This is a genomic window from Paenibacillus xylanivorans, from assembly GCF_001280595.1.
In the GTDB taxonomy this organism is placed as follows: domain Bacteria; phylum Bacillota; class Bacilli; order Paenibacillales; family Paenibacillaceae; genus Paenibacillus; species Paenibacillus xylanivorans.
Genome location: NZ_LITU01000083.1, coordinates 261,473 through 319,143, shown reverse-complemented (window position 1 = coordinate 319,143; position 57,671 = coordinate 261,473). Strand labels below are relative to the sequence as shown.

The following is a 57,671-nucleotide window of genomic DNA, read 5'->3' as shown; positions in this document are numbered from 1 at the left end:
TCTCATTTCTGTAGCAATCCAGCCACTCAATAATCTGCTTATTTGACAGTGGAACCGTACCCTTGATACCGCTGTTTAAGGTGTAGGTCATGATGTATAAAGTATCGTCTTGTCTACCTGAGTACATTAGAATCCTCCTTCGAATACATTTGCTAATGTACTACAAAAACGCTCATAAATCAAAGCAATGTTATTTCCTGAGCGTATCTCTTCCTTATTAAATGGGTAACATTCCTCGATGTTCCGCCACTGATTTACAAGAACTGCATACACCTGCAACATTTCCCTGGGAAGTCGCATAATGCACGATGTACTTCACTTTTTTACTACAGATGGAACAGTAGTGCCTCCTTTCCTTCCTGGGAGTGTAATCGGATAGGTTTACTACGTTTGAGTTTGAGTTGAATCTGCGCACAAAGTTCAGCCATTTCATCTCTTTCTCTCTCTTCCTGGTTTGCCTTCTAAGGGGTCAATTGCTTATGCTTGGGCAAAAATTGATCCTGCATTGGTTATGTATACGATTCCAAGTTGTGCATGCCTATCTCATAATCTATTCGACGTTTTGAGCCTTTTTCCTGTTTTTGATCTCTACGCATACAAAAAAAACCGACAGAACCTGCCTCTACCTCTTGTAAAAGAAAGGAAGTTACGTCGGTTAACTTGCCTTATTTATAAAACGTTCCAAGAACCTCCAGCGCGGGTGAGCGCTCAATTCGAAACGGATAGATATATCCCAAATTCAGCTTGGCAAACTTGCGACTCCACAGGTCAAGTCCAGATGTAAACTGGTACGCCTGATAGACAAATTTGGAACAATAATTGCGTTCAATACTATGCAGATTCGTCTGCAGACGGTAGTATTTCACTTGTTTGTAATGTTCCTGTACCCACTCCGCAGCCTTTAACCCCGCCTGATTCAATCTGGAGCGAAATACAATAAAACGATCCCCTTCATAGAAGCGGGTAATGTACCAATCCATCGAATCGGCAAATACAGGTCCATAAGGGTGAACGTGATACACTTTACCATCGAGTCCAATTATCCCCATATGCCCGGCGTAATAGGTCGATTCCGAACTTGGCGTATACACAATATCCCCTGGCTGCAGCTTCAGCTGTCCCAAAGCGGTAATTGGTAAATCCTGATGCAGCCTTCTGGCCGCTGAACGTGTGCGCCGTCCTTCCACCAACAGTCGGTGCATTTTCCCAGCAACAGCGAGATAGATTTCAGACCATTTGATTCGTTTTTTCTCAGGGTCTTTGAACCACCGATGAATGAATGTGGATATACGTTGAAATTCTTTTTTCATATTCTGCACTCCACTCTAATCTGTTTGACATTTCTTGATGTTTTTCTCTCTTCTATGGCTCATTATAGACAGTTGATGATGCATGTTCAATTCTGGTGCTTGTTCTATGTTGTGCAATTAGGGGAGGTTCATACCGAAACCAATGCTAAAAAAAGTAGCTCTGGCATTAGCCCGAACTACTTCGTTTGATTTAAAATATTGGAGTTGAACTTAATATGAAGAGATTCTATTCTTCTACAACACCAAGTGCTTTATTTTTCTCCTTAAAACGGCTGTTATGAGAAGACACATAGGCAACTTTATCCGCCTCAGGGTCCATATACAGTTTGGCGCTGTTTACCGCAAGCGCTGCATCCGTAAATGTGCCAGCTATCAGATACAGTTTACTTCCGTAATCAACAAAATCTCCTGCGGCGAAGACGCCTGGAATATTCGTTTGCAGCTTCTCTGTTGTGCTGACATGCCATTCACCAAGATCAAGTCCCCAATCCCGGATCGGGCCAAAGTCACTCTTCATGCCATGGTTGACGATAATCGCATCCACTTCAAGAACTTCACTCTCACCCGTCTCAACATGGGATATTGTCACCTGTTCGATGATCTCCCCACTATGACTATGCAGGGTATCAACGGCGTATGGTGTACGAATATCCACTGAGGATTCTCTCATCCGCAGTACATTGCGCTCCAATCCGCCAAACCGGTCACGACGATGCACAACCGTCACTTGTTCTGCAAGTGCTTCTAGCTCATTGGCCCAATCCACAGCGGAGTCACCTCCACCAGAAATCAGTACCCGTTTGCCACGGAAAGGTTCCAGCTCCTGTACTGTATAGTGAAGATTGGTAACCTCATAACGGTCAGCGCCTTCAAGCTCCAGCTTAGCCATTTTATATATACCATACCCGATCGCCAATATGACGGTACGTGTCCAGTGTTGTTCTCCTGTAGCCGATGTCAGCAGAATCGTGCCATCAGGCTGACGCTCAAATCCTTCAATTTGCTGTTCAAACACAATCGTTGGCTCAAACGTTCTCGCCTGTTCTTCCAGCTGTTTTATCAAATTTTCACACAGAATGGGGGTGACACCGCCAACATCCCAGATCATTTTCTCTGGATAAAAGAGCATGCGACCACCCAATTTATCCCGCGCTTCAATCAACTTGGTCTTCATATCACGCATCCCGCTGTAAAATGTAGAATACATGCCGGCAGGTCCCCCGCCGATAATTGTTACATCATATAATTCCAAATGCTGATCCATTTCGTTACCTCCATCAGTTCGATCCAAAGCGCTCGACTATTTGATATCGATTCTCATTATCACTCTTTTCCTAGTCTAATGGGAAACTTATCAAATTACAATGGCTAAAATTCAAACATTTCTTATACAAAACTACCATCGGTTATTTATTTGTTGATTACTTCACTTTGGGAGCTGCCAGTAGATGCTCGACAACGAAATCGATTTGCTTGTTGATGGAATAGATATCCGAGTAATAGAAGAAATCAAAGTCAATCTCGATTAGACGGCCTTCTTTGATAGCTGGTATGCTATTCCATATTGGATTATCGTTGAGGTTATCTGCTCCTTCATATACCGAACGAAATACGTAGTCTCCCATATATTCAGGAAGAACTTCCATGGACAAGGTCGAACCTGCCGCGTCGGAAACGACGTCAATTTTTTTCTGGACCGCTTCAGGTGCTTTCATTTCCAAGTACTCGTATATGGCTTGAGATCCTCGGCCGTATTGCTTACTTTCTACAATGACCATCTCTTTCAGCCCACCCTCGACGATGGAAGCCGTTTTGTCCAGTATGCCCGCATCAGCAAGTGTTTTCTTGCTCTCTTCGACTTTGCTGTTAAGATTGTCGATTAAAACGTCTGCTTCCTGTTCTTTGCCGAAAATGCTAGCTATACTCTGAAGTCTTTCTTCCGTTGTCAATTTCTCATATGGGACATACACCGTTGGTGCAATATCTTTTAATAGCGTGTAAGTCTCTTCTGAAGGAACAATGATCAAATCCGGGTCCAGATCAATGACAGCTTCAGGGTTTGGTTCAAACCAGGTGCCCAGTGAATTTACACCTTCAAGCTCATTTTTATATGCAGCCCCATCAAATACGTCAGATGTCGCAATAGGCTTAATTCCAAGCGCTACAACATCTCCTTGAAGATAGAGCACAACCACCCGTTTAGGATTTGCCGGGACAACAACATCACCTTTAACCGTGGAGACCGTGCGTGTTCCATTTTCGTTGTTCGTTTGACTACCTGAATCTGATGACGAGGATACCGCTGTGCTGCTGGATGAGTTGGCATTGGTGCCTTCTCCCGTCGTCGGCGTTGTTGCGGAACCTACTGAACAGGCTGATAAAAGCATTGTGATGCTCAAAAGTGCAACCATAAGCATGTTGGAGCTTGTTTTTCTTCTTTTCATTAATGTAGACCCTCCGTCTATATATTGATAATGATTCTCATAATCAATATATCCTCGCTTCCATCTCCAGCCAATGGACGATTCGGAGAATTGTAATGGACGATCCTCTGTCAGGCTCTGGTCTCTTATTTTTCGCTGGTAGAGCGTGGGAGAAAGACCTACATGTTTTTTGAAAATACGGCTGAAATAATACACATCCGCGTATCCCACTTCTGCCGCGATTTCGCGCAGGGTTGCATCGGATCGCATAAGCAGATTCCGGGCCTCGATCAGTCTCGTTTGAATGAGATAATCAATCGGACTGTGTCCTGTCTTTCGTTTAAATTGCATGGATAAATGACGGGAGCTGTAATTGAATTGTTCAGCCAGAAAATCCAGAGTCACCTGTTCCCTATAATGTTCCTGTATGTAGCGAAGTGTTTGCTCAATAGGGTCTGGAAGCACTGCTCTGACCTCCTGCTCTGCCAATTGAAACAACAACTGATGAATAAATTGGTAGAACAAACTTTTCACTTGAAGCAAATCCAAATTCCCCGCCTGATCCCACGCTTTCTCCAGCTCACCAAAATAGCGCATTAAGGTTAGAGGATCACTCGGCGTAAACCCGTATTGCAAAGAAAATGGAGCAACCTGAGGTTGTGACAACCGCCATGTTTTACGATGACTTGGAAACACAAGGAATGCCCTGTAGAACAGCAAATAATATTCAAACTTTTCGCTCACCCGAATATCCAGTGATGATCCTTTACCACCATGCAGAATACAGAATCGCTGTGCTTCGTATGTTTTTCCATCCAATTTAAGTTGAGCTGCACCACGAATGCTGTATATAAAAGCATTTGCCGGAAGCAAATAAGACTCCTGTATCTCCCCTGCCGCCATGACGATCCGGCGTATATCCAGAATTTTAACAGCCGCGTGATTCCAGCATTGCATCTGTTCATTTAATTGCATTGGTTACTCTCCAATCCCAGTCTCACCCGGAACAAAGACCGTGTAAAGGCCATCGTTCTGTAATCCATTCTCTAACCGAAGTGTTAAAGAGGTTTCACTATTATTTCTTCATTATAGATGATAATAATTTTCATTATCAACTGTATTTTGACTAGGATTAGATTTCACCAAATTACATTCCACTTAAGCCGTTATTTTTTACCCGAAATTTTTGTGAACCAAGCTGCCAATTCCTCGGTTTGATCCAACGTTGCAATTGGGTCAAAATACCATGAACGACCCGGACTCCATATAAATACACGATCATTCTTGACAGCCTCAAGCGAACTCCAGACCGGTTTTGTTTTCAACTCATCCACTGTTAGATTATCTGCTGTTAGAATAATGTAATCTCCGGCAAATTCAGGGATCGCCTCGGAAGACACTTCAACAAGCTGATCCTTCATTAATAACTCTTTTTTATCTGCTGGAGGATTCAATCCAAGTGCACTGTATACGGCCTGACCTCCCCGACCAAAATTATCACCAAAGGCCAATGGTCCTTTATCATAAAACTGCATGACCGAAACTTCTGCATCCAGATCAATTGCTGCATTAACTTGCTTCTTTGCGTCTGCAATACGTGAGTCATAGTTGGCTAACCACGCCTCAGCCTCTTTTTCTTTATTCAGTGCTTTACCGAAATAAGCGATCTCTTCATGGGTATTTTTCAATTCCCCATAAGGAACAACAAGGGTAGGTGCAATTTTGCTAAAAGAATCAAACAAATCAGGATCACCTGTGACAATCAGGTCTGGTTGAAGTTCCAGTACCTTTTCAAGAGAAATGGTTTCGTATTCACCAATATTCTCTACGCCCTCAAGTGATTTGATAAAATAGGGGTTTTTCAAGTTCATTTCCGGTGTACCAACTGGCTTGATTCCCAAAGCAATCAGGCTTCCCAAATATAAATCCACCACAATTCGCTTGGGTTCAGCCGGGACCGTGATATCTCCCTTGACCGTCGAGATGATCCGAGGCTCGGAATTGTTCGATTGGCTATTGGCGGTTACTGTGCTGGTAGCACTCGAAGTCCCTTTGCTTCCGGATGTTTCTCCCCCAGAATTACTAGTTGCCCCTGGCGAGCAGGCACTCAGCAGTAAAGTGAGACTTAATAAAATACTAAGCAGCATTCCTGTTCTTGTCTGTCTATTCATGTACAATGACCCTCCGTATTTATATTGATAATGATTATCATCATCGTTATAAACATACCTTCCAGCTCTGCCACTGGAAATGTCATTTCGCGCCAAGGTCGATGTCAGATCAGGCCATTTTAGGGGTACAGATGTTTTCTCCTTGAACTGAAGCGGAGAAACGCCTGTATGTTTTTTGAACATACGTCCCAGATAATATCCGTCCGGATAACCGATGCCTGCTGCAATCTCATCCAATGTAGCGTCGGTATGCAGCAGCATCTCCTTGGCCTTGAACAAACGGAACTGGATCAAATAGTCGATTGGACTATAACCCGTGGCCTGCTTGAACTTGCGGGACAGACTTCTGGGACTGCTGCCAACCTTCTCTGCCAAAACATGCAACGTCAATGGCTCCGCATAAGAGGATTCCACAATTTCGATGACTTTGCTGACCTGATCCGTAATGGAATAGCGAGTTGCAGCATGAGGAATTTGTGCTGATACTTGCTCTACAAAAGGATAAAACAGGCTTTTTGCCTGAAAATGATCTATGGGGTTCTTTTGATTCCATAAAGCGTGTATCTGTTTTACTTGCTCATACAGCACAACAGGTGACTCGGGGGCAAAACCATAGGTTAGCTGAAATGGATTCATGTGATCCATCATGTTAGCCAAATCGGTTCTTCCTCCACTTGGCAAGCTTGATTTGTACATAAGGTAAAACAAGTTCAATCCAGATTGTCCAGCTTCAATATGCAACACGCTCCCCTTTCCACCATGGAGTATATAAAAACGACTCACTTCATGCTTCTGGTCGTTTATGGTCACATAGGCTTTACCCTGGATGGTGAATACAAACGTGCTCGCAGGAAATTTATATGTTAGCTCCTCACATGGACTTAACTCCATATAACGTATATCCGCAATACTCACAGAAGCATAGTTCCAGAGTATGTAATAATTATTCCACATTTCATTAACCCAACTCCGTCTAAAAAGATTGACTAAACAGTCCTTCACTCATTGATAACCATTATCAATCATTATTAGCAAGTAAGCAACACACAAGTGAAAGTGAACTTATTAGCCAGCGTATCTTCACTTACTTCTCGTAACATCCGATATATGTAAGTAGATCCACGATATAACGAAGAAGGGGAAAAGACCATGAATCCAATTTCACCCGCCTCCAAAAGCAGCTTCACCCCCGGGAGCCAAGTCTCCAGTAGAGATAAGGAAATTCAGGGACTTATGCAGCAGAAGGTTAGGCTTAATGAAGAAGTACAAGCTGTAAAATCCAATGATGAACTGGACACCAAAACCAAAGCTGCAAGAATCAAATCATTAACGAGCTCCATTACGCAAATCGACACGCAGATCGCCCAGATCAAAGCAGAGGAAATGGAGGAAAAGAACAAATTAAAACAGCCTGAGAAGGCCAAAGAACAACAGCCTCAGCGCAATGACGAAGCTCAAACCCCATCAATGGACCATCTAATTAAGCACAGTCAGACTTATGATCAGTTAGGTAAACTGGTCGGTTTGCGAGATCGCATGAACAGCTCCATTCAGACCATTGAAGGGGAAACCAAGTTTGACCGACTGGTTCTGGATATTAATGCTGGAGCTGGAAAATCGATGATGCTTGAGAATGCTGAACGTACGGTATTCCAGAAAAAAAGAGAAATCGTGCAGAACATCAGCTCCCAAATGAGTAAAGTAGGTCAGAAAATTGGAGATTTGATGAAAGAGATACATCAGCCTACACCAAAAGAATCCGTTTCGTCTCCTGCACCTTCATCCTCTGCGGAAAAGGAAAATCAGGAAGTCGTTGAGGGAAATAAAGCTGAAAATAAATCGAAGATTTCCAATGCTACACAGAATGATAAAGACCCAGGAAAAGTTCAAGATACGCAATCAAATGCATCCCCTGCCCCATCCTTTACATCGCTCGACATTCGGGTTTGAACAGGTGACAGAGGTGATATGTAGTTTCAGACCATATTAAAAAATGGATGTTGATTCACCATATATTTTTTTATAGTAGGCATATGTCTGAGCATAATCTAAAAAAGCTCCCGACAGCTTTCGAAGCACATAACGATCATTCTGTAACAAATAATGAGCACTGGCTGCGTTCTTGAACAAAAATACGAGCTCATTGTCGGAAACAAATTGGTTCACATTTATTCCACTGCTAAGAATGAAGCGCTGCAGATCTTCATAAAGTCCAATAGTATACTTATTAGCATCATTTGTAGAAAAGAAGAAATCTAAGCTGTCACTATGATAAGAACCGTTTTTAGTAAAAGTGACATTCGCTGACCAGCCATCAAAATCAAAAGTTAGTACTTCTTCACTCTTACTTAACCATTGCTCATCTGAATATTTTTTTAAATTATCAATATGAACTATTTCTTGACCAAAATAACTCATCAAATTACCTGCTTCAAGATACTTAGGAAAGATTAGTTGTGAAATTTCAGTTTTATTCAGTAGATCCATCTCCTTTGCACTTCTTTTAAAGCATTAAAATTTATTTCATTATAACAGGAGTAAGGTTGTAAACGCCTCCTACATGTATAAAAAACCGTTACAAAAAGGCTATTTAAGCCGGATTGTAACGGTTCTTTAGGTTGCATTATTTATGTTAAATCATAAAGTTCAATCTGCTCATAATCAAGAATTGTTCATTCCTGATCCTTTCAGGACACCTTATGCTCAATTCTAAGCTTGTCAGCGACCATCGCGATGAACTCAGAGTTCGTCGGTTTCGACTTGCTGATATTGATGGTATAACCAAACAGGTGGCTGATGCTGTCGATGTTACCACGTGTCCAAGCCACTTCGATAGCATGACGAATGGCTCTTTCGACGCGAGACGGCGTTGTTTTGAACTTTTCGGCAATGGCTGGATACAATGTTTTGGTGATGGCACCCAAAATTTCGATATTGTTATACACCATCGTGATGGCTTCACGCAAATACTGATATCCTTTAATATGCGCAGGAACGCCGATTTCATGTATGATGGACGTGATACTTGCATCCAAATTTTTGTGTTTGCCCATCGGCACCACATTAGACTTGTTAATAAACATCGATGAACCGCCGCCTGTGGAAATCGTGGTTTGCGTGCCAACCAGTTGACGTACACGATTCGCGAGTACTTCCATGTCAAACGGTTTCAGGATGTAATAAGAAGCTCCGAGTTGCACGGCACGCTGTGTGATATTCTCTTGTCCAAAAGCCGTAAGCATAATGACTTTGGGCTGTGGAGACAGGTTCAGGTTGCGCAGACGCTCCAGTACACCAAGTCCGTCCAGGTGAGGCATAATAATATCCAAAATCAGTACATCCGGTACATCGCGAGTCTGCTCCAGCAACTGCAGCACTTCTTCTCCATTGTAAGCAATTCCAGTTACTTCCATATCTTCCTGTTCGGATATATATTCGGCAAGCAAATTCGTAAATTCACGATTATCATCAGCCAGCAATACCTCAATTTTTTGCAAAACGGTATCCTCCTTTAATTTAAACATCGTTTCGTACATTTCCTTACAGGTTAAATTTTCGACACAGGGGAGGAAATTCCTTCTGTCGAAAATTATTTTTCTTTATTTTTTTTTCTCGTTGCTATATAATAAATAATTTATTTCATTATCTGATATTATATGTTTCCATTCGACAAAAAAACCTTAAGGAGGTTAACCCGCCTTAAGGTTTTTTGCATTATCCTTTTTCATCATGACTCCTGCATCCTGTAACATCCATTCAATGAAGCAGCCATAACCTGATTTCGGATCATTGACGAACACATGGGTCACGGCACCAATCAATTTTCCATTTTGCACAATTGGGCTGCCACTCATGCCTTGTACAATGCCTCCGGTCTTATCCAGAAGCTTCGGATCTGTGATACGAAGCACCAGACCTTTGGTTGCTGGTTCGGATTGGTCTGCAACGTGAACAATATCAATCGCGAAACGTTCCACTTGCTGTCCCTCAACGACAGTGAGAATTTCTGCAGGGCCTTCTTTTACTTCATGGGAGAAAGCAATGGGAATGCCTTTCGAATACAAACTATGTTCAGGATTACCGGACATTTTACCAAAGATACCAAAAGCCGTATTGCGTTCAATATTGCCTAAAATTTTGCTTTCTTTCAGGAAATGAGCTCGTTTTTCACCCGGATCACCGGATTCACTCTTGGAGATCGACGTTACATTGGACTGAACGATCTGACCACTACCAACAACGATGGAGGTCTGCGTATTCATATCCGTAATGACATGTCCCAGAGCGCCATATACACCCTGATCGGGAGCGTAGAAGGTTAATGTCCCTACACCAGCAGCGGAGTCACGAATGTACAATCCAAGCCTCCAGGCTTTGTCTTCGGCATCATAAGCTGGTGTCAAACGCGTCTTAACGGTTTCTTTGCCACGTTTTAACACGACATCAATTCCTTTTTTGCTCTTGCCTGCATGCTCAACAGCTTCAGCTACACCCGTTACACCATCAAGACGTTTACCGTCCATATGGGTAATCAGATCCCCAAGCTTGATGCCTGCTGATTCTCCAGGGGATACACGTTCATCTTGTCCAGAACGAACCAGATGGTGCCCTACAACCAGAATACCTGCAGATTTTACTTTGACGCCAATGGTTTGACCCCCGGGTACTACACGCAAATCCGGAATCACGTTTACGTTAACCGTTTTTACCGGAATTTTGCCCCACAACTTCAACGTTAATTTGGCATGTCCCGTTTGTTGGGGATGAAGATGCAAAGGTTGTTGCTTCGTTACGTGAACCGTAGTTTCCTTTCCATCAAAACCGACGATGTCAGGACGATCCACAACAGCGCTTGAAGCAGCCGGTACAGCGAGATGAACGTCAGCCTGCCTGCCTGCAAATACCTGGAGTTCATCAGGCAATGAAGCATAACTTTGCACAGGCTGAATGGCCTGGCTGATCACACATAGAAAGAAGGCAAATAAAAGACCTAGCAATTTCTTCCTGAGGGGGGAATTCAATGGCTGTCACACTCCCTTTGCTTCTTTCGCTTGACGAAAGGTGGTCGCCAATTGCGTACCTATAAGATAACCTCGCCCCCAGGCTTTTATTACTGTCAATCATTACGCCAGCCGCTCGTTTCACCCTTTTTTGGCTTCCGCCAAATTCAGCATTTCCTGTGCATGATGCAGCGTTTTTTCTGTAATTTCCACACCGCCCAGCATTCGTGCCAATTCCTTCACTCTGCCTTCGTCTGACAGCGATTCCACTTGTGTCATCGTGCGCCCGTCATAAACATGCTTTTCGATGAGATACTGATGATCCGCCATACAAGCAACCTGTGGTAAGTGAGTAATAGAGAAAACTTGGCAAGTGGAGGACAGACGATATAATTTCTCCGCAATGGATTGTGCTGCTCTTCCGCTTACCCCCGTATCCACCTCGTCAAAGATCAACACCGGAATCCGGTCATGACGTGCGAATATACTCTTCATCGCCAACATCATTCGGGACAACTCACCACCGGAAGCAATTTTGCCGAGCGGACGTAAAGGCTCACCTGGGTTCGGAGAAATCAGGAATTCCGCATTATCTGCACCCTGACGCGTAAGACGAATGCGACGCCCATTCCATTCAATCCCTTTTGAATCTTCAAAAGGAGTAATCTGAACTCTTAACGTCGTTCTCTCCATCTGGAGATCCTTCAGCTCACTTTCCACCTGTGCTGCAAGTTCCTCTGCACATTGTTTACGAACCCGACTGAGCTCCTCGGCAGACTCCATGACCAATTTGAGCAATTTGTCACGTTCATTTCGTAGCTTCTCCAGACGTTCATCCTTGTTCTCCAACTGGTCGGTTTCATGGCTAATTTGTTCATAATAATTCAAAATAAGTTCCACACTATCGCCGTATTTCCGTCTGAGGCCAGAAATCAGATTCAGTCGCTGTTCCACTTCTTCCAATCTACCCGGGTTAAATTCGATCTTTTCCCGATAATCACGCAGCTGAAACGTCGCGTCTTCCAGCTGATAAAATGCAGACTGGAGCTGTTCAACAATAGGCTGTAGCCCTTTGCTATCATAGCCCGATATATCTTCAATGCGTGACAGAGCAATACTCACAGCTTCTAACCCACGTTGACCGCTAAGCAGATCATATGCACCAGCAACACTGTCCATCATTTTCTCACTATGGGATAGTTTGACCCGTTCTTCTCCGAGTAATTCATCCTCACCCTGCGTTAAAGAAGCAGCTGCAATCTCTTCAAGCTGAAAGCGGTACATGTCCAGCAATTGATACGCACGTTGACTGGATTCCTGAAGCGCACGCAGTTCTTTTTCCGCAGTAATAAATTTACTGTAGCGTTCCTGATACTCCGCTTTGACTGGACCGATAATTGCTGCCCCGTATGTATCCAGAAGCCCCAGATGACTCTCTGCACGTAACAAACTTTGATGCTCATGCTGCCCATGAATATTAATTAATTTCTCTCCGACTTCACGGAGCATCGTCAAATTGACCAATTGACCGTTAATACGAGAGGTACTTTTACCTTGGGTATTCAATTCACGACGGATCACCAGATGCTCTTCAGGCTCACAATGGATGCCAAGCTTCTCCAGCGTCTCCCATACGGGGTGGCTTGGCTCCATTTCGAACAGAGCCTCCATCTCGGCCTTCTCACATCCATAGCGGATCAGATCGGCAGAGCTTCGTCCACCTGCAATTAAACCCAGAGCATCAATAATGATTGATTTACCCGCTCCTGTTTCACCAGACAATACATGAAATCCAGGGTGGAAAACTACATCAACTTCTTCTACAACAGCCAGATTACGAATCGATAATGTAACTAACATCTGTAAAAACACCTCCGGATGACTCACTCAGAAATTATGTTTTTGAACCATTATATTCTAGGAAATATAACCCATAATCCGCTCAATAACGGTCACGCTGTTACTTTCCGTCCGGCAAATGATGAGTATGGTATCATCTCCACAGATTGTGCCCATCACTTCATTCCACTCGATATTATCGAGCAAAGCAGCAATGGAGTTAGCTGTGCCAGGCAAACACTTCATTACGACCAGATTGTTTGTATGATCAATGTGTAAGAAGTTATCAACGAGAGCACGTTTCAATTTCTGAATCGGATTATATCGTTGGTCTGTAGGCAGCGAATACTTGTATCGTCCATCATCCATCGGGATCTTGATTAAAAGTAGTTCCTTGATATCCCGAGATACTGTGGCTTGGGTCACCTGAAATCCGGATTTACGCAATGCTTCAACCAGATCATCCTGGGTTTCAATTTCATTTTGACTAATGATTTCACGTATCTTAATATGTCGTTGTCCTTTCATACATGCCTCCAGTTAAAAGTTCAATGTTTTGCAATAAGACGGCAAATTCTATTTTTCGTAAACTTTGCCATGCTGTAATTAGTTATTCTTTATTCGTTATATAAACAACTTCCGGGTTCCATAAATACCCTTAGTCCAGATCATCTCCATCGTATACGTCTTCCTGATAATCCATGAGCTTGATGATCTTGATATCCGATTCCTCCATATCCACATACAGCAACCCTTCACAGCCGGGATATAACAATAAATAATACAGGAATCGATCTCGCAGGGCTGGTCCAGTAAGTTCAAGAGGTTGCCTGCGACGGGACGTCTTCACCAGATATCTCTCATCATTACGCTCTGCTACATAATCAATGAACAGCCTGCTGTAATAAACAGATTCATCTGCTTCAAAGGCAAGTGGAACCTTCATTTTACCTCCGATGACTTCATATCCTTCTGCTTCAAGCAGATCCACTGCTGGTGAATCCTGAATTTCTGAATTCAATTGCATCCCCGACAAGCTTACCGGAATGGGTCGGTTAACCCAATTCCGCAAGCCAAAAAACAGCCACAAGATCAAGCAGACAGCAAGTACACCAATAACAATTGTGTCATATTGCCCATCCATCATCGCTCACCTCGAAGACATATTCGAGATTCGACAACCGATTTCCTTTTAGAATGTCACCTTTCCAGCGAAAAGAAACCCATCTTATGATGAGTTTCCTGTAAAAGTATGAGCAGCTTCCATTGCAACTTGATCTGCAAGTGCATCAAGTGAAGCCTGAACGTTCTCTTGTTGTGTTGCCTCTGGTTCTTCCAGACGCCAGTGAGCGAGAAATTCGATGTTACCTTCTCCGCCTGTAATCGGCGAGAAAGTTAAACCTTTCAGCTTTAATCCAAGCTCGTTTGCGAAACGAAGCATTGTCTGCAAAACGTCCTTGTGAACCTTAGAATCACGAACGACGCCAGACTTCCCGACTTTCTCACGGCCTGCTTCAAACTGAGGTTTAATCAACGCTACAATGTCTGCCGGTTGCTTCAGAAGTGCCAGCAACGGGGGCAAAATAATTCTCAGCGAAATAAAGGATACATCGATACTGGCAAAATTCGGTACAGGTCCGTTTAAATCTTCAGGAGTCACATAACGGAAATTCGTTCTTTCCATTACATTAACCCGTTCATCGTTACGGAGTGACCAATCCAGCTGATTGTAGCCTACATCGATGGCATATACATGAGATGCGCCATGTTGTAGGGCACAATCGGTAAATCCACCAGTCGATGAACCGATATCGAGCATCACTAGTCCATTCATGTCGAGGTCGAAGTGACGGATCGCTTTTTCAAGCTTTAATCCGCCTCTACCGACATAGGGGTGTACTGAACCTTTTACTTTAAGTTCGGCTTCCCGTGGAATCTTCATGCCCGCTTTTTCAATCCGCTCATTGTTGGCATAGACCAGTCCAGCCATGATTGCAGCTTTTGCCTTCTCACGACTTTCGTAATACCCCTGCTCAACCAGCAGAACATCAATTCGTTCTTTCGGGAGTGACATGTCTTTCTCCTATCATGTAGTAATCCTAACTAATCAATTATGTGTTCAAGTTTCTCTGAATGCTCCAGTTATGAAGGGAACCGAGTTCTGGACATACCATATGAAGATTGGGCTGCCATACTGCGTAGCTCCGAGCTCACATTCTCGACCGTGAGTCCCACTTCAGCTCTTTGATCCTCAATACTGCCATGTTCAATGAATCGATCCGGAATCCCCATCAGTTGCACATGAACATCATGCAACCCTTGCTCTGCGTAAAACTCCAGAACTGCACTGCCCATACTGCCTGCTTGTGATGCTTCTTCAAGCACAATCAACTTCGTGCCTCGAACTGCCAGATCATGCAGCATCTGCTCATCAAGCGGTTTAAGGAAGCGTGCGTTGATTACGCCAACCGTAATACCTTCTCTTTTAACCGTCTCTGCAGCTTCTTCTGCAAGCTGTACCATCGATCCCGAAGCGATAATCGCATAACCATCAGATGGACGAAGTTGTTCCCATGTACCGATTGGAATCAGAATGAGTTCATCGTCAAGAGGCACACCTACAACATTGTTTCGTGGATAACGATAAGCAATTGGACCTTCATTATATTCAAGCGCCGTCTTCATCATATGACGCAGTTCATTCTCATCTTTCGGCATCATCAGAACGATATTCGGAATATGACGCATAAACGCCACATCATACACACCCTGATGCGTTTCGCCATCCGGCCCGACAAATCCGGCACGGTCAATAGCGAACATAACATTGGCGTTATGACGACAAATATCATGTACAATCTGATCATATGCACGTTGCATAAACGTCGAATATACGGCAAATACCGGCTTTAACCCTTCCATTGCCAGTGCTGCACACATGGTTGCGGCATGCTGTTCGGCAATACCCACATCAATCATGCGATCAGGGAATTCCTTACTGAAAGGAATAAGACCCGAACCTGTTGGCATGGCTGGTGTTACCGCTACAATTCGTTTATCCTGCTTGGCAAGATCAATCAACGTTTTACCAAACACTTCTGTATACATTGGTTTGCCTACAGCTTTAAGCACTTGACCCGATTCAATCTTGTACGGAGAAATTCCGTGCCATTTGTGTGAATCAGCCTCAGCTGGCTGATAGCCTTTACCTTTGGTTGTCAGTACATGAACCATTACAGGACCATCCACGTTATCGGCCTGTTTGAACGTTTCAATCAATTTAGGAATGTCGTGTCCATCAATGGGTCCCAAATAGGTGAAACCAAGCTCTTCGAACAGAACTCCTGGTACCATCATGTATTTGACACTATCTTTAATCCAGCTCGCCGATTTGGCCAAACGATCGCCTATAGCAGGAATTTTTTTGAGCATTCCTTCCACGTCGTCCTTGGCTTTCAAATAATGACGATCCGAACGAATTTTGCTTAGATATTTATGCATAGCCCCAACATTCGGTGCAATGGACATTTCATTATCGTTGAGGATAACCATCAGCCTTTTCTGCTCATGACCGATGTGATTAAGAGCCTCAAAAGCCATACCGCCTGTAAGCGCTCCATCCCCAATCATCGCGATAACCTGATTATCTTCACCCTTAAGATCACGGGCAAGCGCCATACCCATTGCAGCAGATAACGATGTACTGCTGTGACCAGCTTCCCATACATCATGTTCACTCTCGTTACGTTTAACAAATCCACACAAACCATTATGCTGACGAAGTGTATCAAAGCGATCCATCCGCCCCGTTAGAACCTTGTGCACATAAGCCTGATGCCCTACATCGAAAATCATTTTGTCCGCTGGACTGTTATAACAGTAATGCAGGGCTACCGTGAGCTCAACCACTCCTAAGTTGGGTGCAAGATGGCCCCCTGTAACGGACAGCTTCTCAATCAGAAACTGCCGGATCTCTGCCGACAAAAGAACGAGATCATCCTGTGACATCGACTTTAGATCACTGGGTTGTTTAATTTGTGGAAGCAGCACGAGAATCTCCCCGCTTTCCTAGATTGTTTGATTGTTTTGTAAACGATATATACACAGTTTATTAAATGACATTAAAACATTATAACATAAAAGAACAAGAATCATAATTTACGGCACTATACTCCAGTTAACGAGCATTTTCGCCAGCAACGTCCGTATGATCTTCCTCAATATGTATTCCCACAGTCATTTGGGACAGACTCTCTTCAAGAAGCCAGAAAAAGCACATTAAATGGATTACACGATTTGAGGTGATTTGAAACAGTGACACTCACCCGAGACTAATGATCACGACTCATCAGATAATCCGCAATCTCCATCAGTCTGGAAGGGTCAGGTAACTCCGCTCTGCCAAGTGCATCTTTTGCAGATTGCGTAAGGGACTTCACCTCTTCAAGAGATGCATCCATACCAATAAAATAAGGGTATGTGACCTTTTGCTGATTCACATCACTTTGCGTCTTCTTACCCATTTTCTGCTCGTCACCCGTCAGGTCCAGAATATCGTCCTGAATCTGGAAAGCCAGCCCCAGGTCTCTACCAAATACGCGCAGCGCCTCCAACTGTCCTTCTGTCGCACCACCAATACGAGCGCCTGCTATGAGGGAGAACACCATTAAATCTCCGGTCTTGTGCAGATGAATGTATTGCAGTTGGGCGAGATCTGTCATACCCTGCTCGCCTTCCATATCAGCCACTTGTCCGCCAACCATGCCTCTTGCTCCAGCAAGTTCGGACAATTCCTCCACAATGGACAACAATGCATCTGCTGACACACCGCTACGACGACCTGACTGAACAATACTATAAAAAGCATGTGTTAACAGTGCATCGCCAGCCAATATAGCTGTTGCTTCACCAAACACTTTGTGATTCGTTAATTTTCCCCTGCGATAGTCGTCATTATCCATGGCAGGCAGGTCATCGTGGATCAACGAATACGTATGAACCATCTCCACGGCGCAGGCTACCGGCAAAGCAGCTGTACGCTGTGCACCGAAGGCTTCCGCCGCAGCAACGACCAGAAGTGGACGAAGGCGTTTGCCCCCGGCCATAAGTGAATACTGCATCGCGTCAACCAGTGACTGAGGAACATCCCAGTGAACTGGAAGAGTCTGCTTCAACTCTCCCGTTACCTCAGCGGTGACTTCCTCAAGATACGTTTCAAACGAAGGACGATTACTCATTGACTTCACCGCTTTCGTCGACGGCAGTGCCGAACGGTTTCTTGCGAAGTTCTCCATCCTCTTCTACGATCATCTCGATCTTACGTTCCACTTGTTCCAGCTTCAAACCGCAAAGTTGGGAAAGCTTCATTCCGCGCTGAAACAAATCGATAGCCTGTTCCAGTGGAACATCACCATGCTCAAGCTGACCTACGATGTCTTCCAATGCCGCCATTGCCTCTTCAAAATTCAATTCCGGTTCATTCGCCATGGGTATTGTCGTCCTCCTTCATTCCCCAAACCTGACAGTCCAGCTGCCCGTCTGTTAATTTAATCTTTATCGAATCTCCAGGCTGTACATCCTTCATCGATTTGATCAATCGTTGTTCCTGTTCGTCATACACAAGGCTGTAACCTCGTGACATGACTTTGAGCGGGCTAAGCGCATCCAGATGCCGCACAGATGATTTCCACTGCTGCTGCTTCGCTCTCGTAATGGATCGGATGGCAACCTCCAGCTGACGCCGGGCTGATGCATTCTCGCGTCTTGCTGCATTTACCTGTTCACGAGGATTGAACCGCTGCAATGCCGCACGCAGACGCTCCTGCTTCTCAGCCGTCCATTTCATGCGCGTATTTACGGTTCGAAGAAGTCGTTGTTGAAGCATGTCCAGTCGCTCTGTATGCTGCATTAAGGTACGTCTTGGGTGCACGAGTACAGGTGAACGTTGCAACCTGGCCAGTCGCTCCCGATTATGAACAGCACGCTGACGTAAACTGTGCTGCAGCTGACGCTGGCGCTGAGCGATCTGATCAAGCAGCTCAGCTCGATTGGGTACTGCCAACTCGGCAGCAGCCGTAGGCGTTGCTGCACGCAGATCAGCAGCAAAATCGGCAATCGTAAAATCCGTTTCATGCCCAACCGCTGAGATCACTGGAATGGCCGAGCCCACAATCGCTCTTGCGACAATCTCCTCGTTGAAAGCCCACAACTCCTCAAGTGATCCACCGCCTCGTCCGACAATCAGCACATCGGCTTCGCCCATTCGGTTCAGGTTGTTGATAGCCTTCACAATGGAAGGAGCCGCGCCTTTACCCTGAACGAGAACAGGATATAGAATCACTTGGGCAGAGGGATATCTGCGTTGCAATGTAATCATAATATCCCTTACGGCTGCACCTGTAGGTGAAGTGACCACACCAATCGTCTGTGGGAAACGGGGAATCTGCCTTTTTCGTGATGCAGAGAACAGCCCCTCGTCCTCCAGCTTTTTTTTCAGCTGCTCATAAGCCAAATACAGACTTCCAATACCGTCCGGCTGCATGTGAGTGGCATAGAATTGATATTGTCCATCCCGCTCATACACCGAGACATTACCACGAGCAATAACCCTTGCACCCTCCTTCGGTACAAAGGGCAATCGTTGATTATGGGAAGCAAACATAATGGACTTAATTCGGCTGTCCTTGTCCTTCAATGTGAAATACATATGACCGCTGGAGTGATGTGTAAAATTGGAAATCTCTCCGCGCAGCCATACATCCGACAGTACCTGATCCGATTCCAGCTTCATCCGGATGTATCGGTTCAGGTCTTTGATAGAGTAGATCTTTTGATCTGCCACAGTTTCGACCTAGGCCAATCCGTGAGCGCGTTTGGCAGCGATCAGTGTATTTTGCATCAACATGGTAATTGTCATTGGACCAACGCCACCAGGAACGGGTGTAATTGGACCAGATACCGTCTTCACGCTTTCGAAATCTACATCCCCTGCCAACTTGCCGTTATCCAGACGGTTCATCCCAACATCAATTACAACGGCTCCCGGTTTGACAAAATCGGCATCCACAAAGTTTGCACGTCCGATAGCAACCACAAGAATGTCTGCCTGGCGCGTGATCTCTTTCATGTTCGCTGTACGAGAATGACACATGGTTACCGTTGCGTTCTCACGTTGAAGCAACAAGGATACCGGTTTGCCGACAATGTTGCTTCGTCCGATGACTACGGCATGTTTGCCTGACATTTCGAGTCCCGTACGCTTGATCAGTTCGATCACACCCGCAGGCGTGCATGGCAACAGGCTGTCGTCACCAATGACGAGGTTACCCACATTGACTGGATGAAAACCATCCACATCCTTGTCTACCGCGATCGCATCGATAACCGCTTTCTCTTCGATATGCTTCGGTAATGGGAGCTGAACCAAAATGCCGTTAATAGATTCCTGTTTGTTCAGCTTGTCCACCAAAGCGAGCAAATCTTCCTGGGACGTGCTTGCATCCAGACGATGAACTTCGGAATAGAAACCGAGGTCGTGACATGCTTTTTCTTTATTACGCACATATACTTGGGATGCCGGATCTTCCCCGACGAGCACAACAGCCAGACCAGGTACTACCCCCTGTTCGCTAAGCTGCTTTACTTCTGTCGTCATGCTTGCGCGGATCTCTTGGGATACTTCTTTGCCGTTAATAATAGATGCTGTCATTGTACTCTCTCTCCCTTATGTGAACATATAATTAGAGGTTGTTCAAAAAGCCCGTATCCCATCTTCTCGGTACTGAAAACCGGTCTTTTTGAACACGCACTATAGTTAATTGTAACTTAAGACAGTTTTGCTTTGATGGTGTCGACTTCTTGAATCATGCGCCCAAGTACGCCGTTAACAAACTTACCGGATTCATCTGTACCAAAATACTTGGACAATTCGATCGCTTCATTGACGGATACTTTTGCTGGAATATCGTCACGGAACACCATTTCATACGTTGAAAGCCGTAAAATCTGGCGGTCTACACGTGAAAGACGGCTAATCTGCCAACCTTTCAAATAATCGACGAGTAAGCCGTCAATCGATTCTTTATTGCTCCATGCGCCCTGTACGATTTCGGTCACGTAGGTACGCATCACATCTGCATCATGAATAACCACTTCGGTTTCATTGTCTTCAGCTGCTTCATTAATCAGCATATTCACGGCTTCAGCTGCGCCCACTTCATTCATTTCCATCTGATACAGACTTTGTACTGCAATTTCCCTTGCCAAACGTCTTTTCATGTCCTGCCTCCTGCAGCGCTCCCTTTGGAGCGTCATCATGCTTATTTTAAAATATAAAATCTTTGATGGAATCAGAGATCTTATTATATTGTTATCCCTTTTCACAAAAAAACCTGCAATCGTTTCCTCCAAAAAACGGGCAACCTAAACTACAGCTCTATTTTCGGAAGAAACATATTGCAGGGTTCAGGTGGCTCACTTAAAGGGACGCCAGCGATCGCCAAGCCATTGCCCCCATTCCCTCCAGGGAATGAACGAGCCCAGCTTCGAGTCGCTTCGTCTGCCTAACGTATAACCGATGAACACCAAGAGTGCAAAGAACAACATATCCCAAAAACCGATCCATACATAAAGAAATCCAAAAAAGATGCCGCCGACAATTCCGGTAATTCGGCCTCTGTGACTATCCCAAATCTCTCTCCACAGCATCAGTGAAACTCACCTCATTCCACTCGACTCTTGTAGTTAGGTGACTGGGTAACGTTGGCAATATAGACAGTGACAAAAGAAACCGGGATACCCGTAATCTCCTGTACATGATCATGTATTGCCTTCTGTAGATCGGATGTCAGCGTCGGGATTGGCGTCTCACCATCCACTACCGCACGGATCATAATCTCCAGTCCGGATTCAACCACACGAATACGAGCTTTGACATCACGCACTCCCCGAAAACGGGAAGTTGCTTTGAGACAGAGATTTTCAATCGTTTCCATCGAAATCTGCACATCACCATATTCGGTACGCTGATCTACAGACGGCAATGAAGCACGATCACGCCGAACCGAGATGTAGAAAAATCGCAAACTCAGGATAAACAAAATCGCTGCTGCAACAACCGCCGCAACAATGACGTTTTGTTCCTGCTGGTAATTCAATTCGTAAGGCAGCACACCACTGATAAGAAGTATGACTGCTGCCGATATTGCTCCAACGCTTATGCTGTATATAAACAACAGAAGCCGATCCAGTATTTTAGCCACGAACTGCACAGCCTCCCTTGCTCACTAACATTGCTTAACCTGCCCATTGGTAAAAAGTAATCCGCAGGTGCAAGCTTCCGCTTTCTATGAAGACCTGTCCAAGACGGGATAACCCCCGGCAGTGATGCCGGGGGAATCTGTCTTCTTTTATTTTACGCGCTGACTGTTCAGGTCGATTTCTTCTACTTTCTCGGTGCTCTTGAACTGAACGTCATGAATGTGCACGTTCACTTCATTCACATTCAATCCTGTCATGTTCTCGATGGAGCGCTTCACGTTCTGTTGAATTTCGGTAGCCACCTGTGGCAGACGATAACCATATTCAATAATAACGGAAACATCCACAGCAGCTTCACGCTGACCTACTTCAACCTTAACGCCTTTGGAAAGGTTTTTGCGACCAAGCAATTCAGCAAATCCACCAGCGAATCCACCGCTCATGCCTGCAACACCTTTCACTTCAACTGTAGCCAGTCCAGCGATCACTTCAATAACTTCAGGTGCGATCTGGATTTCACCGATATCCGTGCGTTCAAATTCTGTCGGCAGTGTACTCATAACTGTTCAACACACCTTTCGCGAAATAAGTTTGCGGCCATCCGTCAGGGCGATGGTGCTCAGGCCAAACTGACCTTCAGAACCCTTGCGGTCCGGCTTTACCGGAACTCCTGCAACCTTCATCCGCTTATTACCTACGGCTTATCCTCTGCAGGAGACATGCGCTCTTATTATTACATACTATATCATTTGGGCTACATTATGACAAACAAGCCCAATATACCTTTTAAATCTCATTTTCCTCAAGAAATTTGATATCAAAGTCACCACGAACGAACGTGGGATGCTCCAGCAATTTCTGATGAAAAGGAATCGTTGTGGAAATGCCTTCAATCGCAAATTCAGCCAATGCACGCTTCATCTTCGCGATAGCCTCTTCCCGGTTTGCTCCCCACACAATCAATTTGGCAATCATGGAGTCATAATAAGGAGAAATTGTGTAGCCCGGATAAGCTGCACTATCTACACGTACACCCGGTCCTCCTGGTGCAAGGTAGAAACCAATTTTACCTGGTGACGGCATAAAGTTACGGTCCGGATCCTCTGCGTTGATACGGCATTCAATGGACCAGCCATTGATAATAACGTCTTCCTGACGGAAAGAGAGCGGATGACCTTCAGCTACCGAGATCATTTCGCGGATCAGATCTACACCTGTAACCATCTCTGTCACAGGGTGTTCCACCTGAATACGAGTATTCATTTCCATGAAATAAAATTCACCGCTAGGGCTGAGCAAGAACTCAAGTGTACCTGCTCCCGAATAATCGACGGCAAGTGCTGCCCGGACTGCCGCTTCTCCCATTGATGTACGCACATCTTCAGAGAGGATCGGACAAGGTGCTTCTTCCACCAGCTTTTGACGTCGACGCTGAACGGAACAATCACGTTCGCCCAGATGCACTGCATTTCCATGCTTATCGGCAATGATCTGAATCTCCACGTGTTTCATGCCTGTCAGGAATTTCTCCAGATATACTCCGGCATTGCCAAAAGCCTTCTGCGCTTCCTGCTGGGCAGCTGTAATTTGCTTAATCAGCGTTTCCTCATCTTCAGCAATACGAATCCCTTTACCTCCACCACCGGCGGTAGCTTTGATAATGATAGGATATCCAATATCTCTAGCAATCATAATGGCTTCATTCATATTTTCAACCAAACCGTCAGATCCCGGAATTACAGGTACACCTGCATCCTTCATCGTTTGTTTGGCGACAGCCTTATCTCCCATTTTGGTAATGGCTTCCGGAGAAGGGCCGATGAACGTAATATTGCAGGAACCACAGATTTCTGCAAAATCAGCGTTCTCTGCCAAGAATCCGTACCCGGGATGGATCGCATCACATTCCGTCAGTGTAGCTACACTCATCAAGTTCGTGAAGTTTAGATAACTGTCTTTCGAAAGTGTAGGCCCGATACAATACGCTTCATCTGCAAGACGAACATGTAGGGAGTCTTTATCCGCTTCCGAATAGACTGCTACCGTCGAAATGCCGATTTCACGACAGGCACGAATAATACGCACCGCAATTTCGCCACGGTTCGCAATCAGTATTTTTTGAAATTTCATTTCGTTATTGTCCTCCTTCGAAGCTCATGCAGTTGCCGTTATGCGGCTATAACCGTTATTCCGGTTTCACCAGGAACAGGGGTTGTCCATACTCAACCAGCTGTCCGTTCTCAACCAGCACTTCAACGATTTCTCCCTTGATGTCGGCATCAAGCTCGTTCATCAGCTTCATCGCTTCAATGATACATACCGTTGTTTTCTCAACAACTTTATCACCAGCGCTTACAAAAGGACCCATTTCCGGCGAGGAAGCTCTGTAAAAAGTACCCACCATCGGTGATACGATTTTATGTAAATGGCTTGTAGTATCGACTTGCGGAGCAGCCTCAGCTACCACTGCAGCCGGTTGCACCTGTGGTGCAGCAATCATTTGCGGTTGAATAGCTGCTGCCTGAACATACTCGGTTTTACCCGGTTTGCGAATCGACAAACGTGATCCTTCGTTTTCAATTTCCAACTCTTGAACGGAACTTTCATCTACCAGTTTGATCAGCTCTTTGATCTCACTCAATTTAAACATTTCCATTATTCACTCCTTCGGCATCATGCCAGTCTCACTAGGACGGTCATATGGCTTTATGTATTATATCATAATCATTAAAAATGGAAAGAGCCCGAGATCTGATCCAGCTCTCAGGGCCACTTTTCCATGATTTGGATTACTGTTCTGTCACGTATTGCACGCTGATTTTATTTTGGGATACAGCCAGTTCTTTCATCACCAGATCCACAATGGAAACTGCCTGTTTTACATCCAGTTTGTCACTAAGAACAACAACTTTATACTTGTCGGCATCCTCTTGAACGATTGCATTGGCAAACTGTTGCGACAGTGTTTCCTCAATGCCATTGATTTTGGCTTCTTTTTCTTCAAGCGTACGAAGTTGCTCTGTTGCCTTGGCATTTTCCTCTGGCGTTTTGCTCAGATCGCCCGCAACGGTCATGAGTTCCTCATATTTGCGGTTGTTGCTCTCCTCACGCTGCCACTGGTAGTTTTGGAACTGGCTGCTAGCGGACGCCGCTGTATTCTGCTCCTCCATCTCCTTGAGGACATCCTCGTCGGTCTTCGTTGCACTGCCGTCTGTTCCGGCATTTGTCTCAGGAGTGGTTGCTGCGCCTTTGTCTGTCCCTTTCTCGCTCCCTTTCTCGCTCCCTTTACCCGCTTCGCCTTGTTTCTCCCCCGATTCCGCAGCCGGTGATTTCTCGGTGTCTCCAGCTTCTTTACCGTCTACAACCGCAGGATTATCAACAGATTCAGTTGCAGTTTGCTCTCCTTCAGTCCCAGTAACTTCACCGCCATTGACCACTTCATTTACAACCAAACCTTCTGTCGGATCAAGGATTCCAGCTGTTTCTTTTGCTTCTCCCTGCTTCATGCCATCCACCTGCGTGCTGTCAGCTACAGGCGTATTAACCGGACCGGAATCTTCAGTGAACAGGTAATAGGCGGACAAAATGACCATCAGACTCAGCATGGATACGAGCCATACCGTTTGACGTTTGTTATTCATTAGAACTTCCTCCTCGAATTGGCTTCATTCTTGTGACAATCAAATCTTGTGATTCATGGTTCCGGACTAATCCTGCTTGCGCGGAACAACCGAAATTCGATAAGCCGCAACATTCAGTCCTTTTTCCACAGCATCTGTAATCAGGTCCTTCACAACCTTATTCTCTGCACCTCTGGCAACAACAAGCACGCCCCGGATCTGCGGTTTGAGCTTCTTCGTGACAATCGGTGTCTGATCCCCTGATATTTCATACGTAATAATCTCACCATCCCGGGTATACTGCGTCATATGCCGCTTACCCCCGTTGGCATCCGTCTCTTCGGTGAGCTGCTGCGAATCCTTCACATTACGCTGCACAACAAGCTCCTCAGTAGAATCCACGGTAACCATCACATCAACGGTTCCCACACCTACGATATTTTCCAACACACCCTTGATCTTGTCCTCAAATGCGATCTCTATCGCCTGAAATGGATTCTGATCCGTCAGGTCCGTCTGTATAGATGCCATGGATGTAGCCGGATCAGGAGGCTCGCGACCGATATTTTCGGAATCAATCTTTTTGACATTGACGAAGGAGTTGAACAACATAATTCCCACTCCAATCAAACCAAGGATAATCAGCCAGCGAAAGGTTTGACTGCGCCGTTGTCCGCCTTCTCCTCCACCAAACCAGCTTTCCATCTTTTTGAGCCATTGCCTCATCGGATACCCTCCTTCTCACAGCGCCGAAGCGCTTTTATTTTCTTTCACCTGTACTTTGTTTGCATCAATATCCCACTTCTCTGTCAATAGCGTAATAATTTGTACTGCACGTTCTGATCGGGAAGAGGTCTGTCCTTGCTGAAAGTTTGTCTCTGCCTGTTCACCCGAAACAGGTGTGGATTCAACTTCCTGTCCATTTTGCGAATCGCCAGAATTCCCGTTATCCACGCTGCTACTTTCACGATTGTTACCGCTGTTCACCTCTACCTGTACATCTGGCACCTCAATCTGACCGATCTGAATTGGCTCTTGAACTGGAGTCGATTCAATGGGTTCAGATTCCGGGTCAGAGCCGAATATCGGTTTTGTACTTGCCGCTGCTTCCTGTTGACCTGTATTGGAGTTGACTTTCCCGGCTGCTGTCTCACCTGCCATCTCTACCAAAACATACTGGATCACGGGAAGTTCAACCGAGGATGCCAAATCCGTCTCCTGCTTGGTTGTATCCATGGCGAGCTTTACCTCGACGGACTGCACTCGCTCCCCGGTTGTTTCTTCAATCTGCCCTTTCATTACGTTTGCCAGTTCTTTGGCTGTCCATTGCAGTGATTGTTCCTGTTCATTGGATTGAAGCCGCTTTCCCTGAGCCAAAATCTGTTCAAGTGTTGCATTTCCATCTGATGGAGAATCCATGGCAGTCATCGCTCGCTTAAGCTCACCAACCGGATCACTTTTCAAGAGCTTCGTTATGGGAGATAACAGGGTCAGCAGGATAAGAAGGCTCAGCACAAGCTTGACATAGCGTTCCATGGATCGATTGGGCAACAACATATCCACGAAAGTTGCCAGCAGAACGATCATGATCAATTCCCGGAGCCAGCTGCTCAGCCACCCCATCCTTCCAACCCCTTTCTCTAAGCATCCTCTCATCTCATCATGACGGTCAGATTGCCTGCGGTTAGCAGGATCGTGATTGCCAGAAAAAACATCAGTCCAACGGCCGCCAGTGCTGCAAATACGTAAATCATGCTTTTGCCAATTGCCTGCAGACACCCTACAATCGGGGTATCGCCTAGCGGTTGCATAATTGCGCCAGTAATGTTGTAGATCAGGGCTAGTGTCAGAATTTTAAGCGCGGGAAACGCGCATAAAAACAAGATGATGATGACACCCGTTAGTCCGATTGCATTTTTCACCAGCAGTGACGCTGTGATAACCGTGTCGGTTGCATCCGCAAACGTTCTGCCGACAATGGGGACAAAGTTGCCTGCAATGTACTTCGCCGCTTTCAGACTGACACCATCTGCCACGGAGCCTGATGCTCCCTGCACCGAAATGACGCCCAGGAACATCGTAAGCAGTATACCGAGCAGAGCCACACTAATGTTCCGTAACAAGTCTGCCAGCTGTGTCAGCTTGTACTTGTCGGACAAGGAACTGACGAGATGTAATACTGCCGAAAAGAAGAGTAGCGGGAATACCAGCATGTGAATCAATGTACCGACCAGATGAATCATGAAAATGATAAGCGGATGGGTTACAGATACGGTAATGACATTTCCCATTGAAGCCAGCAGTGTAAACAACAGGGGCACCATGGCCATCATAAAGTTGATCATGCTAGCTATAGCATCCTTGGCGTATCCAATCGCCACACTGAAGCTGTTGATGGCGATGATAATAATGACCATGTAACAGATGGAGTAAGCGATTTTGCTAATATTGTTTTTCTCAAAAGCGGTTTGCAGCGTCTCCAGAATCATGCTTAGCACACTTAGCATCACAATCGTGACCAGAAGTTTGCCGTTATATAAAATCTCATGCAGCATGAAGGTTCCTATCGCTATAAACACCGACTTCAGGCTGAACCCTTCATTGCCGGGGATTAACATATCCATAAAGGAAGGCGTTTTTCCTTCCGGGAAAAAACCGCCGTATTGCTGCATGAGTTGATCCCAATATTTTTCCACCTGATCCTTAGGAAGCTGGTCAGCCTGCTGCTGCATCCACTCTCCTGAGGGAGAACCAGCGGCGACCTGTCCTATGATCGCAAACAGAAAACACAGCGTCAGCACGAAGGTAAGGCGCCACTGCGGCTTGTGATGCATCATTTTCATATGAAGTCCGCACGCCTCCCTCTACACCGGCATCAGCTTCATGACGGTTTCGATAATAATGCTGATGATCGGTATGGCGAGTACAAGGATCAGCACCTTGCCAGCAAGTTCAATTTTGGAAGCAATGCTCTCCTGGCCTGCATCCCTGACAATCTGTGCCCCGAACTCAGCAATGTACGCTATGCCTATAATTTTCAGTACGGTTTTTAGATAAATGCTCTCCATGCCTGAATTCTCGGCAAGCCGTTTCAACACTTCGATCACTGCGCCAATCTTGCCAATCAGCAGCATGAAGATCACGATGCCAGTCGCGGCAGCAATCAGAAAAGCGAACATGGGCTTCTGTTCTTTAATAACTAGAATGAGCACCGTTGCGATGAGCGCCAGGCCTACCACTTGGATAATTTCCACAGGTCACCACCATCCCGGCTTCATGACCGTTTTCATTGAAAAAGAAATATCGATTTGATCTCTTGCAGCAGGCTGTCCAGCATACGGACCACCATGAACAATACAACGACAAATCCGATCACGGTCACCCAGTGAGCCATATCTTCCTTTCCCATTTGTTTCAGCACCGTATGAATCATCGCAATGATGATTCCGATGCCCGCAATTTGAAAGATTGCGTTCACTTCTAAATTCATGACCTTGGCACCTCACTATCCCGGCTATTTCAGAAGATCAGAATGACGATTAACGCTCCGACAAGCATCCCGAGACTGCGGCACATTCGTTCATATTTCATTTGATCGGCTTGGGCACGGGATTCCTCATGCATTAGTTGCTGAATGGCTAACGAGATGTGCTTGGTCTGATCTTGACGATCGCTGGTGCCAAGGCTGAAGCTCAATTGCAGCATGACCTCCCGCTCGTCTGCCTTCATGGCTGATCTTCCCCACGCCTCTTCTATACCAGACTGCAGACTCTCAAGAGCAGTGTGACCATGAGGAGGTTCCATCTGCCTGGCTGCGTGGAGGAACAACGTCCGAACAGGTTCTTTCGTTTGGGCTCCCATTTTCCCCATGGCATCAGGCAACGGAGTCAGCCCGTAGTTAATCTCGGTCATCAACCGCTGGAGAGCGGCGATTAATTCACGCAGTTGTCTGGGCCTCAAGGCATACTGCCTTGCCTTGTAAAATCCGGCGAGGGTACTGGCCAGCAGAATGATGACGGCACCGAGCATGTTAACCAAATGCCTCACCTCCCACTTCTGTCTGCTGGAGACCACGCATTTTGCCATCGGCCAAGCGAAAGGTCATGCCCCGGCTCGTCCGCTGCAGCTGTACATAGCGCTGAAACATCTGCTCAACGATCAGGGTCCTCAGCGCAGGTCTGGAAGAAAGCTCGGCCAAATCACGACCGTGGGCAGTAGCGATGACAGATACGCCAGCATGGAGTGCTTCCATCACCGCCTCCGCATCTTCAGGGCGGCCTATCTCGTCCACGATCAGGACATCCGGAGACATGGAGCGAAGCATCATCATCATGCCTTCTGCCTTTGGACAACCGTCCATGACATCGGTGCGGGGTCCCACGTCAAATCCCGGCACGCCCTTGTAACTACCAGCGATTTCAGACCGCTCATCAACGATGCCAACCTTTAGACGTGGACGTATGCCCTGAACAAGCTCATTGGTACCTGTAAGTTTGGTTCCACTGCTAATCTGTCTTGCCAGATCCCTCAGTAATGTGGTCTTGCCTTGCTGCGGGGGTGAAAGAATTAAGGTGTGCATGACCTGTCCACTTTTCATGTCCAGCAGATAAGGCAGAACCCGATCAGCGACTCCGTGAATCTCTCGGGCCACCCTGACATTGAAGCCATTGATGTCGCGCAAGTATTCGACGCGACCGCCACTTAGCACTGTCCGGCCAGCCAGTCCGATTCGATGCCCGCCGGGAATGGTGATGAACCCTTTACGCAGCTCCTCTTCCAATGTATAAAGCGAATGATTGCTGATCAGATCCAGCAGCCTGTGTGTTACCTCTTTTAAGGGAATATAGGCTTCATCAGGCTTCGAAGTCGGACTGCCCTGGGGTGTGAGGAAGTGATAGGTATCTCCTGCATTGATTTCCAGAGGTCTTCCTTCACGGATACGTACTTCCTCCACTTTATCTAATAAAGCGGGCGGCATTCTTCCCAGAATGGTTCGAATCGGTTCCGGAAAGATATCCTTCCAGTTCACCATCATGAATAGGCCCCTCCAACCTTGAATTCGGTTTTATTGCGTTCCTGGTGCTTGTTCATATCTCAAGTTTATGTGTGTACATTGATTTTATGACGCTGAAATCTATCATTTTCTTCAAAATAGGGATGAGAGTTGAAAAATCATAGATCAGCCTACTGTTCTAGTTCTAGGCACCCGTCTAGATCCAATTGCATATAGTGCTTGCAGACAGGTGATATTCATTCCGGGATAAAAAAAGGACAGAACCACCTACCCCAAGTATAGAAAGGAGTTGTGGGGAGTGAGAGTCGATGTAGTAGGTAATGTGAATGAAGTTCGAAGAATGGATATTGCAGGACGATGTGTGGTTGTAATCGATGTGTTGCGAACGACCAGTACGATTGTTACGGCACTGGCATATGATGCGGCGGATGTGATTGCTGTAGAGACGGTTCCTCAAGCGAAACAATTGAACGTGAAGGATGCCATTCGTGGCGGAGAGCGTTTTGATAAAAAAATTACAGGATTCGAGGTGGGCAATTCCCCCTATGAATATATGACGCCAAGCATTGCGGGCAAAACCATTATTCTGACTACGACAGATGGTACACGTGCCCTCATCAAAGCATCCAAGGCCAAACATGTACTTGCAGGCTCATTTCTCAATGTGCAGGCTGTCGCGTCTGTTCTGTGCGAGCTGCGCAGGGATATCCTATTGTTATGTGCCGGGGATCAAGATGAGTTTGCAATGGAAGATGGCTTGTGTGCAGGTAGCATAATTGAAGAATTGTATCGGCAATCCCCTTTTCCCATCATGCTCAACGATCTGGGCCTGGTACTCCATCAGGCTGCAACTCATGCTGAGGACAAATTGCCCGATCTGGTTAGAGTATCCGCTGGTGGCCGAAGGCTGGAGAGGCTGGGCAGAATGCATGACGTAACGTATTGCACCCAATTGAACTTGCTGGACTGCGTTCCAGAGATGGGTGAAGGGAACCGGATGCAACCATTCAGAGGAACGCGTAAGGAACGGATGTTTAAATTACTGTAAACAACCTAAAAAGGTGTACTGCGATCCCGAGTGGGAATACACAGTACACCTTTGGTGTGTCTATCTATATTACTGCTTTTATCTGCGAACTTGCGGTCCGCCAATCACGGCCTGCTCTGCCGTATCTAGATCATACGCTGTGTGCAGTGCCTTGATTACGTCATGAAGCTTCTCTCCGTCAATAACACACGATACCTTGATCTCCGAAGTGCTGACCATCTTAATGCTAACGCCTTCGCCCGAGATGACTTTGAACATCTTCGCAGCAACACCCGGATGGCTAACCATTCCTGCACCAACGATCGAGACCTTAACAAGGTTTTCTTCGGAAGTGACTTCACGGTAAGGCAGGCGGCTGTGAAGAGCCTCAATGACACGCAATGCGTTCTCCCGGTCAGACAACGCAACAGAGAACGAGAAGTCTGCCTTGCCGTCCATCACGCCGCTCTGAACGATAATGTCGACATCCAGCTGTTCTGATGCAAGGGCACCAAATACCTCAGCAAGAACTCCCGGTACGTCTGGTACACCCAGAATACTGATGCGAGCCACATTTTTGTCATAGGCAATTCCACTAACTACCACGCCTTGTTCCATTGTTGCTTCCTCCTTCACAACCGTTCCTTCATTATGGTTAAAGCTCGACCTTACAATCAAAGGCACACCGGAATGCTTCGCGTATTCAACTGCACGCGGATGCAATACCGCTGCTCCTAGATTAGCTAGTTCCAGCATCTCGTCGTACGAAATTTCCTTGAGCTTGCGTGCAACCTTCACGATTCGCGGATCGGTCGAATAGATACCGTCTACATCAGTGTAAATCTCACAAGCGTCCGCCTTGATGGCTGCTGCCAAGGCTACAGCCGTTGTATCAGATCCGCCGCGGCCAAGCGTCGTAATTTCGCCGTCTTCCGTCATGCCCTGGAAGCCTGCAACGATTACGATGTTGCCTTCTGCCAACGCCTGATTCACCCGTTCCGGATGAATATCATTAATCCGTGCTTTGCCGTGTACCGGCTCCGTCCGGAATCCCGCTTGCCAGCCTGTAAATGAAATGGCTTTGCGTCCCAGCGCCTGAATCGCCATGGATAACAATGAAATCGAGATCTGTTCTCCCGTAGTCAAAAGCATATCCATCTCACGTGCAGGCAGTTCACTGTTCAGCTTTTTCGCCTGATCAATCAGATCATCCGTGGTATCCCCCATGGCCGAAACCACGACTACACACTGATGTCCTTCATCCGCTTTTTCTACAACACGTCCGGCTACACGCTTCATGCGCTCTGTATCTCCGACCGAGCTGCCCCCAAATTTCATGACGTACAATGACAACGCAAATCCACTCCCTACCTTGTGCAGTATGCTTAATTGATGTCCATGGTCATTATTCTCTCCGAAAAATGACTTTAACCCAGTATATTACGAAAGCGTCTGATAGGCTAATCTTTTTTCGAAAAAACCCTTTGCCAGAGAAAAGGCAAAGGGTTGAAATAAAGCTTTATTTAGCTTACACCATGTGAAGGTTATGCGCGGGAAGAGTATTTACCTTCACGAGTATCGATCAGCAGAACATCGCCTTCGTTGATGAACAATGGTACTTGTACATTCAGGCCTGTTTCCACTTTAGCATTTTTGGTAGCGCCTTGTGCCGTGTTACCTTTTACACTTGGCTCTGTCTCGATAACTTTCAACTCTACGCTTGTAGGCAAGTCGATTCCGAGGATTTCACCTTGGTAGCTAACGATCTTTACGTTCATGTTTTCTTTGAGGAAGTTCAATTCCCACTCCAGTTGGTCGCTTGTCAGTGTGAATTGATCATATGTTTCGTTGTCCATGAACGTGTGCTCTGTACCACTTGCATATAGGTAGGATACGCCACGGTTTTCGATGATGGCACGGCCAATAGTTTCGCCTGCACGGAATGTTTTCTCAACTGTGTTACCGTTGCGCAGGTTTTTCAGTTTGGAACGTACGAAGGCAGCGCCTTTCCCTGGCTTAACATGTTGAAAATCAATTACAGTGAAGATGTCGTTGTCCACTTGGACGGTCAAGCCTGTTTTAAAATCGTTTACTGAAATCACAAAAAATCCCTCCTGATATGGTTGAAAAGTAGGTGATATGAGACGATGGGTTAATTTATAGGTGGATTCATACTATACATGGTAACCATGTGCGACGTGACCGTTACGGGTTCGGATCGTTCCTCCGATCGCTGTTGTCTCCTCATTTTCCCGACTAGATTTTAATAAGGTTTAAAATGAGGAGACAAAGGCGAACGCTAACGCTTCTTCAGAATCGATTCCGCTCCCTCCACTACTTTTGCAATAGTCCACTTCAATCAGCAATAACCTGTACCTACAAATTAAAAATCGTCTTATATCACCAGTGGCTGTAATTTAGCCAATTACGGTGAACTTCTTGTCCGAATTCGTCAAAATGTGAATACCTGTCTCGGTAATCACCACGTCATCCTCAATACGCACGCCGCCAAGACCGTCAATGTAGATACCCGGTTCAACAGTTACGACCATGCCCGGTTTCAATACATCGTCGCTAAGCTTGGACAAACGAGGAGCCTCATGGACTTCCATACCCAGACCGTGGCCCGTGCTGTGTCCGAATTGCTCTCCGTACCCGTGCCCTGCAATGATATCACGTGCCAATGCATCTGCTTCCCGTCCGGTCATGCCCGGTTTCAGGTTCGCCAGCGTATGTAACTGGGCTTCCAGTACAATATCGTAAATTTTACGCAGTTCAGGTACAGGTGTGCCCGTTGCGATGGTACGTGTCAGATCTGAACAGTATCCATCCAAAAGCGCACCAAAGTCAAATGTAATTAACTCATTTTGTCCGATGACTTTGCCACTTGCTACACCGTGAGGCATAGCAGAACGTTCACCCGACGCAACGATGGTGTCGAACGAAGAGGAAGTCGCTCCATGTTTGCGCATGAAAAACTCCATCTCCAAATCCACTTCACGTTCAGTCATACCCGGTTTTGCGAATTGCAAAACGTGACTGAATGTTGCATCTGCCAGATCCGCAGCTCTTTGCATTACAGCGATCTCATCTTCGTCCTTGAACATGCGAAGTTGCTCCACCATACCGGATACAGCTTTCAATTCAATGGATTGAAGCGCTTCAGCATAAGCCGTGTGCGTACCATAAGTGACGTGATCCTGCTCAAAGCCAACCTGTTTGATATTCGCCGATGCAAGCAGTTCGCGTACGGATTCCAACGGTTTCGGTCCATGCTCCACAACGGTAAACCCTTTGGCTTGTTGCGGTGCCTGTGTCATGTAACGGAAATCGGTAAGCAAATAGGCTTCCTGTTCCGTAATCAGCACATATCCCGCTGAGCCTGTAAAGCCCGTCATATAACGACGGTTAATCGGATTTGTAATCAGCATAGCTGTGAGTTCATGTTCATGCATGGCCTCACGCAACTTATTTACTCGTTTGTTTTCCATCGGTAACCCTTCTTTCTCTCACATTCCCGGGTCCCCGGCTCAGGTTTGTTTGTCCAGATGACGCACGAGAGCCAGTAGTCCCAGTTCATAGCTTACTTCGCCAAATCCGGCAATCTGCCCGATTGTTTCTGCAGCAATAACTGAATGATGTCTGAACGCTTCGCGTGCATGAATATTGGATAGATGTACTTCTACCGTAGGAACTTTTACGGCATTGATGGCATCACGCACAGCATAACTGTAATGGGTCAACGCTCCGGCATTCAGCATGATTCCGTCTGCATCGCCCATCGCTACATGAATGCGATCAATGATGTCCCCTTCGTGATTGGATTGATAAAAAGCGATGGAGATGCCCAGCTCCTCTGCCTGTCTGCGAATTTTGTCCTCAATATCCTTCAGACTAAGCGTTCCATAGATGCCGGGTTCACGTACGCCGAGCATGTTCAGGTTCGGGCCATTGATTACAACAATCCGTTTCATAGCTGCTCCACCCTTTCTGCAAATAACCATCTGCTATTTTAACACAGCCATTGCCGGATTGAGAAGCTTTTTTGCGGCTATGCTCCCGCTTGCTCTGGCTCACGTTTCCGTTCATCCGTGAACTCCATGGTTACGGTGTAACCAATAAACAGCCCCCACAGCAAAAAGAAACAAAATTCTGTAATGATGGAATCCCAAGTTAAGCGGTTTAAGGGCTTCACCATATCCAGTTTGGGACCTACCAGAACAAAGATAATGAGCCACCATACGATGCCGTAGACCATGCCAGGAATCGGGCCTTTTAATTTTTTTAAGGTGAACGTGTAGATCAGCGAGGCGATAAGAGAAAAGACAATAAAAAACAGCCAACCGGTCAAATGTCCTGCTGCAGTATATATAAAATTGTGTTTGAAAAACGGTTCAGCCAAAAATCCTAATGGCACAATTGTGAAATGAAGCAGATAGAACAGCCAATGCAAGCCTCCCCAAATAAAACCCGCGAAAAAACCAAGTTCCACTGCAAAAGGTAACGGCTTGGTAAAATAATGTGCTTGGTCTTGCCGCTGGGTAGGACGCCTGCCCCGGTCCTTTTGCTCTCCTTTGTCAGCACGTTGATTTTCCTTATCTGATGTGCGTTCACCGGTATACTCTGCCATCGATATTCTCCTTCACAATCAGTTTGCAAAACCTACGGTTAAATCTCCATTTTTGTCCTAACTCTACCGGGTAGTATGTACAAATCAGGACAAAGTTAACAACATCGTCCTTGGATCGACTCGCAAACTAGAAATTGCTCTCAAAATTCGATACAATAGGGTTATTAAAGAGCCTTCGACCATGAAGGCCTAGAACAGAATAGGAAGGTGAATAATTTGCCTCAACAATCCAAGCCTGTCAGCTACGGGGGGCAAGCTGTCATTGAGGGCGTAATGTTCGGCGGTAAACATGTCAACGTTACAGCTGTCCGAAGAAAAGACGGCGAAATTACGTATCTGGAAGTTCCCAAGCAAGACAAGTCCTGGGTCATGAAATTGCGGCGGATTCCACTACTTCGCGGGATTGTCAGCATTATAGATTCAAGCGTCAAAGGAAGCAAACATCTCAATTATTCTGCTGACGCATATGCTGATGATGAACTGGAACCTGAAGAAAAAGCAAAGCAAAAAGAAAAAGAAGGCTCAGGTTGGAGCCTTAGCATGATTATCGGCGTCACTGCAGTAGCCATCCTTTCGTTCCTATTTGGTAAAATTGTGCTTACATTGTTGCCGGTTGTTATTGAGAATTTTTTGTTCAAAAATGCATTCGACAATCAGTTTCTGCATAATTTACTGGAAGGCGGAATTAAGCTGATACTGTTGCTTGCCTATCTGTGGCTGATCTCCCAGACACCGATGATTAAACGTCTGTTCCAATACCATGGAGCAGAACATAAAGTCATTAGTGCTCACGAAGCCGGAGAAGAGCTAACACCAGAAAATGTGCAGAAGTATAGCCGTCTGCATTATCGTTGCGGAAGCAGTTTTATTATGCTGACTGTCATTATCGGCGTATTTTTGTACTCGCTCTTCACATACGATAACCTCTGGGAACGTATGGGACAGCGTTTGCTGTTGTTGCCGGTCGTACTTGGTATTTCATTCGAATTATTGAAGTTGACCAACTCGGTACGTGACATCCCTGTACTTCGTTATCTCGGATATCCGGGGCTGTGGCTGCAATTGCTGACAACCAAAGAGCCAACGAATGAACAGGTAGAAGTATCCATTGCTTCGTTTAACCGTATGCGTGAGTTGGATGCCAGACTCGCAAACGTATCCGCCACGTCGGAAGTTCCTGTTGCAACACTTGATCCTGTGAAAGGGTGAATGATATGAACAAGCAGGCAATCATATTTTGGACGTTCATCGCACTCGCTGCTATTGGAATCTTGACTAGGCTGGGAAGTGGAGGTATATCTCAAATTATCATCCCCCTCGTCGTGTTCGGAGTTGTGTTCCTGCTCTATAAGTATCCGCCCCGCCGTTGGGCACGCAAGACATCGTCACCGAAGATCAAACCATCGGCTAAAACCATGGCTAAAGTTAATGCGCAGTCAGGCACTCGAAAAAGTAGCGGTTCTTCCAAAAAACGCAAGGATTATCCTTTCCAAGTGATTCAGGGACAAAAGGGTAAAAGTGATGAGGATGTACCTAAGTATCACTAAAGCGCTAATATCGGCGAAACACACAGAAAAGCAATTCTCCAAACAGCGGAGAATTGCTTTTTCATTTTTATACAGGAGTCAGCGGCGGGTTCTCCGCTTGTTTCTTTCTTAGCTCTCGTGTCTGTTTGTCCAGCTGTTCACCATATATCTTCGTATTCCATCCACTGAAAAATTCAGTACCGGCGGTGACCCCGGATTGATATAAAGCTGTACTGTCCTGTACGGAAAGGTTAAACTCCGTAGGTTTAATTCCAAGGGTAGGGATTTTCACAGTACGGAATCGATTGATCTGTTCGATATATCGTTCGTCGTGAGCAGTAAGCATCGTTTCTACCAAAGCTTGAAGCATACTTAGAGGACCCCTGATTCTTGCTGGCTCTCCTTCAGTTTTACCAACCATTTTAAAACCGACCACAGGGATGATGTCTCCTCCACGTTCTGTACGCTCTCCATCAAACAGCCAGAGCGGAAAATTGCTCAATAAAGCGCCATCGACGATGTAAACAAACTGGTCCGCAAAACGTAAACCTTTGGATAAGATCGGGGATCTGCGAATAGCCACCGGGTCAAAGAAATAGGGGATGCTGCAACTCATGCGTACGGCCTTAGCTACCTCCAGTTTCGAAGGATCTATTCCGAATCGTTTGATATCATCTGGCAGCACCAAAATAGTACCATTGGAAATGTCGGATGCAATAATTAATAACTTCCCTGGAGGCAGATCTGCAAACGTCCGAACCCCCTTTTTTTTCAGCATATCCCGAATCCAGCATTCCAGCGCTTCCCCAGAATATAACCCTTTCTTCAAAAACAGCCTTGCTGCGGGTCCAATCCACTTGGTATCAAATATGGGAGAACGTCGCAGCAGCGAAGCAAACGGCGTATTCTCGATAATGCCTTTCATCTCTTCCGCCCGATAGCCAGCAGCTAGCAAAGCAGCTACGATGGAACCCGATGACGTGCCGGCTACGCGATTGAACTCGACACCGTGATCCTCTGCACCCTTTACGGCGCCGGCGAGTGAAATCCCCTTTACGCCGCCGCCTTCAAAAACTCCATTAATCAACACAATAAAACCCCCGTTCTCCAGGCAGTCCATGCTACTACTGCCACTGTATGAGAACAGGGGTTGGTCTTATTACGTTAAAATGTTTTACAGTCCATAATAGCCTTTTAATTTGGCAATCAAGCCAAGTGGATTTTTCGTCAGATACTGTGAGCTGAAGAAAATATCACCTTTCACCGTATCATATTTCTCATTATATATAAGCTGATCAATGATCTCCTGTGAGGTCTGCCACCCGATTTCCGGTGTGCCCAGCTTGTAAGGAGAGTGACCAATATACAATTTCACATCGGTATTTGCAACTTCATTGGCCCACCAGTCAACCACTTTATCATATCGTGCTGCACTTAGTGTCATGCTCCAGTACACTTGGGGTGCAACATAGTCAATCCACTCCTGTTTGATCCACGTCCGCACATCGGCATTCATGCTATCATAAGCGGTTACTCCGGCTTTTGTATCCGAACCTGTCATATCAACCGATTTGTTACGCCACACACCAAATGGGCTAATGCCATATTGGACGCCAGCTTTCACCTTGTGGATGTTCTCTCCAAGCTGCTTGACGAATTGATTAATGTTATCCCGGCGCCATTCCGCACGGTCACTCGTATTCAATGTGTTGTATGCTTTGAAAGCCGCATCATCATTAAACGACACATTGGATGGATAGAAATAATCATCCAGATGTACACCATCAATATCATACTGATTGACCACTTCCATGATGGTATCCATAATATGCTGTCTCGCTTCCGGAATGCCCGGATTAATATACAATTTGCCTGACGCATTAACAATCCAGTCCGGGTGAAGCTTGGATACATGATTGGCTGCGAGCCCGGTTGTAGTTGCCGAATTGGTAGCCCGGAAAGGGTTGAACCAGGCATGGAACTCAAGGCCACGTTTGTGAGCTTCCTCAATCATGAATGCAAGTGGATCATACCCGGGATCTTTCCCCTGTGTTCCTGTCAGTACGCTATTCCACGGTACAAGACCTGATGGATAGATCGCATCGCCATTAGCCCGCACCTGAACAAATACAGCGTTGATTCCCATATCCTTCAACGTATCGAGCTGCTGAATGAACTCCAGCTTTTGTTTCTCCACATTTCCTTTGGCACCAGATGAAGGCCAGTCTCCATTTACAGTCGAAATCCAGGCGCCTCGCATCTCATCTGTACTTGGCGTGGTCCCCGTTCCTCCAGGTTCTGCTGGTGTTACAGGGGTAGGGTCAGGGGCAGGGGCATTGCCTGTGGTCAAATCAATGGTCTGCGCAGACTGGTTCCAGGTAACCTGGATTCCAAGATTCTCACTGACGAATCGAATCGGTACCATGACACGACCTTGCTTCAATTCTACCGATGCATCAAGATCAACCACGGCACCCTCCACAGTTGCCTGCTGGCGTCCATTCGTCATTGTAATGACCGAATCGGATTTCTTGATTGTAACGGTGCGCGTAGCCTGTGACCAAAGCACAGATGCACCCAGACCTTCGCTAATGACACGCAGGGGAACCATCGTTACATTTACTTTGGGTAAAATGTAAGGTGAAACATCCGATTCCAATCGTTGACCATCCAAATAAATGACAATTTCCTTTTGACTAGCTGCCTGCGCTGTTAGTCCTGCAGTTTGTAAACCCAGAACAAAAATAAGCAGCAAGATCAATCCTTTACGAAGCTTCATCAGTGCAATCCTCCAAAATAATTATAAATTCGCGGCAAATTCTGCTAGTTTAATAGACGCTCCTAAGGATTGTTTAGTTGCGAATAATCGCCAAATTTTGGTCAAAAAAAGCAAAAGGACGCTCCCTACCTTTTTAACGGCAGGTGCATCCTTTGATTTTTGAATGGATTTGCATTGCATTTTTCCAGGTGAGTAAAGGTTTGCAAACTTAGGATTCGGTATTGCTTATAACTTCCTGAATACTTTTCAGATCACGCAATCGATTCTCATCCTGACGGAAATATTCAACCAAAGACTCGATGCAGGTAATGGAATCCCAACTCAGATGGTGTTCAATTCCTTCGACATCCTGATAAATATTTTCCTCTTGAACACCAATCGTCGTCAAAAATTGTTCAAGCAGATGATGGCGCTCCATCAAACGTTTGCCCATCTTTTTGCCTTTTGGCGTAAGCACTAGCCCGCGGTACTTCTCATAGATTAGGTACTCGTCTTTGTCCAGCTTTTGGATCATCTTCGTCACCGATGAAGGATGCACTTCCAAACCTTCAGCTATATCAGACACACGAGCATAGCCCTTTTCATCAATTAATTTGTAAATACGCTCCAAATAATCTTCCATACTGGGCGTTGGCATCTGCTTCCCTCTCTTCTCTCTGACCGGCAATATTCTTGCCTGGTCCCTATCTTATAATGATACATGTTATCAATACGCATTGGCAAGTCCTGCACAATTCATTCACTATTTACTGTCCATAAAGCGTTTTCAGGCCTCATTTTCCGTTAGCATTGCGCAAGTATTGGCAAGGGTGACTTATCCCCAAACGAGGCAAACTAAGCAAGGTTCCGGATTGAAAGGAGTGATTTCGTGAGTACAAGTGTAGCGCATCCACCCGTTCGTAAAGTAAAAGGTACTAAACCCTTTATTCCCGATTTGGTGTATTTTGAACCCGGTGCGCTGGAATATGAGAAAGGTAAACGGATTATGGAATGGGTCACCTCCAGAGATATTCCATATCAGATGACGACATCCCATAATCGAATCACCAATCTCCCCGGTGAGACGGAACAGGAAAAGTATCGAATGGCCAAGCGAACCCTTGTCGTTGGCGTGCGTAAAACACTTAAGTTTGACCAATCGAAGCCCTCAGCCGAATATGCCATTCCCATCTCCACAGGCTGTATGGGCCACTGTCATTATTGTTATCTTCAAACGACACTTGGGGCCAAGCCCTATGTCCGTGTCTATGTAAACACCGAAGAGATCATTCAGGCTGCCAAAGGTTACATTGAGGAACGTGCTCCTGAAATTACCCGTTTCGAAGCGGCTTGTACATCCGATCCCGTAGGACTGGAGCATATTACGGGAAACCTTGGTGACCTGATTCGTTTTATGGCAGATGAGGAGCACGGGCGACTTCGCTTTGTAACCAAATATCATCATGTTGAGCCTTTATTAAACATCAAGCATAACGGACACACTCGTATCCGCTTCAGTGTGAATTCCGATTACGTTATCAAAAACTTTGAGCCAGCCACCTCGCGGTTTGAAGAGCGTATTGAAGCCGCAGGCAAAATAGCTCATGCCGGTTATCCGCTCGGTTTCATTATTGCCCCAATCATGTGGTACGACGGATGGGAAGAAGGATATAGCGAGCTTTTACAAAAGCTTGCCGATACACTTCCTGAAGACGCAACCAAGGATTTAACCTTTGAGATGATCCAGCACCGTTTTACTAAAACGGCAAAAGCCACCATTGAGAAGCGATACCCCAAAACCAAGCTCGAGATGGATATCGAAAAGCGAAAAATGAAATGGGGCCGCTGGGGCCAGTATAAATATGTGTATAAGGATGATCAACAGGATGCCCTGCGCGAGTTTATTACTGAACGCATTTTTGAGCATTTCCCACTGGCCAACATTGATTATTTCACCTAAGCGTAGCACCGCCCTCTTTTATTAGAAAGCGTTTGATTAAAAAAGCAGGTTACATGAGCCAGAATCGTTCTGGTTTCCATGTAGCCTGCTTTATACTTATTTAAAATAATTGTTGAGTAAAACAAAAAAACTCGTTGCTGTGCTAAATAATCATCCAATCGGGTGTAATTTGCTGTAGCCAAATCGTGATTTTTGTCATCTGATCCGTGAATAACAGAACCCCAAGGAACAACATTAATGCGCCCCCGGCTTTCATCATAATATTGGAATAACGCAAGATCCATCGTGTAGAACCGATGAAAAAGGCCAGAATGAAAAACGGTAGCGCAAATCCGGCCGTATACCCCGTAATCAATGCCAACCAGGTTGTTGGTTCGCTTGCAGCCATTGCGATGATGGCAGTCAAGATCGGTCCAATACAAGGCGACCAGCCTGCCGAGAAACCAATGCCAAAAATAAATGAGCCCAAGTAGCCCGCCGGTTTCCATTTCATATCCATCTTACGCTCTTTCATCAGAAACTGTGGTTTGAACAACCCCAGCAAGAATAAACCCATTAACATAATCAAGATAGCGGATAATTGACGAATGAGATCACGGTTATCATTGAAAAATTGACCAAACAATCCGGCTCCCAGCCCCAACGAATAAAACACAGCCGAGAAGCCCAAAATAAACGCCAGCGTATGAGTCAATGTCTTGAAACGAACTTCACGCTGATTGCGTTCATCCTTCAACCGTTGTACCGTCATACCCGTAATATAAGAAAGGTACGAAGGATACAGTGGAAGACAGCAAGGCGATATAAATGAAGCTAATCCTGCTACAAAAGCCAGCCACACATTAACATCAGGCATGAAGCGGATATCTCCCTTCCCTGGGGCTCACTTGCTCACGTTCAGAATCAGGCTCGGAACCCTTTTTTTCCAATCATCGTAAGAATCAGCATCATGATAAGCAAAAGTACAATCGTTGCTCCTGGTGCAAGGTTCCAGATCCCGGCCACAACCAGTCCAATAACCACTGCTATTTCACCAATGACCACGGACAATATAATCGCCGATTTGAAACTTCGTGCCATGAGCAAGCTTACAGCTACCGGAATGGTCAGCAAGGCGGATACCAGCAAGGCGCCCACGATTTTGATCGCCGTACTAATGACAAGGGCTGTCATCACGGTAATCAGCATATTCAGCAGTTTCACAGGCAATCCGGTAACAGCTGCGGCATCTTCCTCAAAGCTGAGCAGGAAAAACTCCTTATGTAACAATGCTACAACGATGACCACGATCAGCGTTACCACACCAACCAGTTTCAAATCCGTGGAGTCTAGTGTATAAATACTGCCGAAAAGGTAACTCATAACATCTGTATTATATCCTTTGCCCAGCGTGAAGAACAACGAAGCCAGCGCCACTCCACCGGACATGATGATCGCAATCGATAATTCGGCGTAACTCTTGTACGCCTTGCGCAGTTTTTCTATCGCAAATGATGCGAGCACGGCAAAAATAAGACCCACCGCTATCGGATACACTTCAATCAGGAATCCGAGTGCAACACCGGCAATAGTCACATGAGACAGGGTATCCCCGATCATGGATAAACGCCGCAGCACCAGGAACAATCCGATCAATGGTGCAGTGATGCCGATTAGCAGTCCCCCCGCCAGTGCCCGCTGAAAAAAATCACTCATTAAAATTTCCAAAACACACACGACTCCTTCGGCCTTGCTCTAATCTGGTTGCGCACACGCGTCTAACGTACCTGGGTGGTGGTATGCTGCAAATTCGTCTCGGCACAGTCTTCCACCTCATGGGAATGACGGACATGGAAATGTATCTTTCCGTTCGTCACCGCTGCTTTGGAACCGAGATAACTCTCCATCCGGTCCATATCATGTGATACCATCAAAAATGTCATCCGGTGGTGTTCATGCATATGGGTAATGAGTTCGAAAAAGCTCGCCTGGGATTCGGCATCAATGCCCACCGTCGGTTCATCCAGAATCAGCAGATCAGGGTGATTAATAAGCGCCCGTGCCAAAAACACACGCTGTTGCTGTCCGCCGGACAGTTGTCCGATCCGTTTGTTCGCTAGATCCTCGATCCTCATCACTTGCAGGGCATCTGTGCACTGCTGCTGACATTTACGAGACATGCGACGGAACATATTCTTGTTGTTGTACAAGCCGGACATCACGACTTCCCGTACCGTTGCAGGGAACAATGGGTTAAACGCATTTTTTTGCGGAACATAACCAATTCGTTCCCAATCCTTGAATCGGCGGATCGACTGTCCAAATAATTTGATATCCCCCTCGGCTGGGGGCAACAGTCCAACCAGCATTCGCAGCAATGTCGTTTTGCCTGCCCCGTTTGAACCGATAATCCCGACAAAATCCCTTTCCTGGACCATAAAATCAAGATTTTCGATCACTCGCTGGTCCCCGTAGGAAAATGATAGTTTCTCGATCTCTATGATTGGATCATGACACAATGGCATGATTTGCTGCATGGCAAAGCCGCCCTTCATTATATATAAGGATTGCAAACGAATCCTTCAGTCTATCTTATTTTAATGCGATCAGCAGATTTTGCAAATTTTTCTCCATCAGGGTGAAATAATCATCCCCATTTGTGGCCTGTTCTTTGGTTAAACCTTCTACAGGATTCAGGACCATCGTCTCTACACCCGCTTCATTGGCAAGGGTTTTCGCCAATTTGTCAGATACCAGCTCTTCGAAGAAAATGTATTTAATCCCTTCATCCTTCACGAGCTTAGCCAACTTCACAATATCTTGACCTGTGGGCTCCGCATCTGGAGAAAGTCCCATAATGGCATGCTGGGTCAAACCATAATCACGTGCAAGGTATCCAAAGGCTTGGTGTGATACGACAATTTCCTTGTTGGGTACGTTGGACAATTCATCCGTAAAGTGCTGATCCAGTGTTTCCAGCTTGGTCCGCAGCTCTTCGTAGCGTTGTTCATATCCTTCTTTATGTGCAGGGTCTACTTCAACCAAGCTGTTTTTGATGTTCTCAGCCATTACCATTGCCGACTTCGGACTTACCCACGTATGAGGGTCCACATGATGGTCCGCAATGTCCTCTGCGTTAGCTTCATCTGCATGTTCGTCGCTATGTTCATCGACCTGTTCTTCACCATGACCGTGTCCATCATCACCTTCAGCAGTCAATAGAGTAACCCCTTCACTTACTGCAACTGATTTCACCTTGGTATCGCTATTCAGTGACTTCAGGAAGTTGGGGACCCATCCTTCCAGACCTGCACCATTGTATAGGAACAACTGGGCTTTGGATGTATTCACAATATCTTGGCTCTTCGGCGTCCAGTCATGTGGTTCAACACCTGTGGGCAGCAAATTAATGACATTCGCATCTTCCCCGCCAATTGTCGAAGTAAACGCATAGACAGGATAGAAGCTCGTGATCACATTCACTTTACCTTCCACCAGCTTTGCACTCTCCGAATTATTCTGACCGCATGCCGACAATATGAGCAAACTAAGAACAAGCAGACCACTGAGCAATAATTTCATATGTCCTCTTCTACCTGTCGCTAGAGTCCGGTTTACCTGGTCTAGATTTCTTCCAATATAAAATTTCACTAGTATTCACTCCGCATCTCTTAATCGTAAACATTACTGAAAGAATTATAGGTAACCTGCACGAACTTGTCAAGCCGCTCTGTCCTATTCATTCTTTCCTTGAGCACGGAGTTCATAACAGTATATGCTTGTTTTCTTCGCCTCAGATGCGATTTCATCCAAAATAAAAAGTGACCCGATTCGCATCGAGCCACCTTCTATTACCGCTATATAAACCATATCCTTGGTTACACCGTCAAAGTCTTATTTCACTTGTGCACCATTAGGCATATTATCAGGTACTGTTGCCAGTGTAAGCTGGTCTCCATGGGATGCGGCCAGGATCATGCCCTGGGACAGTTCACCGCGCAATTTCACAGGCTTAAGGTTCGTCACACAGATGACTTTACGTCCAATCATATCTTCAGGAGAATAAAACTTCGCAATTCCCGAGACAACCTGACGTTGCTCATAGCCCAGATCCAACTGCAGCTTCAGCAATTTATCGGCTTTTTTGACCGGTTCACAGGCAATAACCTGAGCAACGCGCAGTTCCACCTTAGCGAAATCGTCAATGCCTATTTCCTCTTTTCCTTCGGGTGCTGTGACAGGTTGAGCGGCTTCCGAAGAGCCTCCAGCATCAGCTTGAGCTGCCTCATGCTGCGCTTCAGCTTTTTTGCCTCCAGTCATCGCTTCTGCAATATAAGCAATCTCCTGTTCAGAGTCCAAACGTGGGAAGATCGGGTCACCCTTCTGCAAAGCGTTGCCAGCCGGAATAACGCCCCATTGCTTCGCTGAATCCCAGGCCGTCAGTTCACCTTCCTGAATGCCGAGCTGTTCCCAGATTTTGCGCGGAGCACGTGTCAGGAACGGCTGCAAGAGGATGGAAGCAATCCGTAAGCTTTCAATCAGATGCGACATTACCGATGCCAGTTCATTCCGTTTCGCTTCATCACGAGCCAGAGCCCAAGGCTGAGTCTCGTCAATGTATTTGTTGCTGCGGCTCACAAACTGACTGATCGCTGTCAACGCTACGGAAAATTGCAGATTTTCCATGGCCTGCTCCACTTTCTCCACAACAGCAAGACCTGCTTCTTCAAGAGATGAATCAAATTCGGTCACACCGGAAGTAAACTCAGGCGCTCTGCCTTCGAAATATTTGTCCACCATGGCTACCGTACGATTCAACAGGTTTCCAAGGTCATTTGCCAGGTCGGAGTTCACACGCTCTACAAAGCTTTCTGGAGTAAACGTACCATCTGAACCAAATGGAACTTCACGCAGCAGGTAATAACGAAGTGCATCCAGACCATAACGGTCGATCAGGGTCACCGGGTCAACGACATTGCCTTTGGATTTGGACATTTTGCCGTCTTTCATCAACAGCCAGCCGTGAGCGAATACTTTCTTCGGTAAAGGTAGATCCAGTGCCATCAGCATAATCGGCCAGTAAATCGTATGGAAACGAACAATTTCCTTGCCTACCAGATGCACATCCGCTGGCCAGAATTTGTTGTACAGCGATTCGTCGGATGATCCATAACCAAGAGCTGTAATATAGTTGGATAACGCATCAATCCATACGTACACAACGTGTTTCGGATCACCTTTAACTTTGACGCCCCATTCGAAAGTTGTCCGCGATACGGCCAAGTCTTCCAGACCCGGCTTGATGAAGTTGTTAATCATTTCATTTTTACGTGACTCCGGCTGAATAAAACCTGGATTCTCTTCATAATATTTCAGCAAACGATCGGCATACTTGCTCATCCGGAAGAAGTAGGATTCTTCTTTTACCAGCTCCACCGGATGTCCGCTATCTGGACTTTTGGCCGAGATAATCTCGCCCTTGTCATTCTTCTCCACATCAACCAGCTGGGTTTCCGTGTAGTAGGTCTCATCCGGGATACTGTACCAGCCTTCGTACTCACCCTTGTAGATATCCCCTTGTTTCAATAAACGGTCAAAGATATCCTGTACCACTGTTTTGTGGCGCTCTTCCGTAGTCCGAATGAAGTCGTCATTAGAGATGTCCAGCTTGCTCCACAGTTCCTTGATACCCACAACGATGTCGTCGATAAAGGCTTGTGGCGACTGTCCTTTCTCTTGTGCCTTACGCTCAATCTTCTGACCATGCTCATCGGTTCCTGTCAGATAGTGAACAGCATAACCGCGCAGACGTTTGTAACGAACCATGGCATCACCCGCCACAGTCGTGTATGCGTGTCCGATATGCAGTTTGTCACTCGGATAATAAATCGGTGTTGTCAGATAAAATGTTTTTTGATCAGCCATAAATGACTTCTCCTCCTTCATATGGTCCTGCATTTTCATTGCTTGCTTTTGCCTAAAAAAAGAACACAAAAAACTCCCGTCCCTATATGGGACGAGAGTTGCTCTCACGTGTTACCACCCAAATTCCCCGTGCTTTTCACAAACCACAGGCTCTGCCGGTCCTTCGACCGCCCATTAACGCTGGATCACGCCTCAGCCTTACGACAGCCCGTTCTAAATCAACGTCTGCACGCTCGAAAGAGGTTCCTCCGGGACCATATTCCGTCCTCCTCCCAGACCGGTTCTCAGCTCATCCGGCTCTCTGCACTGGGGGTGTGTCTGTACTTATCCCTTCACTGGAAATCATTATACGAAAAATATACTGAAATACTGCCTCCTTTGTCAAGTGGACAGCAACTCTTAAATCAACTCAATCCTGCAAAAACGACCATTGGCTCGTTAATCGGATACCATCACAGACTTTTCTGCCTTCGGTGGCACCAAATCCACTCCACCTGGATGGAACGGATGGCATTTCGCAATGCGCTTAGCCGCAAGCAGTGACCCTTTGAGCGCACCGTGCACCTCAATTGCCTCCATAGCGTAAGCCGAGCAGGTAGGATAGAAACGACACGTCGGCGGCTTCAATGGAGAGATATAGCTGCGATACACCCGAATGGGAGCCTGAACCAATCTGCGGGATAACTTCATCGTCAGTGCTTCCCGTGAGTGTGCTGATGTCCGGATGACGCTTTGGCTGGCATATGTTCGGCACAGTCCTTACAGTACCCGAAAACTTCAAATTTATGATCGACGACCTGGAATTGCTCAGGCGCATCTGCAAGCTGCATCGGGCAAAAAACGATTGGATATGTCTTTTGGCATTTCAGACAAATCATATGGTGGTGGTGATGATCCTCACTGCAATGTGCTCTGAACTTCACCCCATCTTCAAAGATGACCTGCTCCAGTACACCCAATTCCTGCATGACACGCAAATTCCGGTACACCGTGTCAAAACTCAGTCCGCTGTAAGTCTTACCCATATATTCATAGACGTCCTTGGGTGTCAAATACCCGGGGGATTCGGCAAATAACCGGGCCAGTGTCTTCCGCTGATCCGTAATGCGGAGCCCCTGCGAGGACATGGTTGTAATAATCTGTTCTGTCGACAGCATGACCTATAGCACCTCCTGTCATACGAGCATTCTGCATAAATCCAAAAAGAGAATTCAATTCAGCAACACCTATTCGAAATGGGTCTATCCGTCTAGGTATTGTACCCGTTAGCGTGTGAAATCAAATTATGCAAAATGCTGATACTTATGCTTGATTTATATACTACTAATAATGCCTTAAATGAAGTTCATAGTCAACGAACGAACCTAGGCCCGCGTATTCTACAGTCACAATGAAAAAGGACCCCATGAACATGGAGTCCTTTCCTGACGGTTCAGATGTTTAATCCTTCGGGCGACTTTTGGGGTGACAGGATATATAGCATATAAGCTTTCACTCCAAACCGTCCGTTCCTGGTGACAGGTGAAACAATTACTTCTCTGTCGGAAGCGGTGTGAACAGCAGGTTTACCGGCAGATTGCTTCCCGGTGCTGCAGAGAACAGAATCGTTACACTTTGACCATACGAGCCTGTACGATAGAGTACACTTTGTTCATTTGGTGCGCTTACGGATTTGCCGTTCGATATCTGTACAACTTCTCCATTAACGAGCGCAACACCCGAGTATTTACCACCACGTGGGTTGAACGAGATCAATGTGCGTGGAGCCACATTATTCAGTGTAATTTTGTACAGTACACCGAAGTTACCCGCGTTAGAAGCATCTGTGTATGCCATTGGATCTGTTCCGACCAGATTCGGGTCACTTGCATTATCCCCGAGTGGCAAACGAGCAGGCTTCGAACCTACTTCTTGGTCGTACGTAATGATACGGGTTGCATTCGGGTATGTTCCCCGATTATGCACACCATCACGATCCAAAACAGGCAATGTGGACCACACCGTCATCGGATCTTTATTCTCATCAATCATAATGATATTGTAATCCAGTTCATAGTCACTGAATACATCCGAGTACAAGGAGATGACTTGACCCTGTTTCATAGGGAGAACACTCAATTCGGTCAGAATTAGCTTGCTCTCTCCAGGCTGGATGTACACTTTCTTTTGTCCTGTGCCGTTCTGTATAGACTGGAACCAGCGATCAATGGACAATTTACCTGCCGCAGTTGCTATTGGTGACGGACCTGCAAAGCCCATGTTTTGCTGTTCAATGGATGCCGTATATGCATTGTTGTTTGTCGCAACAACATACATTTTCACGTTTTTACCTGTGTTGTTCACATGGTGAATCATGAAACGCGTTTGTCCAAAGGAAGATTCCTTATAAACAATACCTTCTGTATTAACGGTTTCCGGGCTGTTACTACGAATCAGCAAACTTGGCTCGTCGTAATATGTGAAAGGTATTTTCTCAATCGATGGTACTCCGCTACCGTCGAAGCTAAACTTCTCGCCTACTGGTGTAAACAGCTGATTAAAATCAGACATGGTGTACAGCGTTTCACCTGTGATGTTCACCGTCTTGGTATAGCTGTTACTAGCACCATGTTTGTCCGTAACAGTAATCGTTACCGTCTTTGGTCCCGGAACAAAGAATGCCAGAGCATTGTTTTCCCATTCGGTTTTCACAATGGCATTTTCATCATCGGTGCTTTGATCAATGTATGTGATCTTTTCACCCATTTTGTACTCTTCCTTGTCTGTCATAAACATCGCTACAGGAGGAAGATTTGGTTTCTGAACCTGAATCGTTACAGAGTACGGATCACTCCATTGTCCGCTCGAATCCTGGACAGCATACGTTACCGTATATGTACCTGGTTGGTCAAACGAATCCTGACGACCAGTCCAGCGTTCGTCTACGATGTCCATTCCCTTGGGAGAGCTGGATTTAGTGTTGTATGTTACAGTGTCTCCTGCAAAAATCTCTTTTTGTACTGTGAAGCTGGCTACCGGTTTGGTACTCAGGTTCAGTACAACAGTCTTGGCAGACTGATTCACTTTATAAGTAATGTTGAGTGCCTGAGTAATCGACGTCAGTGGCACCATGAACGTATTTTTTTGTTGATAGGCAGGGCCCTTCATCGTTCTGGATTTACCGTTAACAGTGTAAATGCTACTATTTGTTTTGAAGCGAAGCTCATCTTCGCCGCTAATAATAATGGTTTCTTTGGTTGTATTGTCATATTTCACTTCATAACCAACCCGATCAACCAATGCGCGGATCGCTACATAAGATACGCCATTTTTAACAGCCATCGGCTGTCCGGCAAGATATGTTTTGCCGTCTTGCACCATTTTGTTGCTGTTCATATAAAGTGTCAGATCTCCGCCTTTACTTCCGGCTACAGATTGACCGCTTGTAGATGGTTGCTCAACCTCAACTGGAGTCGTAGGTAGTGTTGTTTCCTCTTCCGAACCCTCTTCATCAGCAGGGTCTGTAACAGGGTCAACCGGAGTAACGTCTGTACCTGTAGGTACATCGGTCACCGGGTTTGTTCCTTCGACTGCATCGGTATCAGACTTGGTATCTGACCCGGACTTTACATCCGATTCCGATATGGTTTGTTCTTTCTTCACAACCTCCACGGATTTAACGTTGGCTGTATTTGCTGTTGTTGTATCACTTTGATCAGCTGCCAGTGCATTCGCTGGAATCGCTGCAAACGCTTGGAATACAGCTAAAGCGGTAAGTATGGATAATTTCTTCTTCAAATTCATTCTTTGTCTTTGGCTCCTTCTGCTCCCATTTTATAAATATCCCCCTCAAAAAGTCATACTATTAGACGCTTACTACCGGGAAAAGTTGCTAAAAATACTTTATAAGAATTGTAAACTTTTAATTGAGCGAAAATACTATGAAAATAGTTATCTATTATACTTTCGATTTGGAGTGAAATCGGCTTTTAAACCCACCGCAAAAATCCAATAAAAAAAATCCCTCCAGGACATGGTTGAATAAGCACCATGTTACAGAGAGATTTAGGGGTTTCGAACTTGCTAATGCAAACTGACGGGCAAGCTTCCTGTTGGCTGCAATTCACCTGTTAAGACAAGGGACAATGCGCGAACCACTGCAGGAGTGTTCTCGTACGTACATACATAACTTCCAGGCGTCGGAATCTCCAATAGATCATATGGATTACGCAATGCGACCACAATCAGGGAATACTTCTCACTAAGTTTTTCAACCAAATGCTGTTGCCCTTTCGGAAGATGGCCTGCAGAAGTGTAAGTACATACGATGATCTGATCTCCCTCCGACACATTTTTCAGTATCCGGTCCGCTTCATCATAAGTCGGCTGTGTCGTTATTTTGTGCTCCCGAACTCCGCCCCTCAGCTGCGATAACGCCACACCAAGTGAATCTGTATGAGACCATGGTTCATCCACTTCTGTCCGCTGCACAACCTCGGGCCAGATGACATACACATCCTTTTCAGGGTCTAAGGGAAGCAATCCATCATTATGAACTACAGTAATGCTGTTGGAGGCAATCTCATCCAACGTGGATTCAATTGAGGCCAGCGACCTTGGTAATTCATCCTTCTCTTTTGTTGAGAAAGCGACACCATCTTCATCATCAGATCCATTGGGTACAGCATCATCCTCTTCCATGGAAACAAACGTATGCTCCCACTGACCACAGCGTGCTGTCTTCCATGAAAGGATACGTTCCAATGCCTGGTTAATGGTTGCTTCAGCAATTCGCCCAGTGCGAACTGCTTCCACAACTGCTTCCACAGCAGAAACTTGATCTTGCAGTGTGTGACTGACCAGAATTAGATCAGCCCCTGCCTCCACGGCACGAATGGCTGCCTCGGCCACTCCATATGGCTTGGATATCGCATGCATTTCCAGACAGTCTGTAATAATAATGCCGTCAAAGCCCATTTCTTCGCGTAATAGACCCGTCAATACTTTACGAGACAATGTAGCTGGAATCGGCTCCGGTTCAATCGTCGGGAAGATAACGTGAGCAGTCATAATGGCATCCACTCCGGCCTCAATCGCCCGACGGAACGGCAGAAGCTCCACCTGCTCCAGTCTGTTACGTTCATGAGGTACAGTGACCATACCGAGATGCGAATCTACTGCTGTATCTCCATGTCCAGGAAAATGTTTGGCTGTCGCAGCAACGCCTCGGGACTGATATCCTTTGATGGCTGCTGCACCATGAGCAGCTACGCTCTCCGCATTCTCGCCATAGGAACGCACGCCGATGACCGGGTTCAGAATGTTATTATTCACGTCTACCACTGGAGCAAGGTTCATATCAATACCGATGCTTTTCAACTCATGACCTAGAATTTGGGCACATTCGAGGGTATACGCCGGATTGCCGGTTGCGCCGAGCGCCATATTTCCCGGCACCTGGGTCACTCCCTCCTTGTCAATCCGGGCCACCATGCCTCCCTCTTGATCCACGGAAATCATCAGAGGCAATTCCCCTGCTTCAGCCGCAATCGCTTGCAATTCAGCAGACAATTGATTCAACTGGTCTACGCTCTCCACATTCCGTCTGAAATAAATGACGCCTCCAACATGGTAATCACGGATTAGTTGATTGATCTGTTCATCCGCATGCTGTCCATGGAATCCACACATAAACATCTGTCCTACCCGCTGTTCCAACGAAAGCTGATCGATCGAATTCATACGCATGCTTTCCTCCCCATTATGAACCTGCTCTTTGGTTTGACCTGAATTCTGATGGTTTCATGTGAAAATGTTTATGGAACACTTTAGAGAAATATCGCCGTTCCTTATATCCCGTCGCTTCTCCGATGGCTGTAATACTCCATTCCGTTGTACTTAATAATAAGGCTGCGCTCTCCATCCGCTTATGGGTCATATATTCAACAAAGGTTACACCCATCTGATTTTTGAACAGCTGGCAAAAGTAGCCCGGACTGATTCCGAGCCAATCAGCTACCTCATCAATACCCAGATCACATTCCAGCCTGGCGTTCATATACTCGCACGCAGACGTGATTAGTTCAGATACAGAAGGGCGAGGCGTACTTTTCTTATCATGACAAGCAAAAGCAAGTGCCTCCGCCAGTTCGATTAATTCCTTGATGGAAGTTGCTGAATGTAATGCACTCCAGAAATGCATTTCGTCTTGTTCAGCCATGACATGTACTTCGCGCAATTCTCGAAGCATATGTACAAGCAAAAAACGCAGGCTGTTTTCAGCTATGCCGTCCAGCGCACTCTTATGCTCGTTCATCCGATGTTTGAGCGTAACGAGCAGGTCAATCAATCCCTGTTTGTTTCCCTGTCTGATCCAGCGGGTGATCAAGTCCAAATCTTCTTTTGTAATCCACATTGTTGCCCTTCTGGAAGGTTCTTTGGATGATATGTTGGACTGCTCAGCAGTTTCTGATTCCAGCGCATCGCTGCGCTGATTAGAATCATTCATGATCAGCAATCGTTGACAGTGCCGGTATCGCTCAGCCATCTGATCATCCAGCTTCACAGGCATAACATCCTGAATGACCCTTGTCTTCATACCTGAACCCGGCTCAAACGTTGCATCTAATTCCAACAGAACCTGTTGAGCCAATGCATCGGTCTGCAGTCTCCATTCATCTGACGCCTCCACCAACATGCACCATTCTCCCTTACGGGCCGAAATTAGCAGCGTTCCTTCACAGATCCGGTCTGTAATCTCCCTAAGCCTCGAACGGATCATTCCATGCCAGCTTTGGTGCCGGGCCCCAGACCACCCAATCGAATGCTTGAAATAACCCGACACATCGATAAGCAGCAGGATATACCGTAGCGAGGATGCCTGTGTTTCCGGGGAAGAAGGAGGGAAAGGAAATAACGAGTCCTCCTCTTTTCGCATCAGATCAATAATATGTTTGTGCTTTACCCATACTTCCATCTCCGATTTGCGGTGGCGTTCTGCCTCCATTTCCAATCGTTTCTTCTGAATCTGACTAGCAAGCTCACGCAATTTATGTTCGAGATCCAGGTAATCGATTGGCTTGCATATGTATTCATGGACATTGTAACGAATGGCCGTACGGGCATATTCGAACTGCTGATATCCTGTCAGCAAAATAATCTCGCAAGTTTCACCTTGTTCCCGCAATATTCGAATTAGTTCAAGACCATCCATGGAGGGCATGCGAATATCACACAACATGATATCAGGGTGATATTCTTCAACTTTATCCAGTGCTTCTGACCCACTTCTGGCCGTACCCACAATTTCAATGCCCATGTCTTCCCACGGCAAAATAAAACTTAAATTCTCCAAAATCGGCAGCTCATCGTCAACCAGCAACGCGGTTAGATTCATTCATCTTCCCCCTGCTCATATTGTGGAATAATACATTGAATAATGGTGCCATACCCCGGAGATGAACATATAAACACCCCGTATGCGGCGCCATATTGAATCCGTATCCGATCTGCCACACTTCTTAATCCCAGCCCTCGGCGCTCTGCCATTGAAGACAGGGGCTTCGTCCCCTCTGCCATGATGTATTCAGGTGGGTCTTCTGCCATGTATTCGAATCGAGCCAACATTTCCTGGGGAATACCGATACCATTATCCTCAACTCGCAGCACCAGATTATTTCGTTCCACAAATGCGCTGATCCGAAGTACACCCTGATATTCAATGCCCTCAAACCCATGCTGAATACTATTTTCCACAAGAGGTTGGAGGGTTAGCTTAAGCATGGATGATGTGTACAGATGAGATGGAATGTCGATCTCATAACGGAATAAATCACTGAATCTGTAATGCTGGATCTCAAGATAGCTCTGCAAGTGCCTTAGCTCCTCACTGAGCGAAATTTCCTCCTGATCCTGAATGCTGATTCGCAGCATATTGCCAAGACGCGTCACCATTTCACTTACTTTACGCCCTTCTCCCCTCATGGCTAGTCCGTTAATGGACTCCAGTGTATTAAATAGAAAATGAGGTTTGATCTGGGCTTGAAGCACGCGCAGTTCTGCCTTGGCCTTCTGTTGCTGCTCTGCACGCACACGTCGGAAGAGGCCTCCGATGCGATCCAGTAATTCATTGAACCCTTGGGCGAGCAACTGCATCTCGTCAAAGCCACTTCCTTCAACCCGGGCATTAAAGTCCCCGTCATCTACACGTCTCATGAATCGTACGAGAACCGCAATGTTACCTGTAATCCTATTCATGAAGAACACATTGAAAACCATCGCAGCAAGCAGACACAGCAGAATGATGATAATCGACCAGCCTGCGAACACATTCGTCTCTGCGGATAACGCTTCCCATGAAGTGACACTGACCAGACTCCAGTTATAGTTTTTCAGATGATATTGTGAAATGATGCTTTCACTGCCATCGAACACTGCTCTGGTGCTGCTGAACCCCGGTCCGTAAATTCCAGAACGCACACCCAGATTCTCCATCTTCTCTCCGCTGTATCGTCCGGAAGGATCGTATACGATCAGACCCTCTTCATTGATCAGCAGAAACGAAGTATCTTGTGCAGGATCACTTATTTTCAAATGGCGGAAGATGCGGTCCATCTCCCCCTTTTTAATCTGAACGACCAGGACCCCGATATTCTGAAAATAACTGAGTTCCTTGACCAACCGAATCTGAGTAAAGACAGGCTCTACGCCCGTCAGTTCAGGATATTCCAGAGGGGCCAGCCATTTGGGTACGCCGTTGAGTTCCTGGATTTCTTTGAATATTGGATGAACTTTAAATTGTTGAAAAGGAAGCGCTTGAAAGTTTTCCTTCGTAAATATAGAGACAATCTGGTTATCCTGAGACGAACGCGAACGCAAATCATACAAAAAGGCATAACTGATAAAAGGGTAGTTGTATAAAAGGGAACGGAAATTACGCTGGCTGGCATTCAGCGACAATTGATTACCGGTTCCAAGATCCTGTTTGCTCGGATCTTTGGCGTTCAAGGCCATCTGGAACACCGATGTGGCAATGCCGTTGTCCGTGACATTGTTGATCTGCTGAAAAACATTCTCGATATTATAGCTAATCGCCTGGAGTGCATATTCAGACTGCTGATTATATTTTTTCTCAATCGTATGTGATGTGACCAAGAACATGCCGATTCCAAGCGTGCACATCGGTACAATGATGAGCAACAGAAATGCCATGGCCAGCTTCATCCGCAAGTTCATTTCCCGTTCTCCCTATAT

55 protein-coding genes (1 of these 55 cut by a window edge) are annotated in these 57,671 nt (G+C 46.0%); 5 read left to right on the top strand and 50 right to left on the bottom strand.

Annotation, left to right across the window (positions count from 1 at the left end; genetic code table 11):
- From AMS66_RS31035 to AMS66_RS31015, 5 genes are all read right to left on the bottom strand, one after another.
- Nucleotides 1-127: the 5' end (the start) of a hypothetical protein gene (locus AMS66_RS31035; protein WP_024630975.1), read on the bottom strand. The gene continues 350 nt to the left of window position 1, outside the view; 127 of the gene's 477 nt are visible here — the first part of the coding sequence; the start codon lies at nt 125-127; the stop codon falls past the left edge of the window.
- Nucleotides 128-665: 538 nt separating this feature from the next.
- The gene (locus tag AMS66_RS31030; protein ID WP_053784428.1) at nt 666-1,310 is read right to left on the bottom strand and encodes a C40 family peptidase; all 645 of its coding nucleotides are present in this window, start codon (nt 1,308-1,310) and stop codon (nt 666-668) included.
- A 226-nt stretch (nt 1,311-1,536) separates the two neighbouring features.
- The gene (locus AMS66_RS31025; RefSeq protein WP_053784427.1) at nt 1,537-2,574 is read right to left on the bottom strand and encodes an NAD(P)/FAD-dependent oxidoreductase; all 1,038 of its coding nucleotides are present in this window, start codon (nt 2,572-2,574) and stop codon (nt 1,537-1,539) included.
- Nucleotides 2,575-2,731: 157 nt separating this feature from the next.
- Entirely contained in the window at nt 2,732-4,708 is a 1,977-nt protein-coding gene (locus tag AMS66_RS31020) for an AraC family transcriptional regulator (RefSeq protein WP_053784426.1), read from the bottom strand.
- A gap of 191 nt (nt 4,709-4,899) precedes the next feature.
- Nucleotides 4,900-6,552, bottom strand: a complete 1,653-nt coding sequence (locus tag AMS66_RS31015) for an AraC family transcriptional regulator (RefSeq protein ID WP_236703709.1) — start codon at nt 6,550-6,552, stop codon at nt 4,900-4,902.
- 501 nt (nt 6,553-7,053) lie between these two features.
- Here AMS66_RS31015 and AMS66_RS31010 point away from each other — a divergent pair.
- Complete coding sequence (locus AMS66_RS31010) at nt 7,054-7,854, top strand: FlxA-like family protein (RefSeq protein WP_053784424.1); 801 nt, start codon at nt 7,054-7,056, stop codon at nt 7,852-7,854.
- A gap of 36 nt (nt 7,855-7,890) precedes the next feature.
- Here AMS66_RS31010 and AMS66_RS31005 read toward each other — a convergent pair whose 3' ends face one another.
- From AMS66_RS31005 to spoIIIAA, 26 genes are all read right to left on the bottom strand, one after another.
- The gene (locus AMS66_RS31005) at nt 7,891-8,391 is read right to left on the bottom strand and encodes a hypothetical protein (RefSeq protein WP_053784423.1); all 501 of its coding nucleotides are present in this window, start codon (nt 8,389-8,391) and stop codon (nt 7,891-7,893) included.
- Nucleotides 8,392-8,591: 200 nt separating this feature from the next.
- On the bottom strand, nt 8,592-9,401 hold the full coding sequence (gene spo0A / locus AMS66_RS31000) for a sporulation transcription factor Spo0A (protein ID WP_053784422.1): 810 nt from the start codon (nt 9,399-9,401) through the stop codon (nt 8,592-8,594).
- 192 nt (nt 9,402-9,593) lie between these two features.
- Nucleotides 9,594-10,925: a SpoIVB peptidase gene (spoIVB, locus tag AMS66_RS30995; protein WP_053784421.1), complete on the bottom strand. Its 1,332-nt coding sequence runs from the start codon at nt 10,923-10,925 to the stop codon at nt 9,594-9,596.
- 120 nt (nt 10,926-11,045) lie between these two features.
- Entirely contained in the window at nt 11,046-12,764 is a 1,719-nt protein-coding gene (gene recN, locus AMS66_RS30990; protein WP_053784420.1) for a DNA repair protein RecN, read from the bottom strand.
- Between the two features lie 57 nt (nt 12,765-12,821).
- On the bottom strand, nt 12,822-13,271 hold the full coding sequence (gene ahrC / locus AMS66_RS30985) for a transcriptional regulator AhrC/ArgR (protein ID WP_053784419.1): 450 nt from the start codon (nt 13,269-13,271) through the stop codon (nt 12,822-12,824).
- A gap of 130 nt (nt 13,272-13,401) precedes the next feature.
- Complete coding sequence (locus AMS66_RS30980) at nt 13,402-13,890, bottom strand: hypothetical protein (RefSeq protein WP_236703699.1); 489 nt, start codon at nt 13,888-13,890, stop codon at nt 13,402-13,404.
- 81 nt (nt 13,891-13,971) lie between these two features.
- On the bottom strand, nt 13,972-14,817 hold the full coding sequence (locus AMS66_RS30975; protein WP_053784417.1) for a TlyA family RNA methyltransferase: 846 nt from the start codon (nt 14,815-14,817) through the stop codon (nt 13,972-13,974).
- Between the two features lie 68 nt (nt 14,818-14,885).
- The gene (dxs, locus tag AMS66_RS30970; protein ID WP_053784416.1) at nt 14,886-16,793 is read right to left on the bottom strand and encodes a 1-deoxy-D-xylulose-5-phosphate synthase; all 1,908 of its coding nucleotides are present in this window, start codon (nt 16,791-16,793) and stop codon (nt 14,886-14,888) included.
- A gap of 281 nt (nt 16,794-17,074) precedes the next feature.
- Entirely contained in the window at nt 17,075-17,980 is a 906-nt protein-coding gene (locus AMS66_RS30965; RefSeq protein ID WP_053784415.1) for a polyprenyl synthetase family protein, read from the bottom strand.
- Nucleotides 17,973-18,230 carry an exodeoxyribonuclease VII small subunit gene (xseB, locus tag AMS66_RS30960; protein ID WP_024630990.1) on the bottom strand — a complete coding sequence of 86 codons (258 nt, stop codon included), beginning with the start codon at nt 18,228-18,230 and terminating at the stop codon, nt 17,973-17,975. Before xseB ends, AMS66_RS30965 begins: the two co-directional genes overlap by 8 nt.
- Nucleotides 18,220-19,584 carry an exodeoxyribonuclease VII large subunit gene (gene xseA / locus AMS66_RS30955; RefSeq protein WP_024630991.1) on the bottom strand — a complete coding sequence of 455 codons (1,365 nt, stop codon included), beginning with the start codon at nt 19,582-19,584 and terminating at the stop codon, nt 18,220-18,222. Before xseA ends, xseB begins: the two co-directional genes overlap by 11 nt.
- Before the next feature lie 9 nt (nt 19,585-19,593).
- Complete coding sequence (gene folD, locus AMS66_RS30950; RefSeq protein WP_053784414.1) at nt 19,594-20,451, bottom strand: bifunctional methylenetetrahydrofolate dehydrogenase/methenyltetrahydrofolate cyclohydrolase FolD; 858 nt, start codon at nt 20,449-20,451, stop codon at nt 19,594-19,596.
- Nucleotides 20,452-20,567: 116 nt separating this feature from the next.
- Entirely contained in the window at nt 20,568-21,020 is a 453-nt protein-coding gene (gene nusB / locus AMS66_RS30945; RefSeq protein WP_053784413.1) for a transcription antitermination factor NusB, read from the bottom strand.
- 195 nt (nt 21,021-21,215) lie between these two features.
- Nucleotides 21,216-21,449, bottom strand: coding sequence for a DUF2273 domain-containing protein (locus tag AMS66_RS30940; protein ID WP_053784412.1), 234 nt, complete (start codon nt 21,447-21,449; stop codon nt 21,216-21,218).
- A 14-nt stretch (nt 21,450-21,463) separates the two neighbouring features.
- Nucleotides 21,464-22,003, bottom strand: coding sequence for an alkaline shock response membrane anchor protein AmaP (amaP, locus tag AMS66_RS30935; protein ID WP_024630995.1), 540 nt, complete (start codon nt 22,001-22,003; stop codon nt 21,464-21,466).
- A gap of 147 nt (nt 22,004-22,150) precedes the next feature.
- Entirely contained in the window at nt 22,151-22,561 is a 411-nt protein-coding gene (locus AMS66_RS30930; protein ID WP_024630996.1) for an Asp23/Gls24 family envelope stress response protein, read from the bottom strand.
- Between the two features lie 226 nt (nt 22,562-22,787).
- Complete coding sequence (gene accC, locus AMS66_RS30925) at nt 22,788-24,131, bottom strand: acetyl-CoA carboxylase biotin carboxylase subunit (RefSeq protein ID WP_053784411.1); 1,344 nt, start codon at nt 24,129-24,131, stop codon at nt 22,788-22,790.
- A 55-nt stretch (nt 24,132-24,186) separates the two neighbouring features.
- Nucleotides 24,187-24,651, bottom strand: coding sequence for an acetyl-CoA carboxylase biotin carboxyl carrier protein (gene accB / locus AMS66_RS30920; protein ID WP_053784522.1), 465 nt, complete (start codon nt 24,649-24,651; stop codon nt 24,187-24,189).
- 139 nt (nt 24,652-24,790) lie between these two features.
- Nucleotides 24,791-25,642 (bottom strand): SpoIIIAH-like family protein, encoded by an 852-nt coding sequence (locus tag AMS66_RS30915; protein WP_053784410.1) that lies wholly within the window; start codon nt 25,640-25,642, stop codon nt 24,791-24,793.
- Nucleotides 25,643-25,708: 66 nt separating this feature from the next.
- Entirely contained in the window at nt 25,709-26,347 is a 639-nt protein-coding gene (spoIIIAG, locus tag AMS66_RS30910) for a stage III sporulation protein AG (RefSeq protein WP_053784409.1), read from the bottom strand.
- A 15-nt stretch (nt 26,348-26,362) separates the two neighbouring features.
- Entirely contained in the window at nt 26,363-27,244 is an 882-nt protein-coding gene (spoIIIAF, locus tag AMS66_RS30905; RefSeq protein WP_053784408.1) for a stage III sporulation protein AF, read from the bottom strand.
- A gap of 29 nt (nt 27,245-27,273) precedes the next feature.
- Complete coding sequence (spoIIIAE, locus tag AMS66_RS30900) at nt 27,274-28,464, bottom strand: stage III sporulation protein AE (protein WP_053784407.1); 1,191 nt, start codon at nt 28,462-28,464, stop codon at nt 27,274-27,276.
- Between the two features lie 21 nt (nt 28,465-28,485).
- Nucleotides 28,486-28,875 carry a stage III sporulation protein AD gene (gene spoIIIAD, locus AMS66_RS30895; protein WP_017687586.1) on the bottom strand — a complete coding sequence of 130 codons (390 nt, stop codon included), beginning with the start codon at nt 28,873-28,875 and terminating at the stop codon, nt 28,486-28,488.
- Nucleotides 28,876-28,907: 32 nt separating this feature from the next.
- Nucleotides 28,908-29,111 (bottom strand): stage III sporulation protein AC, encoded by a 204-nt coding sequence (spoIIIAC, locus tag AMS66_RS30890; protein WP_017687585.1) that lies wholly within the window; start codon nt 29,109-29,111, stop codon nt 28,908-28,910.
- 29 nt (nt 29,112-29,140) lie between these two features.
- On the bottom strand, nt 29,141-29,659 hold the full coding sequence (spoIIIAB, locus tag AMS66_RS30885; RefSeq protein WP_053784406.1) for a stage III sporulation protein SpoIIIAB: 519 nt from the start codon (nt 29,657-29,659) through the stop codon (nt 29,141-29,143).
- The gene (gene spoIIIAA, locus AMS66_RS30880) at nt 29,652-30,656 is read right to left on the bottom strand and encodes a stage III sporulation protein AA (protein WP_053784405.1); all 1,005 of its coding nucleotides are present in this window, start codon (nt 30,654-30,656) and stop codon (nt 29,652-29,654) included. Before spoIIIAA ends, spoIIIAB begins: the two co-directional genes overlap by 8 nt.
- Nucleotides 30,657-30,933: 277 nt before the next feature.
- On the opposite strand from spoIIIAA, the gene AMS66_RS30875 reads away from it, so the two are divergent.
- Nucleotides 30,934-31,683, top strand: coding sequence for a 2-phosphosulfolactate phosphatase (locus AMS66_RS30875; protein ID WP_053784404.1), 750 nt, complete (start codon nt 30,934-30,936; stop codon nt 31,681-31,683).
- A gap of 78 nt (nt 31,684-31,761) precedes the next feature.
- Here AMS66_RS30875 and AMS66_RS30870 read toward each other — a convergent pair whose 3' ends face one another.
- From AMS66_RS30870 to AMS66_RS30850, 5 genes are all read right to left on the bottom strand, one after another.
- Nucleotides 31,762-33,015 (bottom strand): aspartate kinase, encoded by a 1,254-nt coding sequence (locus AMS66_RS30870; RefSeq protein WP_053784403.1) that lies wholly within the window; start codon nt 33,013-33,015, stop codon nt 31,762-31,764.
- A 191-nt stretch (nt 33,016-33,206) separates the two neighbouring features.
- Nucleotides 33,207-33,764 carry an elongation factor P gene (gene efp, locus AMS66_RS30865; protein WP_053784402.1) on the bottom strand — a complete coding sequence of 186 codons (558 nt, stop codon included), beginning with the start codon at nt 33,762-33,764 and terminating at the stop codon, nt 33,207-33,209.
- Nucleotides 33,765-34,079: 315 nt separating this feature from the next.
- Nucleotides 34,080-35,153, bottom strand: coding sequence for a M24 family metallopeptidase (locus tag AMS66_RS30860; RefSeq protein ID WP_053784401.1), 1,074 nt, complete (start codon nt 35,151-35,153; stop codon nt 34,080-34,082).
- A gap of 39 nt (nt 35,154-35,192) precedes the next feature.
- Nucleotides 35,193-35,636 carry a type II 3-dehydroquinate dehydratase gene (gene aroQ / locus AMS66_RS30855; protein ID WP_053784400.1) on the bottom strand — a complete coding sequence of 148 codons (444 nt, stop codon included), beginning with the start codon at nt 35,634-35,636 and terminating at the stop codon, nt 35,193-35,195.
- 77 nt (nt 35,637-35,713) lie between these two features.
- On the bottom strand, nt 35,714-36,292 hold the full coding sequence (locus AMS66_RS30850) for a YqhR family membrane protein (protein ID WP_053784399.1): 579 nt from the start codon (nt 36,290-36,292) through the stop codon (nt 35,714-35,716).
- 216 nt (nt 36,293-36,508) lie between these two features.
- Between AMS66_RS30850 and AMS66_RS30845 the strand changes: the two genes are divergently transcribed.
- Nucleotides 36,509-37,501: a DUF1385 domain-containing protein gene (locus tag AMS66_RS30845; protein ID WP_053784398.1), complete on the top strand. Its 993-nt coding sequence runs from the start codon at nt 36,509-36,511 to the stop codon at nt 37,499-37,501.
- Between the two features lie 5 nt (nt 37,502-37,506).
- Nucleotides 37,507-37,839: a hypothetical protein gene (locus tag AMS66_RS30840; RefSeq protein WP_053784397.1), complete on the top strand. Its 333-nt coding sequence runs from the start codon at nt 37,507-37,509 to the stop codon at nt 37,837-37,839.
- A 67-nt stretch (nt 37,840-37,906) separates the two neighbouring features.
- Here AMS66_RS30840 and AMS66_RS30835 read toward each other — a convergent pair whose 3' ends face one another.
- From AMS66_RS30835 to mntR, 3 genes are all read right to left on the bottom strand, one after another.
- Nucleotides 37,907-38,908: a patatin-like phospholipase family protein gene (locus AMS66_RS30835; RefSeq protein ID WP_053784521.1), complete on the bottom strand. Its 1,002-nt coding sequence runs from the start codon at nt 38,906-38,908 to the stop codon at nt 37,907-37,909.
- Between the two features lie 84 nt (nt 38,909-38,992).
- Nucleotides 38,993-40,597: a family 10 glycosylhydrolase gene (locus AMS66_RS30830; protein WP_053784396.1), complete on the bottom strand. Its 1,605-nt coding sequence runs from the start codon at nt 40,595-40,597 to the stop codon at nt 38,993-38,995.
- A 208-nt stretch (nt 40,598-40,805) separates the two neighbouring features.
- The gene (gene mntR / locus AMS66_RS30825) at nt 40,806-41,234 is read right to left on the bottom strand and encodes a transcriptional regulator MntR (RefSeq protein ID WP_053784395.1); all 429 of its coding nucleotides are present in this window, start codon (nt 41,232-41,234) and stop codon (nt 40,806-40,808) included.
- Nucleotides 41,235-41,465: 231 nt separating this feature from the next.
- Here mntR and splB point away from each other — a divergent pair, with 231 nt between their 5' ends.
- Nucleotides 41,466-42,536: a spore photoproduct lyase gene (splB, locus tag AMS66_RS30820; RefSeq protein WP_053784394.1), complete on the top strand. Its 1,071-nt coding sequence runs from the start codon at nt 41,466-41,468 to the stop codon at nt 42,534-42,536.
- Nucleotides 42,537-42,678: 142 nt separating this feature from the next.
- On the opposite strand, the gene AMS66_RS30815 is transcribed toward splB, so the two are convergent.
- From AMS66_RS30815 to AMS66_RS30765, 11 genes are all read right to left on the bottom strand, one after another.
- Complete coding sequence (locus AMS66_RS30815) at nt 42,679-43,392, bottom strand: cytochrome c biogenesis CcdA family protein (RefSeq protein WP_024631017.1); 714 nt, start codon at nt 43,390-43,392, stop codon at nt 42,679-42,681.
- 47 nt (nt 43,393-43,439) lie between these two features.
- Nucleotides 43,440-44,243, bottom strand: a complete 804-nt coding sequence (locus AMS66_RS30810; protein WP_024631018.1) for a metal ABC transporter permease — start codon at nt 44,241-44,243, stop codon at nt 43,440-43,442.
- A gap of 50 nt (nt 44,244-44,293) precedes the next feature.
- Nucleotides 44,294-45,070 (bottom strand): metal ABC transporter ATP-binding protein, encoded by a 777-nt coding sequence (locus tag AMS66_RS30805; RefSeq protein ID WP_236703697.1) that lies wholly within the window; start codon nt 45,068-45,070, stop codon nt 44,294-44,296.
- A 37-nt stretch (nt 45,071-45,107) separates the two neighbouring features.
- Complete coding sequence (locus AMS66_RS30800; RefSeq protein WP_053784392.1) at nt 45,108-46,097, bottom strand: metal ABC transporter solute-binding protein, Zn/Mn family; 990 nt, start codon at nt 46,095-46,097, stop codon at nt 45,108-45,110.
- Nucleotides 46,098-46,409: 312 nt separating this feature from the next.
- Nucleotides 46,410-48,461 (bottom strand): methionine--tRNA ligase, encoded by a 2,052-nt coding sequence (metG, locus tag AMS66_RS30795; protein ID WP_082350970.1) that lies wholly within the window; start codon nt 48,459-48,461, stop codon nt 46,410-46,412.
- Nucleotides 48,462-48,878: 417 nt separating this feature from the next.
- The gene (gene yidD / locus AMS66_RS30790) at nt 48,879-49,130 is read right to left on the bottom strand and encodes a membrane protein insertion efficiency factor YidD (RefSeq protein WP_053784390.1); all 252 of its coding nucleotides are present in this window, start codon (nt 49,128-49,130) and stop codon (nt 48,879-48,881) included.
- A 2-nt stretch (nt 49,131-49,132) separates the two neighbouring features.
- A complete protein-coding gene (locus AMS66_RS30785; RefSeq protein ID WP_024631023.1) occupies nt 49,133-49,597 on the bottom strand; it encodes a Fur family transcriptional regulator in 465 nt (154 codons plus the stop codon).
- 373 nt (nt 49,598-49,970) lie between these two features.
- Nucleotides 49,971-52,223, bottom strand: coding sequence for a stalk domain-containing protein (locus AMS66_RS30780; RefSeq protein ID WP_053784389.1), 2,253 nt, complete (start codon nt 52,221-52,223; stop codon nt 49,971-49,973).
- A gap of 279 nt (nt 52,224-52,502) precedes the next feature.
- Entirely contained in the window at nt 52,503-54,167 is a 1,665-nt protein-coding gene (gene nagZ, locus AMS66_RS30775; RefSeq protein ID WP_053784388.1) for a beta-N-acetylhexosaminidase, read from the bottom strand.
- Nucleotides 54,168-54,180: 13 nt separating this feature from the next.
- Nucleotides 54,181-55,815, bottom strand: a complete 1,635-nt coding sequence (locus AMS66_RS30770; RefSeq protein WP_053784387.1) for a response regulator — start codon at nt 55,813-55,815, stop codon at nt 54,181-54,183.
- Entirely contained in the window at nt 55,812-57,653 is a 1,842-nt protein-coding gene (locus tag AMS66_RS30765; protein ID WP_053784386.1) for a cache domain-containing sensor histidine kinase, read from the bottom strand. Before AMS66_RS30765 ends, AMS66_RS30770 begins: the two co-directional genes overlap by 4 nt.
- Between the last annotated feature and the right edge of the window lie 18 nt (nt 57,654-57,671).

What these genes read in the sequence shown, in the direction of transcription:
- spoIIIAC (WP_017687585.1), bottom strand. Translation starts at nt 29,111, where the DNA reads ATGAATTTAGAAGTGAACGCAATCTTTCAAATTGCGGGCATCGGAATC.
- AMS66_RS31015 (WP_236703709.1), bottom strand. Translation starts at nt 6,552, where the DNA reads ATGATGGATCACATGAATCCATTTCAGCTAACCTATGGTTTTGCCCCC.
- AMS66_RS30860 (WP_053784401.1), bottom strand. Translation starts at nt 35,153, where the DNA reads ATGGAAAACAAACGAGTAAATAAGTTGCGTGAGGCCATGCATGAACAT.
- nusB (WP_053784413.1), bottom strand. Translation starts at nt 21,020, where the DNA reads ATGAAAAGACGTTTGGCAAGGGAAATTGCAGTACAAAGTCTGTATCAG.
- spoIIIAG (WP_053784409.1), bottom strand. Translation starts at nt 26,347, where the DNA reads ATGAGGCAATGGCTCAAAAAGATGGAAAGCTGGTTTGGTGGAGGAGAA.
- AMS66_RS30815 (WP_024631017.1), bottom strand. Translation starts at nt 43,392, where the DNA reads ATGCCTGATGTTAATGTGTGGCTGGCTTTTGTAGCAGGATTAGCTTCA.
- AMS66_RS30850 (WP_053784399.1), bottom strand. Translation starts at nt 36,292, where the DNA reads ATGGCAGAGTATACCGGTGAACGCACATCAGATAAGGAAAATCAACGT.
- AMS66_RS30930 (WP_024630996.1), bottom strand. Translation starts at nt 22,561, where the DNA reads ATGAGTACACTGCCGACAGAATTTGAACGCACGGATATCGGTGAAATC.
- spoIIIAA (WP_053784405.1), bottom strand. Translation starts at nt 30,656, where the DNA reads ATGATGGTGAACTGGAAGGATATCTTTCCGGAACCGATTCGAACCATT.
- mntR (WP_053784395.1), bottom strand. Translation starts at nt 41,234, where the DNA reads ATGCCAACGCCCAGTATGGAAGATTATTTGGAGCGTATTTACAAATTA.
- ahrC (WP_053784419.1), bottom strand. Translation starts at nt 13,271, where the DNA reads ATGAAAGGACAACGACATATTAAGATACGTGAAATCATTAGTCAAAAT.
- spoIIIAE (WP_053784407.1), bottom strand. Translation starts at nt 28,464, where the DNA reads ATGAAAATGATGCATCACAAGCCGCAGTGGCGCCTTACCTTCGTGCTG.
- spoIIIAF (WP_053784408.1), bottom strand. Translation starts at nt 27,244, where the DNA reads ATGGGGTGGCTGAGCAGCTGGCTCCGGGAATTGATCATGATCGTTCTG.
- nagZ (WP_053784388.1), bottom strand. Translation starts at nt 54,167, where the DNA reads ATGCGTATGAATTCGATCGATCAGCTTTCGTTGGAACAGCGGGTAGGA.
- AMS66_RS30965 (WP_053784415.1), bottom strand. Translation starts at nt 17,980, where the DNA reads ATGAGTAATCGTCCTTCGTTTGAAACGTATCTTGAGGAAGTCACCGCT.
- AMS66_RS31020 (WP_053784426.1), bottom strand. Translation starts at nt 4,708, where the DNA reads ATGCAATTAAATGAACAGATGCAATGCTGGAATCACGCGGCTGTTAAA.
- AMS66_RS30785 (WP_024631023.1), bottom strand. Translation starts at nt 49,597, where the DNA reads ATGCTGTCGACAGAACAGATTATTACAACCATGTCCTCGCAGGGGCTC.
- AMS66_RS31025 (WP_053784427.1), bottom strand. Translation starts at nt 2,574, where the DNA reads ATGGATCAGCATTTGGAATTATATGATGTAACAATTATCGGCGGGGGA.
- AMS66_RS30765 (WP_053784386.1), bottom strand. Translation starts at nt 57,653, where the DNA reads ATGAACTTGCGGATGAAGCTGGCCATGGCATTTCTGTTGCTCATCATT.
- accB (WP_053784522.1), bottom strand. Translation starts at nt 24,651, where the DNA reads ATGTTTAAATTGAGTGAGATCAAAGAGCTGATCAAACTGGTAGATGAA.
- AMS66_RS30840 (WP_053784397.1), top strand. Translation starts at nt 37,507, where the DNA reads ATGAACAAGCAGGCAATCATATTTTGGACGTTCATCGCACTCGCTGCT.
- folD (WP_053784414.1), bottom strand. Translation starts at nt 20,451, where the DNA reads ATGACAGCATCTATTATTAACGGCAAAGAAGTATCCCAAGAGATCCGC.
- AMS66_RS30800 (WP_053784392.1), bottom strand. Translation starts at nt 46,097, where the DNA reads ATGAAATTATTGCTCAGTGGTCTGCTTGTTCTTAGTTTGCTCATATTG.
- metG (WP_082350970.1), bottom strand. Translation starts at nt 48,461, where the DNA reads ATGAAGGAGGAGAAGTCATTTATGGCTGATCAAAAAACATTTTATCTG.
- accC (WP_053784411.1), bottom strand. Translation starts at nt 24,131, where the DNA reads ATGAAATTTCAAAAAATACTGATTGCGAACCGTGGCGAAATTGCGGTG.
- AMS66_RS30915 (WP_053784410.1), bottom strand. Translation starts at nt 25,642, where the DNA reads ATGAATAACAAACGTCAAACGGTATGGCTCGTATCCATGCTGAGTCTG.
- AMS66_RS30780 (WP_053784389.1), bottom strand. Translation starts at nt 52,223, where the DNA reads ATGAATTTGAAGAAGAAATTATCCATACTTACCGCTTTAGCTGTATTC.
- AMS66_RS31010 (WP_053784424.1), top strand. Translation starts at nt 7,054, where the DNA reads ATGAATCCAATTTCACCCGCCTCCAAAAGCAGCTTCACCCCCGGGAGC.
- AMS66_RS30980 (WP_236703699.1), bottom strand. Translation starts at nt 13,890, where the DNA reads ATGATGGATGGGCAATATGACACAATTGTTATTGGTGTACTTGCTGTC.
- recN (WP_053784420.1), bottom strand. Translation starts at nt 12,764, where the DNA reads ATGTTAGTTACATTATCGATTCGTAATCTGGCTGTTGTAGAAGAAGTT.
- xseB (WP_024630990.1), bottom strand. Translation starts at nt 18,230, where the DNA reads ATGGCGAATGAACCGGAATTGAATTTTGAAGAGGCAATGGCGGCATTG.
- AMS66_RS30940 (WP_053784412.1), bottom strand. Translation starts at nt 21,449, where the DNA reads ATGCTGTGGAGAGAGATTTGGGATAGTCACAGAGGCCGAATTACCGGA.
- AMS66_RS30805 (WP_236703697.1), bottom strand. Translation starts at nt 45,070, where the DNA reads ATGAAGGGCGGCTTTGCCATGCAGCAAATCATGCCATTGTGTCATGAT.
- AMS66_RS30975 (WP_053784417.1), bottom strand. Translation starts at nt 14,817, where the DNA reads ATGTCACTCCCGAAAGAACGAATTGATGTTCTGCTGGTTGAGCAGGGG.
- aroQ (WP_053784400.1), bottom strand. Translation starts at nt 35,636, where the DNA reads ATGAAACGGATTGTTGTAATCAATGGCCCGAACCTGAACATGCTCGGC.
- AMS66_RS30830 (WP_053784396.1), bottom strand. Translation starts at nt 40,597, where the DNA reads ATGAAGCTTCGTAAAGGATTGATCTTGCTGCTTATTTTTGTTCTGGGT.
- AMS66_RS31005 (WP_053784423.1), bottom strand. Translation starts at nt 8,391, where the DNA reads ATGGATCTACTGAATAAAACTGAAATTTCACAACTAATCTTTCCTAAG.
- AMS66_RS31030 (WP_053784428.1), bottom strand. Translation starts at nt 1,310, where the DNA reads ATGAAAAAAGAATTTCAACGTATATCCACATTCATTCATCGGTGGTTC.
- AMS66_RS30770 (WP_053784387.1), bottom strand. Translation starts at nt 55,815, where the DNA reads ATGAATCTAACCGCGTTGCTGGTTGACGATGAGCTGCCGATTTTGGAG.
- yidD (WP_053784390.1), bottom strand. Translation starts at nt 49,130, where the DNA reads ATGAAGTTATCCCGCAGATTGGTTCAGGCTCCCATTCGGGTGTATCGC.